We start from the raw sequence: 57,671 nt of genomic DNA, 5'->3' as shown, positions 1-57,671 counted from the left end.
AGCTTGCTTGATTTTGACGATGACATACTTTTCTTCGTCTTGGGATTGATAAATCACCTCACCTCTAATCGAAAAATAGCCATCTTCAACATCAGGTTCCGAGGGCGGCAAAGATGGGGTCGATGCTTCGCCGCTAGCCTGAATCTCCGCTGCTTCCTGATTTTCCTCATCAGAGGACGGTTCGGGAGGTTTCTTGAGCGTTTCCGGCTCCCAAACTCCCATAATCTGGGCGTGCAAGTTGCCGTCTTCTTGCCTGGTGCGGGGATAGACCACCCACAAGTGTTCTTGTTCCAGCTCCAGGTGATTTTTGACTAAACTCATGACTCTACCCAGCAAAACTGCATCAATGGCAGTTCCGTCGGCAGCTATCAGCATACCCCGGGTGAATTGCTCTTCTGATGGCGTGTAGCGGCCCCGCACCAAACCAACAGCTCGGTACTGTCTGGGTTCGCTGGGGGGGGGAATGGGATGTTGGCGCATGACGGAGGGTATGTCCTCAGCGGCCTGACTTTCGTTAGCGGCAGGCTCGGCCTTTGCGGGCGGTGCGACTGCTACGGCTGGAGTATCGCTGACAGGTGTCGAAGACGCTGCAGGCGCCGGGGGTGCAGGAGCATTGCTGGGCTGGTCTTGTGGCTTTGTTTTGTCCTTGTCGGGGGCAGAACTGTAGCGTGGTCGTTGCAGCCTATCCTTGGACGCTGGGGCGTCTGTTGGCGTTGCCGGTTGATTTTGGTCAACAGGTGCAGCCAACGCAGAAGGCACCGAACTTTCGTCTGGTGTCTCAGCAATGGAATCTGTATCTGTAGGCGGATTCACGGCCGGTTCGCTGGGCTGAGCCTTGCGATTTGAAGTAGATTTGGACGATTTGGAAGACCGGTTGGGAGAGGGGTTCATAAAAACTCCTTGCAGCGGAGACACATCCCTTAAGGGAAATTAGGAATAAACTGAAGAAACTGCTTTAAAAACTACTAGCACCTGACTTGGGGCTTGCGCCCCGAGGTCTGGTTGTGACCCGTCAACGCCAACTTTCAACGCTACGAGTGCCGATCGGTTCGCTGGCTGCTAAAATCCTTGCGAGCAAGGACTTTGGGAGTTGCTGACCGATCGATCGCCGATCGCGCTGAGCTGGAGTTGCTGGCTAATAGCATTTAGGATATTCAGCTTGCCTATTTTACTTAATCCAATTACCTAACGGCCTGATCCGCCATATTTTCGGTAATTTTTAGCTTGACCAGACTAAATTGGACAGACACCACAGTCCTTGGGCCTGTGGGTCTGAGTGTCCAAAATTGTTTAGCTAGCATAGAGTTATGGGTCTGTTACCATATTAGCTGCAAGTAAAAGGCTGCTTTGTCCGTTCGGACTTTGAAGTTAAGAACTTTTATGGTTGCATGGATCTAGTTAAATGGCAGATGCCCCCGGGCGATGCGTTAATTCTTAGAAAATAGTAGATTTTAAGCTGGGATAGTTGAATTATGGAAAAAGCAAACAAGCGTCGTGGGTTGATTACTGTAGTGGTGGTGCTATCGCTCATCGCTTTTTTGGGATTTTCTCTGGTTCCCATTTTGGACAGTATTCTTAAGGCCAGCCAAGCGCAAAGTACGTCAACTCCAACACCTACTCAGACGGCGCAGTCAGGGGAGAAGCAATCAGAGTTGCTGCAAGCTCAGGCTAGGGGATACGAATTGGTTTTGCAGCGGGAACCTGACAACGTAACGGCTTTGCGGGGATTGTTGCAGGTGCGACTGGAGTTGATAGGGCAAGGAGTAGGCGACATTAAGGATGCGATCGGTCCTTTGGAAAAGTTGGCTTCGCTGAATCCTGAGACTACTGAATACGGTATTTTGCTAGCTCAGGCTAAGGAACGCACGGGCGATCGCGAAGGGGCTGCTCAAGCTTACAGGTCAATTTTAGCGTCTAAGCCTGGGGAAATTAAGGCTTTGCAGGGGTTGGTGAATTTGCTGCTGGTGCAGCAGCGGCCGGAAGCTGCGATCGGACTGCTGCAAGATACGCTGAAGGCTGCTCCCGCTGCAAATCTGGCGAAACCGGAAAGTGTTGATGTAACTTCAGTGCAGTTGATTTTGGGACAGGTTTATGCTGTGCAGAAGCGCTACGAGGAGGCGATCGCCATTTATGACGAATCGGCTAAGGCTAATCCCAAAGATTTTCGCCCGACTTTAGGAAAGGCGATCGTGCTGAAGGAACAGGGCAAAACAGATGAGTCAAAAACGCTGTTCGATCGAGCTACTGAGTTAGCTCCTCCTAACTATAAAGACCAAATAAATCAGTTAGCTAGTGGCACTCCTTCGCCTTCTCCTGCGGCTACGACGACTCCCGAACCGGCTGCTTCTCCTAGTCCAGAAGGTGTGCTACCCAAACCTTAAGGAAAGTTTTGAGTTTGGAGTTATAAGTTAAAAAGTTTAAAATTCAAAACTTAATGCTTCTAACTCAAAACTCTTCGCCAATTACCAATTACAACCAGCAGCGGCATCCTGAGCGACAATATGCGATCGGTCAAGAGTGCGGCATTTACTGGTGAGAAACCGAGCCGCCGGAAAAAGGTGCAGAAGCTCCTGATTGGTTTTATGTTCCTAATGTACCTCCTAATTTAGACGGTCAAATTCGCCGTTCCTACGTGCTGTGGCGAGAACACATAGCACCGTTAATTGCTTGGGAATTTGCCAGCGGGAACGGTGATGAAGAGCGCGATCGCACTCCTTTATCTCACACTGATGAAGGGGTAATAACGAAACAGGGCAAGTTTTGGGTCTACGAACAGGTGATGCGAATTCCCTATTACGGCATCTATGAAATTAACAGCGGTCGATTAGAAGTTTATCGGTTGATGGAGGGGTATTATCAACTGTTAGAACTCAATCAACGCGGTCATTTTCCCATTGCATCTTTAGGCATAGAATTGGGACTTTGGCAAGGCAGTTATCAAAATCAAAGTATGCTTTGGCTGCGTTGGTGGGACGAGGAAGGTAATTTGCTGTTGATTGGCGATGAAAGAGCAGAATTAGAGAGATTGCGAGGGGAGCAACAGCGGGAAAGAGCCGAGAGTGCAGAACAGGCACGACAAGCTGAATTTCAGGCAAGAAGAGATGCAATTCCCCAGTTGTTGGGAATGGGTTTGAGTGCCGAACAGGTGGCGGAGGCGTTAAGTTTATCTGTGGAGGAAGTAACGGAGAATGCTGGCGGGTGAGACAATTTAGCCTTGAGGTCTTAACAGTGTTGTCGTCAAGGAATGTCCAGTTCAATGACGAGAGTCAGTAAGCTGCGTCAGCCATTTGGTAATTATCTACAGCTAAGCAGATCGCCAGCTAAAAAATTTACAAATTTTTACTATTCGGGGAGCAAATAGAAACTAATTGGGCCGAATACTCAGTATAATCATAATCATAACTCCCTGTTGCATTAAAGGTTAATAGTGGTGAATACTCCCATTCAGAAAATTATTTTTGGCAGCCCTGGAACTGGAAAAAGCTACCGAATTGACAATAAAATAATCCCTCAAGACTTAGGTATTGATAAAAAAAGCCATCCAGAAAATGTAATTAAAACCGTTTTTCATCCCGAATATACTTATGGCGATTTTATGGGCAAACTTGTACCTATTACTAGAGCTGGGAAAGTAGAATATAATTATTATGAGGGTCACTTTCTCAAAGCCTTATCCCAAGCGTATCGAAAAATACTCGATGCTTATGACAAACAGGGAAATAAAATATCTGAAATTCAAAATATAGCTTTGGTAATAGATGAAATAAACAGAGGTAACTCCTCAGCAATATTTGGAACTATTTTTCAGCTTTTAGATAGAGATGAAGATGGATGGTCAAGCTATGGAATTAATATCACTGAAATTGAATTCATGAAAATTCTGCAATTGATAGGAACTAGATTTTCTTATGATGAAGAAGGCAAAATAGAGTATAAACTATCTCCCTATGTTTCTGAAGGCGTTAAAAATCTTGCTACTTTGCAAAAGAAGATAGAATTCCTGAAATTTGATCTGGTTGAAAGGATTATTCGTATTCCCCCCAATTTATCCATACTCGCTACTATGAATACATCTGACAACTCGATTTATTTTATGGATAGTGCCTTTAAACGGCGTTGGGATTGGGAGTTTGTCAATTGGGATGATAGCAACCCTCTACCTGGAGGATACGGAAAAGCTAAAAATGGAACTTTAGACGATAAAGAATGGCTAGATTTTATTAACAGGATTAATATTTTTATCAAAAGCTATCATGCTTCCATTCGTGGGATTGAAGATAAGCAGATTGGTAAATATTTCATTAAAGAACGGCCAATCACGGCCGAGCAAATTCAAAACAAACTAATGTTTTTCTTGTGGGATAGTGTATTTACCCGCGATAAAAAACCCTTGTTAGAGCTTTTAGGTAAAGAAAGAGATGAGCTTGTGACTTTTGGTGATTTTACCAAGTTACATAATACATTTGTTGAAAAAATTATGAACTTTAATAACTAAATCCAAGTTTAATTAACCAATGATTAACTTTTCCGAAATAAAGCTGGTCAAAGACCCTAATGATAATTTTGTAGGAATTCGTAAATCACAATCAGGAGATACTTACGAATTCTGGCTGCCGAATGGATTTAATGAGTTTCCTGAAGAAGAGTTCGATAAGGTGCGAGATTTATTCTTTAAAATGTATCGTACCTTTCGCAAATTTGAAAATGATAATAAAGCCAATCGAGTTAATCTTAACAGAGATGATTATCAAACAGATCAAGATCAGACGACTGTTTCTTCAGATGGACTTTCTCTGCAAACTGAGGAAGGAGAACCTTGTCAGCTATATAGCAAACTCAAAATGATTGAGCGTGTACTCGAAACTTACGATGACTTAGCTATTAACTCAATTCAAAGAAAAGTAAAACGGACTGAAGATATTGATTATTCCCAAATTTATAAATACTTAGATAAGGCTATCTATCTAGAGAATGATGTAATTTATGTGGAAACAATGGATTTACCCCGTCCTGTATTGCTTTATGAAAGTACAGATATTGTTAATCTTTATTGTTACATTCTTGATGAAATTGTTCAGCAACTACAAGAAGATGTAGCAGATAATATTAAAGCTCGTACTGAAGATATTCGTTTTCTAGCTCAACGGTTTAAAGATGATTATCTAAGTAGCGAGCAATCAATTTTTGATAAGGATACTTTTTTAGAAACCACAAGTATTCTCAAAGAAGCACTAGATAGTATAGATAAAAATACTTACTACAAAGATAATGATTATTGGGGTCTTTATGAAGCTATTGAGACATTTTTATATGGTGAACTTAATCCAGGGCGTGATGATGGCGATTACTGGGGAATCAAAGGATTTTCATTGATTTGGGAAGATATGTGTCATACATATTTTTTCAGAAATTGTAAAGAGGAAATTTGCTATGCAGATACAGATATACCTTTGAAGGATTATGATAATGGTCTTCGTAAAATAACGGAAAAAAATAGAGTTGGTAACTTGCCAATCAGAGTCTCAAATGGCTCTATTTTCTGGCAGCCATGGATTTACTCTACTGAATCAGATAAAGGAGATGACTATCAAATACTGAGATGGCATGAGTTACTTGTGATTGAATTTGACTTAAATCCTAGACATCTAGTTTTAACAGATGGGGTCGCATTCCATCAAGATTATGGTTTAGAGAATTATGGCTATGATACAGAAAATCAAACCAGTAAATTAATGAAATTTTTACGTCCTGATTTGGTTTTAACCGACAGGGATTTTAACCTAAGAATAATTGATTATAAAGATGTTCCCGTGGAGTTCTATCTTAATCCTTCTAATGATCCTAAAGAAAAGAAGAAGTATAAACACGATCTTATTAAGCAGCTTACTTATGAATTAGCACTTCAACAAACACATACAGTTTCACAAAGTTTATTTTGGCTCCCCTACTACTACGAATCACCAATTAAGGACTCTTTTTTAGGCGAGGTTGAGTCATCACTAGATATAGAAGGAATTCGTGTCTTTAAAGCTAACTTCTTTTTAATTCAAAGTGAATATCTTCAGGAGAAATTATGAATTCAGATATAAAAAATGTTGGTATTTATAACGAAAATTTCAATTTTAAAAGTGATTACCTGCCGTTGATAGCATTTAAAAGTGAAAATCAAAAAAATGCGGTTGAGGAATATATATTGACTAAAGTTGATGTTTTCTTTAAACGCATAATTAAAATTGAAATTGATGTCAAAAAGTCTCAGATAAACTATTCCAATACAATTACAGAAAAAGACTTTACTGAACAGCCTATTAGCTATTTTTATGAAAATATTTTTGTTGACTTAGGCAAACGCAATTGCGCTGGCCAATTAGATGTGTCTCCTAAATGGGGAATTACCTTCGATCAAAAATGCGCGCCTATTGAAGTAAGCTATTTACCTGCTAAGTTTAGTATTTATCGAAATTCTCAACCTGAATTCACGCCATTCGGGTATAGTTACTCTAAGAATAAAAAATTTTACTATAGATATGGAACAATAGATATTAACAGCAAACCCATTTTTTATTATATTTATTTCACATTACAGGAAATAATAGATGTTATTAAAGCGTAAGGTTATTAAATTTCGGAGATTACCGATGGGAAGTAAGAGATGGACTCCCAAGAAAAACGGAATCTCAAAATCTAGCTTTGTCCTGTTTTGGTCAACCCCTACAGCAATATCACAGTTTCAGCCGATCGCCCCCATTACGATCGCGAATCTGTCAGGTAATTTCCGTATCAAGCCGCTTGAGAAAAATCAGAGTTTTTCCTCGCTGAATCTTTGAAACTCTCCCTTCATTAAATGAGATACTTCAGGCTGTGGAATGCCAATAATTTGACTAATTTCGCCCTGTTTTAAGTTCCGTTGTTTCAAGATACGGATTACTTGAATCCCTGTTTTGCCCCGCGTAAAAAGTTCATGTGCGTCCTCCTGTTTGAGGTCAGCGAATACATTGCCACTGCTTTCTTCAAAAAATGGTTCTTGTGTCATGCTTCTTTCTCTAGCAATTAGAAATAGCGCTCGAACATTTCAATTTTAACCGTCGAACTCACCTTGCTCATGCTGCTGTCTGCAAGTTTTTGTAGGCATGAGATTTGGCTGAGTGCACCCAATGTTTTAAGAGAAAGTATCGATATCATTAGAGGTGGGCAATGCCCACCCTACCAATCAATACTTTCGTTCCTGCGGCTCAAACATCGTAATCGCCACCGGCATATAAGCCAAATCAATCCCCGCAGGGGAATAATACGCCATTGTATGCTTCAAGAAATTGCCGTCATCGCGCTCAGTAAAATCTTCTCGCGAATGAGCTCCCCGACTTTCCTGCCGGTTCAAAGCAGAAGTTAAAATCATTTTCCCGACAATAATCAAACTCCGCAACTCCAAAGCTTCCACAATTTCCGTATTCCACAACGTGCCTTTATCGTCTAAGTAAACTTCCTGATATTGTCGCTCTAAATCCTCCAATTTCTTTAAACCTTTCTGCATCAATTCGGCGCTACGAAATACGCCACAATACTCAGTCATAGTATCTTGATACTGCTGCCGCACTTGATTAATTCGGTATTTTCCGGGACGTTCTAAAAGTGTCTGAATTTGCTCTTTTGCTTCCTGGATATAACGCTGTTCGTCTACGGCAGGCAACTTGCGATTTTGCACGAATTGTGCTATGGTTGCGCCAGTAACTTTGCCGTAAACTACGCATTCCAACAGCGAATTGCTGCCCAAACGGTTGGCGCCGTGAACTGACACGCAAGCTGCTTCGCCGGCTGCAAAGAAACCGTCTACCAAACTGTCAGGACTGCTGCGAACTTGCCCGCTAACATTAGTAGGAATTCCTCCCATTGAATAGTGAACGGTAGGGCGGACGGGCATCGGCTGATTTACGGCATCAATTCCTAACAAACGGTGGGCTTCTTCCCAAGCAAAAGGAATTTTGCTCATGATTTTTTCGCGTCCCATGTGCCGCAAATCCAGATAGATAAAGGGGCCGCCGGCACTACTATCAACATTAATTCCTCGGCCGGCGCGAATTTCTATGGAAATTGACCGCGAGGTGATATCTCTGGGCGCTAATTCCATCCGCGACGGGGCATAATTGGCCATAAATCGATCGCCCTCTGAATTAATCAAATAAGCGCCTTCGCCCCGCACAGCCTCCGAAATCAACACTCCCACGGGATACAAACCAGTCGGGTGAAACTGCACAAATTCCATATCTTCCAGCGGCAATCCAGCTAAAGCCGTCATCGCCAAACCGTCTCCCGTCGAGGCGTAATCGTTCGACGTGGTATTGTAAACTCGGCCGTAACCCCCCGTAGCAAACATCACCGCCTTAGCACGGACAACCTCAATTTGACCGTCTAGAAGGCGGTACATAACTACCCCCTTGGCTTGGCCTTCTTCCAAAATCAGGCGCGTAACATACCACTCCTGATAGATGTGAACTCCGCAGCGGCGCAGATTGTTGACTAATTCGTGGAGGATGGCGTGACCGGTTTTGTCGGCGGCGTAGCAGGTGCGGCGGTGGGAATGTCCGCCAAAAGCGCGCTGGGCAATTCTGCCGTCTGGGAGGCGGGAGAAGAGGACTCCCATGTGTTCTAAATCTATGACTACACCGGGCGCTTCCCGGGTGAGGATTTCTACCGCGTCTTGGTCTGCTAAATAGTCTGAACCTTTTACTGTGTCGAAGGCATGGGCTTTCCAACTGTCTTCAGGATCGACATTTTGGAGGCTGGAGGCCATGCCGCCTTGGGCTGCGACGGAGTGCGATCGAATCGGGTGAGTTTTGGCGACGACAGCTACCTTTAAACTGGGGTCAGTCCGAGCAATTTCTACTGCGGCGCGGCAACCTGCTAAACCGCCGCCTACAATGATTACGTCGTGTTCTAGCATTTTTTTGAATTCTTTTGAGTGTTCTGCTCAACTTATGGTGACGCAAAAAAAAACTTCCTACCAAAAGAGCAGGAAGTTTTTTAACTTTTGATTTTCCATTCAAATCAAAAGTTAAAATCTCAAATTGGACTAGCCGGCGCTTTCGGCAGGGTTCTGAAGCGACTGATTTCCCGTTGCAGAAGGTTGAGGTTCCGTACCGGGTTCTACAGCAAGCACTTCAATGTTATTTAGCAGAGTTGTAACGAAAGCAAACAGCAAGAAGGGCAGAGACAGCACTAAAATCAAGCCGACGGTAGCCAAGGCGAAGATTTGGCGAGCGCTACTCCACAAGGCGAGTGCCGACGCTAGACTTAGGAAGATGACTATCAGCCAAACAATGATTTGACCGTAAATGTCGCCAAAGGTGAGCGTACATCTAAGGCGATAGTTTTGGATGTTATTCATTTGATGCCTCGCGAGATTGCTATTACGACTTGTCCAAAAATACTTTGACAGTGCGTCAATGCCCACTGTAAATTTCTAAGTTTAGCTGCCGCAACTTGGTTTTGGGGTTGTTGTAAACATTCTTTAATAAGTTGCGACAACACTTGCTATATCTTTGCTTCAAACTGGGAAATTCTGCCGAAACAGTTGGCGATTGCACTCCGACGCCTAGAAACCGGGTTTTTTACTGTTTTGGCGGGCTGACTAGAAGGAAACACGCGAAACAACCAAGTTGATGGCCGCCCGTGTGTCTAGAATTACGAAACAAAGGCATAAGGGGAAAGTCTACTTTTTGAGGGAGCCCCGACTTGGTAAAGAAATGTTAAGCTGCATGGCAATGGAATCAACCTTTATAGTGTCCCACCTGTCTTTTGGCCCATGTTTTCAGAGAGCAAATTGCTGATTTCGCGCTGTTTCCTGGCTGGTTTGGGAACGCAGATGTTTCTGTACCGCGAAGACCGGATTCCCCAGGAGAGTCCGGTGCTGGTGGTGAGCAATCACCGCAGTTTCTTAGATCCTGTGCTGCTGACGGCGGCTTTGGGTCGATCGATCCGCTTTGCTTGTCATCATTACATGGGTCAAGTTCCGGTGATGAGGGAAGTTGTCACGACTTTCGGCGCTTTCCCCTTGGAAGCACCGGAGCACCGACAGCAGCATTTTTTCTCTCAAGCCACAGCGCTGCTGCAAGGCGGGGAGATGGTGGGGGTGTTTCCAGAGGGTGCAGAACCGATGGTGAAGCTTACTGGCCCGAATACTGTGGGGAAGTTTCAGCGGGGATTTGCTCACTTGGCTTTGCGGGCACCGGTGCGGGACTTGGCAGTTTTGCCGGTGGCGATTAGTTCTTTTGAGGAACACTCAGTACGATCGGGTGTACCGCTCAAGTTGTTGAGTTTGTTTGATCCTTCGGAACCGCTGTTCGATCGATCTGGATGGCATCCTGTGATAATTTATCAGCGAGTTAACGTTTTAATCGGCCGGCCTTACTGGATTACTGCCGAGAAACAGCAGCAATATCAAGGCAAAAAAGCCAAAGCAGTTGTGGCTGAACTCACAGACCACTGTCAGGGCGAAATTGCAGAATTACTCCAACGAGGTTGTTTGTAAGTTTGTTGACTGTTGACTATTGGCTGGTGTCAGATTTCCAATCTAAAATCTAAAATCTAAAATCGATTGACTTGAATCATGGCAAATGCTAACAATAAGGTTCGTTTCCTAACCCCCAGACCTCCGAAACCCGATCGCCCTTTATTTGTATTTTTGCCCGGTATGGACGGGGGCGGTTTGCTGCTGCGCTCCCAAATTCCTAAATTAGCCAATCATTTCGATATTCGTTGCTTAACTTTACCTGCGGACGATACGCCTAGTTGGGATGTACTGGTTGGGGAAACAATTGCCTTAATTGAAGCCGAAAAGGAAGCCGGAAAGCCGAAGCGGCCGGTTTATATGTGCGGCGAGTCATTTGGGGGCTGTTTAGCGATGAAAGTTGTGTTAGAAGCTCCCCAATTGTGCGATCGATTAATCTTAGTAAATCCAGCTTCTTCCTTTCGACAGCAGCCTTGGGTGCAGTGGGGTTCGTACCTGACTCAGTGGCTGCCGGCCAACCTTTATCCGCTGTCGGTAATCGGTTTATTGCCGATATTAGCATCATTAGGAAAGATTGGGCGCGACGATCGCCGCGCTTTGCTAGAAGCGATGCAAGCAGTACCGCAAAACACGTCTGTGTGGAGATTGGCGTTAGTGCGATCGTTTAATGTTGACGAAAATCAGTTGCGCGGCATCAAACACCCGACGCTAGTAATTGCTAGCGGTGCCGATCGGCTGCTGCCTTCTTTAGCAGAAGCGAAGCTTTTAGTCAAAGTAATTCCCAAGGCTCAAATGGTGCTGCTGGCTAACAGCGGTCATGCTTGTTTGTTAGAAACAGATGTTGACCTTTTTGCGATTATGCAAGCTCGCAATTTTTTGACAAAATCCGAAGAAAATCGGTCATTAGTCAGCAGTCATTAGTTATTAGTCATTAGCTATAGTTAATAGTCATTAACTAAGACTTCTCACTTAGCAATAAGTCTAGGCAAAATTAGAGATGGGTTATCGGTAAAATTCATATCCCAATTAACCCGCCCTGCCACTCATTAGTAACTCCCTAAATACCAGCAACTAATGACTAATAACTAATGACTAATAACTAATAACTAATAACTAATTAAGATTTAGCCATTTTTGAGCGTTAAGTCGCTGGACGACGCCAAACACCATGAGGTCTAGTGTTACCTTGCGCTCATCTATCAAAAAAGGCTCTAAAGTGCTAGTTTTGGTATTAGTTTCAGCGCAGGAAAACGCCCTTTGACTTTGAATATTTTCTTGAGGAAAATACAGGTTAAATTGGCGCTGACCTTCTTGAAATTTACCAATTACCTGCCAGCAATCGCCAACGGAACTCATGCCGGCAACTGGGAGTTTTTGTTTTGCCAAACTCACCTCTAAATCCTTAACGCCCTGCTTAGTCAAAGCAGTTTGCAAAGCGGGCAAATAATCTTGTTGAATAAATTCCGCAAAGGGCTTGTCTTCAACAGCAGGTGCTTTTTCCTTTTTAGCTTTAGCTGGGGGCTTGTCGCCTTCGGCCTTGGCTGCGGGCTTTTTAGCAGCAGGCTGAGGCTTGTCAGTGCTGGGTAAGTCGCTGGTATCGGGTTCGTCGGAACTCGGGGCGTTCTCGATCGCAGCACTGGGAGTTTCCGATTCGCCAGCGGTAGGATTTTTCGGTTCTTTGGGCTTTTTAGCGGCAGGCTGAGGCTTGTCAGTGCTGGGTAAGTCGCTTGTTTCGGCTGTGTCGGAACTTGGGGCGTTCTCGATCGCAGCACTGGGAGTTTCCGATTCTCCAGCGGTAGGGTTTTGCGGTTCTTCTGGCATTAACGCTTCCTTTTAAAAGTGATCGGTAAAAGAATTGTGAGTGCAGGTGGGGGCGATCGACTTTTTTCGATCGCCCCCACTGTTTATCGAAAACCAAGCGAGAGAGAATTGCTCGTTCCAAAAAATTTGAACTCAAAACACTCTCAGAGGGCGATCGCCGGCAAACATCACAACTCCTTTGGTTATTCTAAATCTCAGCGACAGCTCGTTCAATCAAACGGCGGGCGAGAGTTTGAACACCAGTGTGTTCGTAGTAGTTGGTAGTCATATCGAGGAATGCGCCCACGTAGTCCACCTTGTCAGCAGAAATTTCCACAAAACTCTGCAAGTGGCCGAGTACATTTTGAGGAGTCAAACCTCGATCGCTCACAAAAGAGCTCATCCAGCCGGAAACCGAATTAAAGCTTTCGCCAATAAAGCCGAGTTGACCTGCGGGAGAACCCCCAGGAATCATGCCACCGATCGACTTAAAGGCCGAATTATCTTGCAAATCGTTCGGGGAGAGCTTTTCAATCCAAGACTGAGTTGCCATGATAAAGTCCGGGCCCAGGGGAATCAAACCGTCAAAACACACCAAAGCAGCCATCCGCATCAGGGATTCGCCGCCGTAGTCGCCCAAGGAAGCAGCAAAATCGCCAATGCTGTCGCCGGGAAGGCCGTTAATTTGGCAAAAAGCTAGCAACTCTGTGACTAATTTCAAAGACAGATCGATCGTTTGAGCTTTTTCAGCCTTGGGAGTGATATTGCCGAGGAACGACAAAAACGAGACATTTTCCGCAACTTTATTGGCGAGGGCCGCACTGCCCAAAGCCTTGTCGGTACTGTCAATAGTTTGGTAAAGCCAGAGAGCGCGTTGATAGCCCTGAGACTTATCGTTGAAGAGGTAGATGGCGCGCTCGCCAATTTGCTGAATTAGTTCTTCGTCTGTTTCGCCAGTAACGGTGCGAATGGTATTTTCAAAGCCAACTAAATTGTTCCACTCACCGGGAACCACAAAGTCAAGCGCTCGCAGGGCTTTGACAGTCATGTTGTCTTGAGGCAGTGTATCGACTAATTCAAAGACTGTTTTGCTCACAAAAAACTCCTTTTGCTGGAACGAAAATCAAAGGTATTACTTTTGGCAGATGCCAAGAACTTCACAGTCTTATTCTGGCAGACTTAGTTCTAATAGCGCCAGACTGGAGTCGGGCGCGGAGTGTGACAAAAGACGTTGCTACTTGAGACGGGCGAGACCGCCGAGGTTAAATTTTGACAGCCAAGCTTCGCGATCGCCAGCGGTAAAAGAGGGATTGCGGGATTGAACTTTCACCTGATAGCGATTTGCCACTAAAACAGCAGTGATATTGGCACCCTGATTAACGGCGGGATAGCCGCTGATTTGCTTGGTACTTTGCTGGAATTTTGCACCTGCGCTGGGGTTGCCGGCGATGTCGTTAATCGAGAGAACCGCGACATTTTTTCCGTCTTTGTTCAGCTTAGCTTCAGCAAAACCGGATTTTTCTTGAGCAAAAACGCGATCGAATCCACCGCCCGAAGACGGGAAGTATTTATTTAACTTACCGCCTGCAACTGCCTTCTTGGGCAGGTTTTGATTACTAGCACTTGATTTATCAGCAGTTGTCTGCTGTGCCTTACCAGGTTTTTGGGTGCTTTCCTGCTGAGCTTTGTCCCAGCGGGAGGGGGCTTGGGTTTGACCGCAGGCGGTCACTAACAGCAGTACCGAGATCAGGAATGGAGCTAAGATGCGGCGTGCGGGGGAAAATTGCATCGCTGTCTCCTCATTAGTAGGTTTCCATAACAATTGTGGCTCAGAATTTGGCAATTTGTGTGGTCTGAGCGGATTATTTGTCTTCTTTGCAAAAAAATCCTCTACCTGCGGGCAGAGGATTTTTTTGCAATTACGATTTTTGAAGGAAGAAAACTGAAAGATTGCTCCACAGATAAATTCTGGGGATGGGGGTAAAGAAACTAAGTTTTCTGATAGCCAGAAATCTCAAAACAATTTTTGCTGATTTTCCCTAGATTTATCTAGAAATTTCAGAGCAATTGTTCATCAATCGTCTTACTTCGGCTTTCCAACTTAGGTCCTACTTTAGGGGTAAGGATCAGGCGTCGCTTTCAATGTAGATAAACAACAAACCCATTACCACAACCGGCATCAGCCAGGTAATTAGCGGAATCAAAATCCAAGGCAAGAAAGAAGCAGCGTAGGAACCTGTCATATCAAATTCTCCAAACTAAAGTTAGTGTGTTCCAACAGGGATATTTGGGAGTGAAGCCTAATTGTTGACTAAACCCCGGAAAATGGCATCGATGCCGTTAAAGTTTTCGAGTAAGAAGTAGGCAACAAAGACGCCGCCCATCCCGCCAATGAAGAAACCACCGGTAAACTGGCTCCACCCCTCAGCATTTCTGAGGGCATCGGGGGTCATGGGATTAGCGCTAGGGTAGCTGGTGTTGTCTTGTTTGAAAGAGACTAAACCGTAAGCAGACATACCTAGTGTGCCAAGCAGAACTAAGACGAGGGCTGTATATAATCCTCCGAGATTAGCTGCTTCTGGATAATCCCGCAGGGGCCCGAAGACGATTTGGGGGCCGACGAGGAAATAACCGTGTGCCAAACCGATTTCTAGGCCTCGAATTAGGGGCGAGAGTCCTTTGCGGTAGGCAGGCAGGTTGCCGATGAATGCTTTTGTGAAATCAGAAGCACTGATGGGGGTAGCTAGATGACCCGTGAAGGGGTCGCCGTTAAAGGGTTTAATAAGCTCTGCATCTCTGGGATCGGCCATATTCTGTTTGTCCTCGCAGTTTAATAAAGTTGAGGCGTTCAAGTCATATTTTACGCAGGGAGGTGTTTCCTATTTGCATAATTGGCAGCAAGCTTTAGAAAAGTTCACTATTCTTTAGTTTTTGGAAGAATTTTTCTTTTGGCTCTTATACCAGAAAGCGAGTCGATCGGGCGACACTCCAAGGAAATAAGCGATGATTACTATTTGATTAATGGCGGTGGTTTTGAGAACCCCAAGCTGCTGCCAGCGACGGGCGGAGGTCAGGACTGGCTGGGTTACTATTTCAATGCGGCCTTGTTTTTTCAACCGCCGCACGAATTCAAAGTCTTCCATAACGGGCAAGTCGGGAAAACCGCCGATTTTGTCAAACGTAACTGCCTTGAGGAAAATAGCTTGATCGCCGTAGGGCATTTGCAGAAAGTTCGATCGGCACTTTACCCCTCTTTCTACCAGCCGGAGGCTGAGCCTGCAGGCGTCAATCTTGAGTTCAAAGGCCCCTGCTACAGCAGACGGGTTAGCTAGTACCCGACGCGCGCTAGCGTCGTACCCGCGAGGCAAAAGAGTGTCTCCGTGGAGAAACAGCAATATGTCTCCTGTAGCAGCAGCAGCACCTGCATTCATTTGGGTGGCGCGGCCTGGGGCGGTGGAGATAACTCGGACGCCCAAAGATTTTGCTATATCGGCTGTACCGTCGCTACTGCAGCCGTCGGCGACAATTATTTCGACATTTTTGGCCTGAAGGGCGCTGGAGATGACTGAGGCAATTGTAGGTGCTTCGTTTAAGACTGGAATGATAATGGAAATTTTGAGATAGGGATTTTCTAGCGACATACAGAATTAAGCACCCCGTGAGAGAGGGTGGGTTTTGTAAAAAGTTTATCTGTTATGAGAGTCAATTTTTTACGCCGGGATAGCCCCTACATTGGGCCTTAAGGTGGGAAGGCGAGTTTTGTAAAAAGCTTATCTCTTAGTTGCTCATTTTTTACACCGATATCGCCCCTACATTTGGCTTTCATCTGACAGGGCGGGTTTCATACAAATCTGAGCTATTAATTGTTAGTTTATTTGCTAATTTTTGGTATTTTCTCGCGCCTGGGACAATAGTCCCAGGCGCTGTCTAACTGCTACTAAAATTCAGCATTTGGTTAGACGAATACAATTACTATATTATGACTGTTTAGTTCCAAAATTAAGTAGTTTTATAAACTTCTATATAACACTTTATAATAATTTAGCTTCCTTAAACATAGTTTAGTTATTTCAATATATTAATATCTAAACCGAGGAGATCTTCGGGTCTATCGATATCTGCAAGAGTGGGAAGATAAGCAATATTTAGATCTAGCTTTTGGGCGATCGCCCGGGTACAAGCCAATACTTCACTGCTTCCCCACTGAATGCCACCGAACAATTCCGGTATCGATCGCCGCAGCCCGATCAGATAATAACCTCCGTCTTTGGCTGGGCCCAAAACTAAATCGTGCTGGCTCAGTTCATCAAAAGCTTGTGCCATGATTTCTGCTTTCAAACCAGGACAATCAGTGCCGATAATTGCAGTTTTCTCAACCCCTGAATTAAAAGACTTTTGAAACGCTGCTGTCATTCTTGCGCCCAAATCACCGTCTCTTTGATTTTGACAAATAATATCATTTCCCAACCACTCTTGCATCAGTTGTTGGCTGCCGCCGGCTCGGTGAATTTCTACGGATAATCGGCGGGCTTGTTGGAGAGAGAGAGCGCAGGCGATCGTCCGTTGAGCCATCAAGCGGTGAAGGTTGGCAGCACCTGCTTTTCCCAGCACGGGAATTAGTCGAGTTTTGGTTGTTCCCGGTTCGGGATAGCGAGTGAAAACAATCAGTTTTTCGGACATCATTTATCGTTCAAAAGTTTTAAAGGAAGGAACCGCAGAGTCGCAGAGGAAGAAAAGAGAAAGAGCTAACAACTGATTCACCGATTGCAGATCGATGTGGGTGGGTTAGGCAATGACTTAATTTAATCGCAGCGCCCCACTCACCACACAATAAATTTACTTAAAAATAGCCAGCGGTTAGCTCATTTCTAGCATTCGTTGGATCGGCTGTAAGGCTGCTAGTTGAATATCTTGGGGCATGGTAATTTCAGGGGTTTGATTTTTTAGGGATAGATACAATTTTTCCAAGGTATTTAATCTCATGTGCGGGCATTCGTTGCAAGCGCAGTTATTATTGGTGGAAGGAGCGGGGATGAAGCGTTTATGCGGAGCTTGCTTTTGCATTTGGTGAATGATTCCCGGTTCAGTCGCGACAATAAAAGCTTGGCTGGAACTACCTTGAGAATATTTGAGCAAAGCAGTGGTAGAGCCGATATAATTGGCGTGGCGCAGCACGGGAGGTTCGCATTCTGGGTGGGCAATTATTTCGGCATCGGGATTTTCGATTTTGAGTTGAACTATCTTTTTTTCTGAGAAGTTTTCGTGGACCATGCAAGCTCCTTGCCAGATCTCCATGTTTCTCCCCGTTTGTTCCATGACGTAGCGACCGAGATTGCGGTCTGGTCCAAAAATTATCGGCTGATTTTCGGGAATTTGGTTGACAATTTTAACAGCGTTAGAACTGGTGCAAATTATATCGCTCATTGCCTTAATTGCGGCGGTACAATTAATGTAGGAAATTACCAAATGTGCTGGTCGATCGGCTTTGAAAGCTGCAAAGGCTTCGGGAGGGCAACTGTCGGCGAGGGAACATCCAGCATTTAAGTCTGGCAACAATACTAATTTGTCGGGATTGAGAATTTTTGCGGTTTCGGCCATGAAATGAACTCCGGCAAAAACTATGACATCGGCGCTGGTGTTGGCGGCTTTGCGGGCAAGTTCTAGGGAGTCGCCAATGAAGTCTGCGATGTCTTGAATATCGGAGTCTTGGTAATAGTGGGCGAGAATGACGGCGTTTAACTCTTGTTTGAGGGCGTTAATGGCTGCAAACAAGTCGTGGGGCAGTCGGGTTTGAGTAAAGTTCGGAGCAGGTGCGGTGGTAAACACAGTTAGAATATTCCGGGGAAGGTGGCGAAGACAGCTAAAGTGTATTTTGAATTATAGTTGAATTCACCAAAAAGTGCTGGCTGTTCAGTGGGGCCAATCTAAAATCCAAAATATGCTGCGGGAGAGTTCAAAAATTGGTCGCTGTTTCTTATGCTGAGTAAGAAGGGGCTAGGGAGCGATCGCACATGACAAATCACATGAATAAAGCTAAATCTATCAAAATTGCGGTGGTGGGGGACGTTCACGATCGCTGGGAACCTGAAGACGGCGAAGCCCTGAAGCATCTGGGCGTTGATTTGGTGCTGTTTGTGGGGGATTTTGGCAATGAGTCGGTGGAGGTGGTGCGGGCGATCGCCCAATTGGACATTCCGAAAGCAGCGGTGTTTGGGAACCACGATGCTTGGTACACGGCGACTGAGTGGGGCCGCAGTCAGTGCCCTTACGATCGCACTAAAGAAAATTGGGTGAAACAGCAGTTAGATTTAATGGGGGAAGCTCACGTCGGTTACGGGAAAAGGGATTTTCCAGAATTGGGCGTAACTGTGGTGGGAAGCCGCCCGTTTACTTGGGGGGGATCGGAGTGGAAGTACGGTGATTTTTACTCGGAGTGGTTTGGGGTAGAAAGTTTTGAGGAATCGGCGCGGCGCATAGCAGCGGCTGCGGCGGATGCCGATTGCGAAAATGTGATTTTTTTGGGTCACACGGGCCCTACGGGGTTAGGAGAGGCTCCTGAAGACCCCTGCGGTCGAGATTGGAAGCCGCTGGGCGGGGATTGGGGCGACCCGGATTTTGCGGAGGCGATCGATCGAACTCGGAGTTCTGGGAAGCACATACCGCTAGTAACTTTTGGTCATATGCACCACAAACTGCGGCACACGAAGCACGAGTTGCGGAAGTCGCTGGAGGTGAGTGCGGAGGGTACGGTGTATTTGAATGCGGCCAGCGTACCGCGGATTGTGGAGAGAGAGTGCTCGAAACTGCGAAATTTCTCGATCGTCCTGCTGGAAAATGGAGCAGTGTCTGAAGTGTCTCTGGTATGGGTAGGCGAAGATTTTGCGGTAGAAAGAGAACAAATTCTTTATCGGCACACTGAATCTGCAGCTATTTGTAGTTAGAGACAATTGCTGGTATGATAAAATGAATTCGCCCGGAGAGGTGGCAGAGTGGTCGAATGCGCCTGACTTGAAATCAGGTGAACCGCAAGGTTCCGTGGGTTCAAATCCCACCCTCTCCGTTTAACAATTCTCTTGTCCGTTAAGGGTTTCAGATTATCTATCCCCTCAAGAGTTCCCTTTGCCGCTCATCTTTGGCTCACTCATGGTATTTGGCCACAAAAAAACACCCCCGCAGGGGTGCTGTTGCTTACCAGGTAATTTTTCTAGCTAACTGACTTAACTAAACCCTTCCTCATCCGCTGGGTCGCCGTAGGGGTCTTCGCTCGCGGGGATGACATTGCCGAACATTCCAGCATCCGCTACGTAGTCTGCGGGGTCGCCGTAGGGGTCTTCGCTGGCCGGACTCACGTTACCGAACTGTCCGTAGTCTGTACCGGCGTAGTCTGCGGGGTCGCCGTAGGGGTCTTCGCTGGCCGGACTCACGTCGCCGTACTCTCCGTAGTCTGCGGGGTCGCCGTAGGGGTCTTCGCTGGCCGGACGCGCATTGCCATACTGTCCGGGATTTGAGGGATCTTGGTAATTACCGTCAGGATCGACTTGCTCGCTGTCGGGCCCGACGATCGCATCTTTTAACTTCCGAAAAAATCCGTCTACCATGATAAAGTTCCTCTTTTTTATGTGGTGAAAAACTGGTGTTTTAGATTGGGAATCCCAGATTTAATTAAAAATCTCCCATCGGTAATCTAAAAGCTCAAATCGTTAGGCTACTGTGCCGGAACAGGAGCTGTAGCTTCCGGCAAGCTAGTAAGGTCTCGACCGGTATTTTGGTTGTTGTAGCCTTGGAATTCCCGGTAACGCATTGCCTCGGACTCCGGAACTTTAATTCCTCCAGGCGGGGGCGTTACCCAGTGAGCGCGATTCTGGGCATCGCGGTAGTAAACGCGACCGTTTTTGGAAAGGTAATATTTTCCCTGCGGCCCCTGTTGTTGCTTGTTTTTATGCTGGTTGTAGAGGTAGTAAAGGGCCGCTGCTCCTGCTAAAGTAATCCCTACTTTTTGAGCATTGCTCAGTCCTTTTTTCGCTTGTGGGGAAGGAGCGGAGCCGCGATTAGTTTGCACTCCTCCAGCGCGAGTATCGTCAACAGGAGGCGGAGGAGCGTAAGTTCGCTCGCTAGAACCGCAAGCACTCACAAAGGGAAAGGTCAGCAGCGTTGTCAGCAGCAGAGCCACGAAGCGCGATCTTTGAGGTTCGGGTTTGATTGTGTTCATTGCCGCTCCGAATTGTCGGGATGATAGGTAGGACGTGTTCTGGCGAGGTTGAGGAACCTGAGCTGCTGCTAACAGTTTTTAGAGTAAATTAATTTCTCGAAGCAATTTTGACCAAAGTAGTTGCTGAGAATTTATCAACAGCGCAGGTACGGTATTGCGTTTCTATTTAATCATGGTGCAATCTCTCGATGATTTACTCATTCTAGGGATATAAATAAAGTTTCTTTTATTTCAGTCTGGAGGTATATGCAAATGCGCGCCTTCTGGTAAAAATAAATTCGGTTTGTGGACTGCTAAGCAGACGGACGGGACGAGTGCGAAGCTCAAAGCAGCACTGGGGAGGGAAAGGAGGCGGGAGGTTTAAGTTTGGCGGTGTTTAATTGTGCCGGACGGCTTGTCAGAGATGCCTGCAATTTTTTCGTGGGAATTCTGGAGAGGTCGATCGCACTATTGTAGAAATCTATTAACAGCCAGAGAAAGCCCCCAAAGCTTTTCGGATATTTATGAAATTAAAGAATTTATTTACTGCTGGATTGTCCATCGCAGTTGTATTTACTGCGGTCAAATATCTAACTTTTTCAAATCAACAAAACCAAGTCAAGGAATTGCTGCAAACCAAACAGTGTACCGAATGTAATTTCAGCAATGCCAACCTAAAAGGATTAGACTTGCAAGGAGTCAACTTGCAGGGAGCTAACCTAGAAGGTGCTAACTTATCAGGAGCAAAATTGGCTAATGCCAACCTCAAAAATGCCAATTTAAATAGAGCCAACCTCACGGGAGCTGATTTGGGCTGTGCCGGCATCACTTTCAACCTTGAGGCTAATGAAAAAGAAGCAAATATGGATTTTAATGTCACCGCTGTTCCACAACAGAATAACCCAGAAAATTCAGTAGTTGGTTTCAAAATGAAAGCAACGGATAGAGGAGCGACAATGCGTTTCAACCTCATGGGATGCGCTGACTTCTCGAATGCTAGCTTGCAATAAGCTCAAATGCCAAATGGCACAACTCATCCTTAGTAAGACTAGCAAATAATGTTTATATCTATTAAATTGAAAGAAAACCGCCGCCTGACAAACAGGCAGCGGTTTTTTAAGCAACTAACTGCACGCCTAAAATTAGTGAGCAGAACCGTTGCCGTGATACTTGTCAGTATCGTAGAACCCGTTTTTTGTGCCGAAGAACAGACAGCAAACCGTGAAAACTGCTGTCAAGACTGCTAAAACTAACTTAACGTCCATAATTTACCTGCTGTTGTTGAGTGAGTGCAAATACTCAGATTGTAGAATCTTTTTGGCTGGCGCGGCCATCTACCAGCGTAGCGCCAGATTTGCTGGGCTGTACTCTGGTGCGGCAATTTCCGGACGGCGAGACAATTAGGGGAATGATTGTCGAAACCGAAGCTTACGGCCCAGGAGATCCCGCTTGTCACGCTTACCGACAGCGCACTTCTCGCAATGAGGTGATGTTCGGGCCTGCGGGTATGAGCTACGTTTACTTAATCTACGGGATGTATCACTGTTTTAATGTTGTGACGGATGTAGAGGGAGTTGCCAGTGCTGTGCTGATTCGAGCGTTGCAGGTAGATGTGCTTCCCCAAGAATTAGCTGCAATTCCTGAGAAGAAGCGATCGCGCCTCGCCGCCGGGCCTGGGAAACTGTGTAAGGTGCTGGATATCGATCGAACTTTAAGCGGTTTTCCCTTGGGTGCAGGCCAACCGCTGCGGTTGGAACACCGGAGCGAGCACTTTCAGCAAGCTGTGGAGGAGGGTACAATAAATTTTGTGCAAACTACGCGGATCGGGATTTCTCAAGGAATGGATTTGCCTTGGCGCTGGTATGTAGGGAACTCTACGGCTGTGTCACAACTCTAGTAATCTCAAAGGTATCAGTGTAAATTTTGTCGCTTATCTCAGTGAAATTATGGCTTACTCTTCTGAAAATCCGATCGTACAACTCAAAAAATGCCTGACACTGGCTCAGGATGTTGGTAGTCACACCGAAGCCAACCGGGCTTTCCAGCAATTGTGTGGGATTATAGATGCTGAAAACCCAATGGCGGCGCAACTTTTGGAGATGCTGTGGGAAGAAGCAATTATGGCGAGGCGATCGGCTTTATTTTGGCAACAAATGAGCGATGTTGAGAAAGATATGGCTAATAGAATGATGGAAAATATGACGCAAATGCGGCAAAACTATTTGCGGTTAATGCAGGAAATGTAGACAGTAATTGGTAAGTCGGTGTTTGTAATGAGGACTTTAGTCCTCTCTTTATCAATAAAGTTTTCTAGATGTAGGGTGCGTCAGCGCTGATATTTGAGGAGGCTCAAACAGTTTGTTTCCGGGGCACCCTACAATAAATTCTCCTACTTCATTAAAGCAGCGCCGCGGTTGTAAAGTTCGCGCGCGTAATCAGTCCAAGTTCCCTGTCCCCAATAGCGGAAACAGCTTGTTTGTAGCAGCAAGTTGTAAAGCAAAGCTTGCTGGTATTCAAACTGCTTGGTAACGGTCGCATCTTGCTGCACCAGCGGGTCGTATTTTTTGTGAAATGCAGCGCTGAGTAGATTCATCGGTTCCAAGACATTTTCGTAACCTTTCACCCAACTCAAATCGTTAGTCCAAGAAGCACCGTCCATGTGAAAATTATGGTCGGTTTGCTTGAGTTGGGTGATCGCACTTTCGACTTTTTCCGGTGTTGCACTATCTGGATCGACTAGGTGCCAGATTTTGTGCTGGTTAATCCCCTGACAAACAGGATAATCATCAGGATTAACGCCCGCCGCCTCAATTATCTCCAAATATTCAGTGCCGTTTAAACCAACAACACCGGATTTTCCCCCGCCTTGTTCGCGGTTTTCGTGCCAAGCTTTGACAAAGGCGCTGGGAAATTCATTCATCATGACGCCGCCATTTTCGCCGTCGGCAATTTGAGTAACTAAAGAAGGAATTGTGACATTGCCAATTTGCTGTTTATTGCGTCCTTTTGCTTCGTAATACGGCTGCATTTGACCCACCAATTTCGTATCCGAACCTTGGGTTTTAATCAAAGCCGTGATGCTGATTGTTTCACCGTGAGAATTGCGGGCAACTAAACGATTGGGTATATATTTTTGGTCTTGCGCCAATCCCGAACCGTCGGGATTTTCTACAGAATGTTCCTGCACCATCAGCCAGCGGTAGCCGCATTCTTTCAAAGCTTTGATGTATTCGTACAGTGTATCTGGATGATTGGGAAAGTGCATTTCTGGGGGCGAAAAACCTTTAACGCGCTTCAGGGCATCCAAGCCAAAAATTGCCGCAAAATGATGTTGCCATGCTTGAATTTGAAGTTTGATGTCGGGAATGGGAGTTGAGGGAATGACGGCGTGACTCCACATTGTCCCCAGCCATTCTACGTGAGTTTGATATTGAGGATCGCAGGTAATCCGCTTGAGATTATCAAAGATATCGTCCCGCCCCATTTGGCGCAATCCCCACAATAAGTTGCCCGAATAGTCGAGCATAATTCGCGGGTTGCAGCCTTCAGCAATCAGTTGTGGGATGAATTCTCCCATGCGGGAATAGCACCAAGCAAAGACTCCGGCATTGTGGTTATCTCCTTGGTTGGGATGTTCAAACATATGCTGGAGATTGCAGATTAGTTCGCCGTTTGCACCGGCAGGAATTGTGGGTTGGTGCATATGCAGGGCGCAGGCGAATCCGGCTTGAATATTTTCCAGGCGCAGATTTGTGGTAGGTAGAAAGATTGGTTCGTTGCTATTGGCTGCGGCATTAATTTCTGCTTCGGAGCCGCAAATATTGGGCAATCCTGAGTTGATTTCTTGTAAAATCGGTAAATTGGGAGATTGTGCGATCGCAGGCATAAATTTTTCTCAACAATTGTGGAGGGGCGCTGTCTGCTATTGCTAAAATAGCTAGATACTTTAACAGTAGCAGAGGAAGTCTGCAAAAGATAAATTTCACAGGATAAGTCCGGAATCGCTGAATCTCCCAATCACGGGTCAAATGTTTAACACATTTCACGTAAATAGGCGAGGTAAATTATGAAATACGAAATCAAGGTTTTGGAACCAACGGATTTGTGGTACATCCAAAATAACATCAATCCTGAAACCAATAAGTTTTACCATCCTACTAAGAATATTCCGTTGGTTCAGCAAGTAGAAATTAACTTGAACAATTCGGGAGTTATCATTCAAAAAGGTGCGCTGCATTGGTGTATGGGGAAATTAACTTCCGGTGTTTATAAAACGGATAACCGTTTGAAAGATATGTGGGTATCTTTGACAACGGAAATGGACTACAACGCTCCCGTATATCAAGGTACTGGTACTGTGAAACTGGAACCGAGACAAAAAGGCCATTTCCTGCATTATACGCCGATCGACATTTCGGATGCCCAGCAGTGGGAGTTTGATGACGGTATATTTCAGTTTTGTTCGGACAATGTAGTTATCGGTGCTAAAAAACTGAAATTCCGACAAGTGGCTGCTTCTAATGACGGTAGGTGGAGAATTGCTGTTACAGCTTTGCGGGAGCAAAAAGCTACTGTTGTAGCAGCTACCAATTCACCTGCTAAGATTGTCGAACTCAAACAAGGTGAAATTTTGATAGCTGATTGCGATTTAGTAAAAGGATTTACCAAGGGGATTGAAGAAGATTATCGAAAATTAGGTCATTTTGGCAAAGGCGGTGGAGAGGGTTATGTTTGGTATTATCAGGGGAAAGGTAAATTATTAGTATGTGAAAATGATGCTATGGGTTTGGGTTGAGTTGTTTCACTTTTAAGGTAGAGGTTGCTGGAGCATAGATCGCGGAATTTTATTAGGCAAATATACTAAAAAAATTCCGCGAAACTATAGACGCTAGCATAAAAAATCTGGCAAGATTATTTTCAGGGTGCAGTTGGAGCGAACTGAGATTTTACACCTCTACTTGGCGGATATTTTATGAATGTAACAAAACTGCTCCTACAGCAGGCGACGCTTAATGTGCTTGTTGCCCTAACAATGGTTCAACCTGGATTGGCAGCGATGCTCGCTGATTCATCGGGGGAACCGAATTTGCGGCCACAGGTACTGGCATACGATCCGCCCGCGCGAGGAGCACCGGGCGATCGCAAAGACGCAGGCAGCCGCGATCCTCACAACTTTTTAGCTTTGATTCCGGCTACAAATTTAGGGTTGACAGCGATCGCACATCCGACTTTTTGGCTGTACTTGCCGGCTTCATTGCCTGATGACATTTCCTTTGAGTTTGTGCTGCGGGACGAACAGCGAGAGGAAGTTTTCCGAACAGTTTTTGAGCTAAAAAAAGCAGCGGGAATTGCGAGTTTTTCCTTGCCGCAAAATTCACCTCCTCTGGAAACTGGCAAGAAGTATCAGTGGTGCTTTTTGTGCGGGAATATCTCCCGCCACGGGTGGGTTGAGCGGGTGGCAATGAAACCAGAAATTTTGGTTCAGCTAGAAACAGCATCGCTGAGGCAGCGCGTTTTGCTGTTTGCTAAACATGGTTTGTGGTACGAAACTCTCACAGAATTAGTTGCACTGCGCGGCAAACTGTTGAGCCAATTACAGGCAGCTACTTTAGAGGAGAGGCTGCTAATTTATGCTGAAAATGACTTGCGGTATGAAGCGCTAGCAGAGCTATCTGGATTTGAGAAAATATCTTCTCTGGCGACTTTGGATGCTGACTGGGAGGCTTTATTGCAGCATCCGTTTGTGCGCTTGCACGGGATAGTTTCACCACCGTAACACGCAAGATGCCTGTTCCACAAAGAGTAAGTTTTTTTGTGGCCTTTTTCTTAGCCTGCCCATCAGGAACAGGCAAGATGCCTGTTCCACAAAAATTAAGTCAACTAAGCCATGAAACACTCAATATTAAGCGTCTATAACACTTTCAATACAGAACCGATCGCCCATTGGTCATTTGAAGCAGGCAACTTGAGGAGGGATCGCCCCGAACTCCCTCCGGCACGCAGGGCGGTTTCATTCTCGCGAGGGGCAATCCCCCCGTGGTTGCCCCCATATCTGAAACACCTGTGCAATCGTCTGTGGGTGGGGGCGGGCACGGGGGCACCGCCCCTACAAAAGCCTGATTTTCGTGAGAATGAAACCGCCGTGCCTCCGGCACGCCTAATTGGCAGCGTTCGCCGTGATGTTGAGTATTGGACGGATTCGGAATCCTATATCCATGTCTACAAAGAGTCCCTAACACATCATACCGATGGAACTATCACAAACGGGCCGCAGGAAAGTTTGCTGCTGAGTGGAGGTTGCGTTACTTTCCCAGTCACTCCTTTACTGGAGATAGGCAAAGAAGACTTTTCTATTTGTGCGTGGATTCGCACGGAAGATTTCGATACTATGAATCCGCGGATTAAAAACTACGACCCTTGCCGTATTGTCCAGATTATCGATCAGCGGATTAAAAACTCCGGCCCTTTGCGGGGCTGGTCTTTCTTTATTGATAGAGGCAGAATTAACCTTCAAATAGCAGATGGGAGGATTTCGGTAAACTATTATGACGACCGACAAGAAAAAGATCTTCCGTCTTTGCCAGTTGTTAACGATAGCGAATGGCATCACGTTGCGGTTGTTGTGGATCGCGATCGAGTGGATGGAGGGCGCTGGTATGTCGATGGCAAGGAAGTAGGTTTCCGGTTCAACCCAACATATCAACAGGGTTCTATCAGCAATAGTATCCCCTTAACGATTGGTGGCCAATCAGACGATTTTGGGGACACCTTTCAGGGCAATATAGGAGATGTTCGGCTTTACAAATATGCGCTATCGGCAGCAGATGTGCTGTCGATTTACAGATCGATTCAGTTTCCTGTTAGTAAGGAGATTATAGTAACTGATCGATCTAGTGGAATCCGAAGTAGGATCAGAGAACCCAAACTCAAGTACGCACCTTATAAAATTAGGAGAATTGTAGAAAGGCACCGACCCGTCTACAAACCTTCCTTCTTAGATAGTGCTAAAAGTTCCCTGGACCTATACTCGCAGACGCTCGCATACTATCAGCAGTCGCTAAATATTTATAGAGACACCGGCAACCGCTACGGAGAAGCGAACTCTCTGAACAATCTAGGCAATTTTTACCGTTTGCGGGGGGAATACTCGCAAGCAATTGACTATTACCAGCAGTCGCTAAATATTCAGCGAGGCATTGGCAACCGCAGTGGGGAAGCTGATTCTTTAAATGCTTTAGGCAATATTTACGATGCTTTGGGGGAATACTTGCAAGCAATTGAGTGCCACCAGCAATGCCTAAATATTCAGGGAGAAATCGGCAATCCTCACGGAGAAGCTAGTTCCTGGCGCGATTTGGGGAGTGCATATTATTCCCTAGGCGAATACCAGCGGGCGATCGAGTGCCAGCAGCAATCCCTAGATATGGCGCGAAAAATCAACTCTCAGCATAGAGAAGCGAACTCCTTGAGCGCTTTGAGTCTTACATACATTTCCCTAGGGCAACATCAACAGGCGATCGAATGCTCTCAAGAGTCCCTGACTCTGGCGCAGAAAATCAACAACCGTTATGGGGAAGCCTATTCGTTGGTTACTCTGGGCAATGCTTACAGTAATTTGGGTAGTTACTTGCGGGCGATCGAATACTACCAGCAGTGTTTAGATATTCAGCAGGAAATCGGCGATCGCTATGGGCAAGCGACTTCCTGGCGAAATCTGGGCAATGCTTACCGGTGTTTGGGGCAGTGCCAGCGGGCGATCGAATACAGCCAGAAGAGTTTAGAATTCGCGCGATGGCTCGGCGAGGCGTCAGAAGGGGCAACTCTCAACAATTTAGGGCTTGCTTTCTTTGACTCTGGACAGTTTACAGAAGCTGAAACAGTCCTCCGCAATGCGATTCAAATTTGGGAATCACTTCGGGGAAGATTGGGCAAAAACGATAACTTTAAAGTATCTATTTTTGAAACCCAAGCCGCAACTTACCGCCACCTGGAAAAAGCCCTGATCGCCCAGTCAAAAACAGAACAGGCGCTGGAAATTTCGGAGCGGGGGCGGGCGCGGGCTTTTGTGGAGTTACTGACTGCTCGGTTATCTGCTAATTCAGATGCGATACCCAATATTAAGCCGCCTACGATCGAGCAAATTAAACAAATCGCTCAAGCACAAAATGCAACTTTTGTCGAATATTCTATTTCTTTTTTAGAAGAACTTTTTATTTGGGTAATTCAGCCGACGGGCGAAATTGCATTTCGCCAAGTTGATCTCAACTATCAACATACTCCGCTCAAAGGCTTGGTTTCCGACTCTCGCGAGGCGATCGGCATCAGGAATCGCGACTTCAATCCCACTCTAAAAATTAGCCCAGGCGATTTAGTTAAACTCCACGACGATGCTCCTAACTGGGAACCTTGGCAAGTCATATCTGTTGATGAAACACACAGCATTCTCTCGCTGTGGCAATCCTCTTGGCCCGCAGGATTGACTATTCCCCGACCTGTAACTGATGTAACAGCAAAAGTGCAATCAAGCCTCACCAATCACCCGCGCTTGCAAAAACTCCATCAACTGCTAATCGAACCGATTGCTGATTTGTTGCCGACAGATCCACAAGCCAGGATTATCTTTATTCCTCAAGGTGAACTGTTTTTCGTTCCCTTTCCGGCATTGCAAGATGGTGCGGGGAAATTCTTAATTAAAAAACATACTATTCTGACTGCTCCTTCGATTCAAATTCTGGAATTAACCCGCCAAAAACGGCAAGAGATTTCCGATTTAGCTTGGGACATTCTAATAGTAGGAAATCCGACTATGCCCGAAGTTGCTCTGGTAAGGGGAAAACCTCCGCAGCAGTTATCTGCTTTGCCACATTCAGAAACCGAAGCTAACGCGATCGCCCAATTGTTCCAAACTCAAGCCCTGACTGGCAAATCCGCTACCAAAGCTGCCGTACTTCAGCGCTTGCCAAACGCCCGCATCGTCCATTTTGCCACCCACGGATTGCTCGATAACATTCGCGGGCTCGGCAGCGCGATCGCCCTTGCACCCGATCGCACCGATAGCGGTTTGCTGACTGCTGAGGAAATTTTGAACCTGCACCTCAACGCGGATTTAGTAGTTTTGAGCGCCTGCAATACCGGCATGGGGCGGATTACCGGCGACGGCGTTATCGGTTTGTCTCGCGCTTTAATTTCGGCTGGTACGCCCAGTGTCATTGTGTCTTTGTGGGCGGTGCCGGATGCTCCTACAGCCGATTTGATGGTGAAATTTTATCAAAATCTCGATCGAACGGGCAACAAAGCTCAAGCCCTGCGAAACGCCATGCTGGAGACAATGCAGCAGCATCCAAATCCCAGAGATTGGGCGGCTTTCACACTGATCGGCGAAACATAATTGATTAAATTTTGTAAAAAATTGCCAAAACAGCGAAAAAATTAGTTTTTTCGCTGAAAGCTCCACAGAAACTCGATCGCGCCAGGAGCGATAAGTCATGTGTCGATTTAATTTCTTTATAAAAGTCATGCTTGCGATTGAAATCCGGGCAACCACGGGGGGATTGCCCCTACTGCACAAACTTTAGTCCACTGCTAGCGGACTAAACAATAAAGGCTGTTTTCATACACCTGCTCGCTTTCCTAACTTTGCACCCTTAACAATAAAGTCAAAAATTATGACAATATCTGCCGATCAAAAAGCAAAAATTCTAGTTGTAGAGGATGACGATTCTATCCGCACTCTCATCTACCGCTTTCTCAACCAGACATATCAAGTACAATTTGCCGCCGACGGTCAAACTGCTCTCGAAATTTTTGAAGAATTTAACCCAGTCCTGGCGATTTTGGATTGGAATTTACCCGATATTAGCGGCTATAAACTTTGCCAAGAAATGCAGAAGCAGACTAATGTTTTAGTCGCGATTCTCAGCAGCCGCACCTCCCAAGAAGATCGAATTAAAATCATGAAAGCAGGTGCCGATGATTTTATGTGCAAACCGTTCTCTCTTGAAGAATTAGCAGTTAGAGTAGAAGTCTTGTTGAGGCGGTCGAGATCCGTCAACCCGCCCAACCTTGTCTTCGGCCAATTAGCGATCAATTTAGTGAGTAGGGAGGTGAGATTCAAGGAGCAAATTCTAACGCTAACAGCTTTAGAATTTGAAATATTGTGTTTTTTGGCAACTCATTCAGGTAAAGCTTGCAGCCGCCAACAGCTAATCGAAAAAGTTTGGGGGTGGAAATCCAATTATGGATCAGAAGAGCGAGTGGTGGACGTGCATATCGGGCAAATTCGCAGGAAAATGGCTAAAGTCGATGCCGCTGTTCCGAGTTTTATTCAAACTGTTCGAGGATACGGTTACACTTTCGCTCCGATCGCTCGCAGGGACAGGGTAGTTGGTAATTGAACAATCATCATAATTATGACTGGTTCCTAGGTAGAGCGCGCGAACCAGTTAATTCGCTATTGTCCCACCCCTAATCCCCTTTTTAAAGGGAGTAGGGGTTGAGTAGGGCAAGCTAAGGGGGCATCTACGAGTAAAGAAAACACGCCTTATAGAGAATCGAGAGTCTAATTAAAAGACAGCATACTTACTCGATTTTCTAAAGTGTGAACCATTAACAATAGAGCCAAAAATTATGACGATATCTACCGATCCACATTCCAAAATTCTGGTTGTAGACAATGACGCCCCCGTCCGTAGTTGCATCGGCGGCTATCTGAATGAGACATATCAAGTACAATCTGCTGCAGACGCAAAAACAGCTTTAGAAATCTTTGAGGAATTCAACCCAATCCTCGTAATTTTGGATGGGAATTTGCCCGATAATATCGGCGTTAAACTTTGCGAAGAAATGCAGAAACGGAAGAATGTTTTTTTACTCGTGATTTTCAGCAGTACAGGCGAAGAAGCTCGAATTAAAATCATAAAAGCAGGCATTGATGATTTTATCTGCCAACCATTCATTCTTGAGGACTTGGCACTTAAAATAGAAATTTTGTTGAGTGAGATGAAAACCGTCAGTCCGCGCAATCTTGTCTTCGGTGAACTAGCGATAGATTTAATGAGTAGGGAGGTGAGATTGAAAGAGAAAACTTTAGCTTTGACGGCCTTAGAATTTCAACTCTTGTATTTTTTGGCAACTTATCCAGGTAAAGCTTGGAGCCGCCAACAGCTAATCGAAAAAGTTTGGGGATGGAAATGCAATGACGCACGAGACGAGCAAGTGGTTGACGTGTATATCCGTCTGATTCGCAGGAAACTGGCTAAAGTCGATTCGGCTGTTCCGAATTTTATTCAAACTACTCAGGGATACGGTTACACTTTCGCTCCGATCGATCGCAATAACAAGGTAAGTAGGTAAGCGGGATTAAACACAGCTATGTAACTGTATGTAAACAGGGCTAACTTAGCCACGCTTACGGCATTTGGATACTTTACAATCGTTTACATAATTGTGTTTTATAGCGCCTACCTACTTAGCCTCATTTTTGGAATAAAAGGATGAGATAAATGAAAATAATCCAGCAAACAGCAAGTGAATTAATAATTCAGACTCAAAGCATATTTGATTTTTGGCTCCCTAGTTGTTTATTCATGGCAGTTGGACTGATATCGCTGACTTTTGACTATCATGCAGCAACCCTGAGCTGCCAGCGATTGCAAGCAAAACAAGGAAATTGCCAGATTGTGCGATCGAATTTACTGGGGTCGAACATCAAAGAAATTGAGCTTGCTTCTTTGCAGGGAGCTAAAGTTGAAAGATGCGGCTATAAAACCAGAGTTGTACTTTTGACTTCTGTTGGCAATGTTCCTTTCACTGCTAACTCCACTAATTGGGGAACCCAAGACGCTGTGGCTTCTGACATCAATTTTTTTGTTAAAAATGCCAAAGATCGCTTGCTGCGCTTAAGCCAAGACGATCGCTGGTTGGGATGGACAGGAGGCATATTTTTGCTCGCAGGAATCGCAGCGATCGTCTTGAGAAATAATGAAACTTACAGCTTCGATGAAACTTTAAACACCTTGACTGTTAAACAGCGGGGTTTGTTGGCACGTAAAGTAACGGAATACTCTCTGGGCGAAATTTATGGCGTGGAAGTCGATCGAACAAAAGATCGGGATCGTGACATTTGGTACGAAGTTAGACTGTTAGTTTGTGGAGGCTCTCGCATCTCCCTACCCCGCACGATGAACCTATACCAGCAAGCAAAAATCGCTAAAGCGATTAACAACTATCTGCACCAGCACAAATAACCAAAAATAGCCGCTCGCGATCGGGAGTATCTCACTTTTGCCACCAAGCTAGAAATTGGATTTGGGAGCCAGGAGCTAGGAGGAAAGAGTCAGAAGGAAGGAGCCAGAAGAAGTGTTTTTACAAATATGAGATGCTCCCTCGCGATCGACCCGATTTCTCAAGGTTGCGGATTTACGCAGAAACCGGGTTTTTCACCAAAATCTCTTGTAAGTAAGTCGGTGCCAAAAAACGCCCCTATGTAAACGAGGGCAAAGTCTCCAAATGCTTTCTACTGGCTAACTTAAACCTATTTACATAGTGTTATATTATTCGGTTTAATCTTGCTTACCTACTTAGTTTCTAATTGAATAGCCTGGGGAGCGTCAAGCATTTGGGCATAAAATAATATCCTTTCCGGTTACACCGGAATGATGTTGACTGTTGACGCCGTGAACAGTCAACAGTCAACACTGAACTCGAATTTACTATTCCGATGCTAACTGATTTGATTTGATATGATATTGTCATTTCGGCCGAAAAGTAAAAACGATCGCAATTAAACCCCCTGCTACCATTGCCAAAGCTGAGGGTACCAAAGGCACCCACCAGCCCTCGATTAGCAAAAACCAGCAAACCCCGCACAAAATCCCCCCAGATGCGATCGCCCCCGACACCGCGTGCAGCCTGCGTCGGCTGACAATCGCGATCGCGCTACCAACTCCTGCCCAACCCACAATCCACAGCATTTGGGCCCATTCAGGTGCAATTTGCAGCAGCGGGCGCCCATCCAAAGCAGCGCTGATAATTTGACTCGACATTTGCGCTTGAATTAACACCCCCGGCATTTTCTCCGAAGGCGATTCTCCCGCACTGTAAGGCGTCAAAAAATAATCAGGATTGGAAATCGGTGCCGTCACGCCAATAAAGATAATTCTGTCTTTTATCAAATTGGGATTGACTTTTTCTTCTAATAGTTCGGCTAGCATGACTCGGCGAACGAAATTGCGAGGCGCTCGGTAATTGAGCATCATTTGAAAACCGCGATCGTCCAAGTTTTGATAAGCGCCTGTACTGCCGTGAATCGGTGCAAAAACTGCATTGCCCAGCCTTATCTTATCTCTGGGAAGAGTTTCCGGTTGGATGCCTTTTGCTGCTAGGTAATGAAGGGCAGCCCTCGCACTCAAAGAGTGCTCTGTAGTACAAGGATCGCTGCTGTGCGGCTGCATAAACAGCAAGTGGCGGCGGAGAATGCCGTCGGCATCTGCCACCACATCGCTGAACCCGAGGCGCTCTTTTGGCAGTGCGGGCGGCGGTTTGATGCCGCATTTGTTGGGTTTGCCGGTTTCTTTGACGCTGCACAAACCAATCAAACTCCGATCGCCCTGAAAGCGAGCCGCTAATGCTGTATAACCGGGCCCTAAAGGGCGATCGCGGAAGATATCCAGGGCGATCGTTTGCGCCCCATACTGTGCCAATTTTCCCACTGCTTTTGCGATCGTCGCATCCGGTAGCGGAAAGCCGTATTTGTTGATGTCCGTTTCCGTCGCTTCCACCACCAGCAAACGAGAGTCTGAGCTTTCAGCAGGACGCAGCCGCATCACTTGGTCAAAAGCTTGCAATTCCCATATCTGGAGCAAGCCCAGCGATCGCGCTCCCATGACAGAAACAGCAGCAGTTGCGATCGCCAACAGCCCGATCTGAAAGCGGCGCAGCCGAGATAAAGGTGGCGGATTGCTGACAGTTTCCGGATCGGGTTTGTGCAGCAACTCTTGCCAAGTTGGCGGCTTGGCAGTTGGATTTTGACAAATGATCGGCAGCCAATCCGCACCGGGAATTTCTGACCCTAATTCTGCCAATCTTTGCCTCGCGAGGCGCACTGCCACATACAAAGATTCCCCGCTGCAAAAAGCTTGGAGAAAATACTTTAAAAAATCTTGGGCAGTTCGATCGCACACCGGTTCCCGCATTACGATCGTTTGCGGGATGCCCAAATCTTCAAGCTGTCGTCCTATTCCCAATCCATTGCAGGAATTCAAAATCGCCAACTGCAAGCCGCTGCTAACCGCTAGCTTGAAACCGTGTGTCAGTTCTTCTACTGTTAAACTCTCGGTTTGATTGATATAAAATTTACCCGATCGGCCGTCGCTGCGGGTGGAACTGTGTCCGGCAAAAAATAAGATATCCCAGCTTTTTTCCCAAAGATGCTCGCCTATTTGGCGGCGACTTGGTTCTACTAAAAAAGTAACTTCTGCGGAGGGCAATCCTGCAAGTATAATTCGATCTTGCTCAATATCAATTTTTTGACTGTTCCCCAAAATTGCTAAAATTTTTACACTGCCTTTAGCGGGATTTCTGTTGGCGATCGCAGGTTTTTTAGAAGTTGGGGGACTCAAAGCAATTTCGGCTTTCGGGTAGCGCTCCAAAATATCCCAACAGTACCAAGGCAGCAGCCGCAAATCGATGTCGTCAGTTTTAATTAAAAATCGAATCGTGTCCGACGGCATTAATTGTTCGAGCAATGTTTCTTTGATTTTGCGAAACGGTTCGGAGTTGAGCCAGCTATTGATTTGCTGGCTTAACTGTTCCCGCAACAAGCGGCATTTGGACAACTGTTCTGCACGAGAGCCCATAATGCTAATTTCGATCGGCTTAATGCGGAAATCTCCCAAACTGCGGTAGGTTGACTGCCAGCGACCGTAGTGTTCCGCTATTTCTGGTTTTGGAGGCAGGAAGCCTTGGATTTCCACTGCGGGCAGATCTCCTTCCGCGCCGATTGCCAGAGAAACTCGCACCCCTTTTATCAAGTTATCATCTAGCTTCAAAACAACTAATTTCGGCATGGCTAACAACTGATAAGCCCAGGCGCATCTAAATTTTACAGTCACGGCGCGATTAAATTCTTGTGGGCTGGGCATCCTGCCCGCCTGAAAGTTTCAATTTCCATGCTGAACAACTTATGGCAAGCGAGCCGCTTTAGGCGACAAAATTCTCTACAATACAGAGTTCTTTCAGTTTTACCACAACGCTGAAACATTCTCCGCAATCGGCGGCAAATTCTAGAGTCATGTAGCCGTTACCGCTGCCGGCGCAAGCTTCCATGACAGTTTTTCCCTCGCCGTCGGTGACTTTCAGAGTCAGATTGAGCGGCAAACTGTCTGCCCCGCCGGCGGGATGCACCTGTACTTTAATATTAGTTTCAGTATCGGTTTTTGCTTCGATCGCCACCAGCAAAGCTACCGATCGGGCTGCTTCTCTCACACCCCTCCATAAATTAGGTTTTTCTTGAAAACCATCGATGGTTGCGGATGCTTTTTCCGAGATATCTGCTGTCAGATTGATTATCTTGCCCCGCACGACTGCGCTGCTGTAACGACGAAAAGCTAAATGAGGTTCTTGTGGCACTAAAATATCTTCTACAGACTGCCAGCCAGCCTCAAAAATATTGTGCAGCCACTGGCGCAGTGCTACCTTTTTTTGGCGGTGTTGCAGACAATCCAAATGTTGGAGAATTTTGTCGAAACTTTGCAATTTATCAATAGCTAAATCGCCAGCGCTTGCAGTTTTCATAAATCCCAGCAAAGTAGCTTGTTGTCGCTTTGTATCGATCTCAACTGCTACTAAACCAATGCGATCGTCCGGTATTTCTAACGGAATGTAACAAAATTTCCCAGACTTCAGAGGCCGGCATTCCAAATGACCTAGGTTAGTTAATTTCAAGTCTGCAGCATCGGTGTAAAGGCGCATAGCTGCGTTCCAACTGTCGCTGGCATTCAAGTCTGTGGGAATGTCCATCATTTCCATGTAATCTTTCACTGCACATACAGCTAAAGTGTTGAAATAAACTTGCTCTTTTTTTTCCGGGGAACTCACTCCGTCAAGATTTGAAAACTTCTGTGCCAGCCGCAGGGCGGCGGCTGTAATGGGCAGGGTAATAGATTTTTCTCTGATATTTTCGGTGCTGTTATTCATCACGGTTTTCCTGTTTGACAGATTTTTTTTAGGACAGGATTTGTCTTGCCTTTATTCCAGATATCCTTGATTTTTGGCAAAATTTCGCAAGCGGGGCAGACATTCTCTTTTATAAAAGTTGGGGGCGGTTGACGGCGGTAAGTTAAATTCAAGAGCAATGTTTTTCCAGGGAGTCTCCGGGGGAAGACGCCTCAAAATTAAGATTTGGCAAGTGACATCGGGGCGTTCTTTGATGTGAACGCTTCTCAATTCCCCCTCCGGATCTGCCCGCACCCATTTTTTTGTCTCTTCTAGGATGGCTAGCGGACTGTCAGAATAAGTCGGCGGGTTTTCGATATTATCGATCGGGTTAATTTCTGCTGAGTCTTCTGAAATCAACGGTAAATCACGTCTAACTTTTTCCTGCGTTTGTTCGATAGTGAAGTCTTTCAGCCGCATCTTGAGATATTTGTCCAGCCAAGTAATGAGGCTGCCCAGATTGCGATCGTAAGGTTTGTTTGCGGTGTTCGCTTCGCAAACATTGCGACAAAAATACACCCAAGTTTGCTGTAAAGCATCGTTGTAATGAGGCGTGTCTTCTTGCCAAAGTTTGCCGGATTTTACAATCAGCCTCACTATCTCGCTGAGTTTTTCCCGCCGCATCAAGCTTTTAGGCGGATGCGAACAGGCTTCAGCAACTAGCTGTTGTAGTTGTTGGTTTAAATTGTTGTCCTTACCGTTGGTGTCGGGCATCGGCGAGCGCCTCCTTAAGAGTCTCTGGATGAATGCTGCACACGGCATTTGCTGGTTTAAATTCCAAGAGAGAATTCCTGATTTGATTAGTCCTGGAGGCATTTCCAGGTAATTGTGTCATTGGCAAGTGAAACGAAGAATCTCAAACCCTTGTAACACTGCCCTTAAATGCGTAAGTCCTGTTGATGTTTGGCAGTTGAACAGGTGCTCTGTGCCAATCAGTTATCAGCATCGTGCGAGAAAATTTCGCGCAAATTAGGCAAAAATTTTAAAAATATTTAGTTGACAAATGCCAGCAAATGGGTTAATAAATCGATTTTAGATTGAACTCACGGATACGTTCTCTGCCTTCTCTGCGGTTTAAATAATTTAGATCTGAGCGGAAACGATATCACCGATCGCCCGAATCTGCCCTAACATCCCCTAGCTGTGCGTATTTCCCTGTATTCCCAATGGCCGACTTGCTTATCTGCCTAGAAATCATATACTTTGTCAAGTTAAGAAAATATTTTTTTGATTCATCCAGGAGCGAGAAAAAAAATGTACATAGTACAAATTGCCTCGGAGTGCGCCCCCGTCATTAAAGCAGGGGGTTTGGGCGACGTAGTTTACGGTTTGAGTCGGGAGTTGCAGAATTCCGGTCACTGCGTTGAGATTATTCTACCCAAGTACGACTGCATGAGGTACGACCACATTTGGGGACTTCACGAGGCCTACCGGGATTTGGCTGTGCCCTGGTACGGCGGCGAAATCCTCTGTGATGTCTTGTGCGGCTGGGTGCACGGGCAGTTGTGTTTTTTCATCGAACCTCGCTCTCAAGATAACTTTTTTAATCGCGGCTGTTATTACGGGTGCAATGACGACAATATGCGGTTTGCATTTTTCAGCAAAGCCGCTTTGGAATTTTTGCTCAGAAGCAACAAGCGTCCCGATGTGATTCACTGTCACGATTGGCAAACTGGTTTGGTTCCAGTCCTGCTGTTTGAAATATACAAATACAATTGGATGGAATATCAGCGAGTCTGCTATACCATTCACAATTTTAAACATCAAGGCATGGGAGGTAGCGATATTTTGCAAGCAACGGGTTTGCACAGACCGGATTATTATTTTGATTACGATCGCCTCCGAGATAACTTTAACCCTTTTGCTATCAACTTTATGAAAGGTGGTATTGTTTACTCGAACTTTGTCACCACCGTTTCGCCACACCACGCTTGGGAAGCTCACCTCGGCGAGTTTGGCTACGGTTTGGGGCACACTTTGCACTTGTATCAAGAGAAGTTTCGCGGGGTGCTCAACGGGATTGATTATGATGTGTGGAATCCCGAAAGCGATAGCTACATTCCGCACCACTACACTAAGGATGATTTGGCAGGAAAAGCCAAAACTAAAAAAGCTTTGCGCGATCGGCTGTTACTGCGCGATGCTGACAAGCCTATTATTACCTTTATCGGTCGTTTGGACGACCAAAAAGGCGTTCATCTCGTCCACCATGCAATTTATTACTCTCTGAGTAAGGGAGCGCAATTCGTGCTTTTGGGTTCCGCGACGGAAGCGGGAATTAACGCTCATTTCCAGCACGAAAAATACTTTTTAAATGACAATCCAGACTGCCATTTAGAACTAGGTTTTAATGAGGAACTGTCGCACTTAATTTATGCGGGTGGGGATATAATTGTGGTTCCCAGTAATTACGAACCCTGCGGGCTGACTCAGATGATTGGGTTGAGGTACGGTACTGTTCCTGTGGTGCGGGGAGTTGGCGGTTTGGTGAATACTGTGTTCGATCGAGATTACGACACCCGCCACCTCCCAGAAGAACGCAACGGTTACGTGTTTTATCAAACCGACTACGCCGCTTTGGAGTCGGCGCTCGATCGGGCGATCGGATTGTGGTATGACTATCATGATGAATTTGAAAAACTCATGCTTCAAGGCATGAATTGTGACAATTCGTGGAAATATCCAGCTAAAGACTATGTGGAAATTTACGAGCTAATTCGACATAAATAATCAGTAGGGCTAGCAGTGTAGAAGTTACTAACTGTAGGGTGTGTACAGCTAGCCCGCGTCTTGGTGGCCGTTGAATCTGGTCGAGAATTCCGGCAGTTGATACATGGTGTTGACGCGAATCGCTTGGGAGATGGCTGTTGCTTTTTTTTGAGTGCGAGGTTGTTTAAGGAATGTTTTTAAATTTACCGATCGGCTAAATTTAATAAAACTTCTGGAGGTTGTTGTCACTGGCAATTAGTAAAAGCTACTGTCTGTCCTAAAAAGGCAGACAGTCAGAAAACTATGGGGGAGAGGGCTTGGGAGTTTTTGGAGATGTCTGTTGCCAACAAGTGTTGTGATACCTAATCTGCAAAAATCTTTGTCATAAATACAGTTCTGGACGAATCAAAACATTCATAAGCAAATTTTTTGATGTTGCACAATAGCGGCATAATTTTGATTTTTTTGTGGGATGGGCCCAAGAACCCGAAGGCGTGTATTTTCACAGGAGGCGGGACACCCTGTAATAATCATCCTCAAATTGTGCAAAGCCCATTTTTTACCTAATCTGCGGGCTACCACAAAGTCTTTTCGGGAAAAAACTGCCGGTTGAGCGAAATCGAGACCGGATTTCTGACCACGGGTGCGTCAGCCCTAAAATACTTACGCTTTTGATAATCAAATAAGAATTACTTGCATTAATATAGTAAAACAATGACTGTAGATGGCTGTAGATGTACCATCGTGTCAATTACCAGATGAAAAAATCTATCATTATAGAACAATGAGCATTTCTCGGCGTATTTTTCTTGCCAGCGGTACAGCAATGGCTGTCGTGGCACTGGGGGAACTAAGCAAAAAAGCCCCTGTCGCAGCCCAAACCGGCACTCTCAACCTTTATTCAGCACGTCACTACGACACTGATAATGAGTTGTACCAAAGCTTCACCAAAAAAACTGGGCTCAAGGTTAACCTCGTTGAAGCCGATGCTGACCAACTCATTGAACGGATTAAAAGTGAAGGTGCAAATAGCCCCGCTGATGTTTTCATCACGGTGGATGGTGGGCGTTTGTGGCGGGCAAAACAAGCAGGTATTCTGCAACCCGTGTCTTCAACAGTCCTGACATCGGCAATTCCAGCAAGTTTGCGAGATCCTCAAGGTTTCTGGTTTGGTCTATCGCGCCGGGCACGGGTGATTGTTTATAACAAAAGCAAGGTGAACCCTGCCCAATTGTCAACCTATGAAGCGCTGACAGAACCTCGGTGGAAAGGCAAAATTTTAGTGCGATCGTCCACTAATATCTATAATCAGTCTCTTGTTGGGGCCATGCTAGCGGTTCATGGACCTCAAAAAACAGAAGCTTGGGCGCGAGGATTGGTGGCTAATTTTGCACGTCCTCCAGAAGGAAATGATACGGCGCAAATCAAGGCTGTTGCTGATGGGGTAGGCGATATTGCCCTTGTTAATACCTATTATGTAGCTCGCTTAATGAAATCGAAAGATCCAAAAGAACAGGCGATCGCTGCGAAAGTAGGTGTATTTTTCCCCAACCAGCGCGATCGAGGTACTCACGTCAATATTTGTGGTGCCGGTGTAGTCAAAACCTCGCGTAACAAAGCAGGCGCGATCAAATTCTTGGAACACTTAGCCAGTCGCGAAGCGCAACAAATTTTTGCTAGGGGTAATTATGAATACCCTGTGATTTCAGGTGTGGGGATCGATCCTGTGGTTGCCAGTTTTGGTACATTCAAATCTGACCCTCTCAACCCTGATGTGTTTGGGAAAAATAACCCCGAAGCTTTAAAGATTGCCGATCGGGCAGGATGGAAATAGAGGCTTTTTGAAAAAGAAGCTACTCTTTGTTATTCGGCGGTTGAAACCGCCGAATCGAATCAACTTTAATTTTTAATTTTACCATCCGGCATTATAGCCCCTGTCAGGTTTGCCCCTGTCAGGTTTGCCCCTGTCAAATCAGCACTATTTAAGTCAGTTTCACTTAAATCGGCATTACTAAGATTGGCATTATTCAGTTTTGCCCCTCGCAAAAAAGCCCCCTTAAGATTTGCCTTACTCAAATCAGCATTTGTGAGATCAGCAGAAAATAAACCTGCTTTTTCCAGAGAAGCACCTTTTAAATTTGCACCTTTGAGATTGACACTATCGAGTAAGGCTTCATTAAGTTTGACCTTTTCTAGCACAGCACCTTCCAATTTAGCACCATTGAGATTAGCGCTGGTTAAATCAATGTCACTTAACTTGGTATCAGTCAGGTCACATCCTGGACATTGCTTAGTTTTTTGTAATGTTTCGAGGGGGCTTGCCACCTGTTTTTGACATCCCAAGGTGACAAAAAAAGTAAGTAGTAAGAAGGAGATTGTGACAGTAGTACGGGTAAAGATTGGTGAATTTTTATTAATCATCTTGATTTGTAAAGGGATAATTTAACCTTTAACTGTTAACCGTTAACTCAGTTGAACACTTGCGCGATCGGGCAATTTTCCAACTCAATAAAATTACCGGTAACATCCCCACTAAAACAATAGCCAATGCTGGGCCCGAAGCTTCGGCCAATCGCTCATCTGAGGCAAGTTGATAAGTTCGCACCGCCAAAGTATCAAAGTTAAAAGGTCTAATAATTATAGTAGCAGGTAACTCTTTCATCACATCAACGAATACTAACATCATGGCAGTTAGTAAACCTCCAGTCATCATTGGTGTATGAACTGTAACCAAAGTTTGCATCGGACTATAACCCAAACTTCTTGCCGCATCATCTAAATTAGGCTTGATTTTGCTCAAACTTGACTCCACCGCATTTAAAGAAACAGCTAGGAAGCGAACTATATAGGCAAATACCAAAGCTGCGATCGTACCGCTTAACAACAAGCCTGTAGAAATCCCGAATTGCTGGCGCATCCAACTATCAAATAGATTGTCAAATTTTCCAATGGGAACCATAATCCCTACTGCAATCACGGAACCAGGTACAGCATAGCCCATTGCCGCAACTCTCGTTCCTAACTGCACTCCTAAATTAGGATATAACCGTAAACCATAAGCCATAATCAAGGCAATAATAACGGCCAAAATTGCTGTCAGGGTGGCCAAAATTAAACTATGACGGGCAAAGATCCAAAAACGTTCATCTAAAGTGAGTTGCCAGTTAGCTAATGTCAACTGGACTAAAAGACCTGCGGGCAATAAAAAACCAAAAAATAGCGGCATCAAACAAGCAATTACGGCTAAGATTTCCCTAATTCCTTTAAGTTGATAAGTTTGTAGTTGGCGATAGCGGCTGCTAGCTTGATAATATTTAGTCCGACTGCGGGACCAGCGTTCTAGTAAAATTAGACCTAGAACAAATAATAATAACAGGGCAGCTAATTGATTGGCTGCAATTCGTTCTCCCATACCAAACCAAGTCCGATAAATACCTGTGGTGAATGTATCAATTCCAAAATACTGAACAGTCCCATAATCGTTGAGAGTTTCCATCAAAGCCAGTGCTAAACCTGCTACAATTGCAGGTCTTGCCATTGGTAATGCAACTGTAATAAAACTCCGCCAAGGACTACAGCCCAGTATTCTACTAGCTTCTAGGGTACAAGTGGATTGCTCCAAAAATGCGACTCTTGTTAATAGGTAGACGTAGGGATATAAAACTAATATTAGCATTAAGATTGCTCCAGGGAGCGAGCGCACGTTAGGAAACCAATAGTCTCCATAACTCCAGCCAAAAATATAACGCAAAGCAGTTTGAACTGGGCCGGAAAATTCTAAAAAGTCTGTATAAGTATAAGCTAAGACATAAGCTGGAGCAGCTAAGGGTAAGAGTAATGCCCATTCAAATACGCGACTCGCCCGAAAGCGACACATTGTTACTAGCCACGCACATCCTACGCCAATCGCGACAACACCAAAGCCTACGCCGATCATTAACAATAAAGAGTTGACTATATAACGGGTTAAAACTGTATCGGTTAAATGTTGCCATGTATCTTTAGCTTCAAAAAAGATACTGGATAAGACACTGATGACTGGTATGGCGATCGGCAATGCTAAAGCGATAACTGCAAGTGTCCACCCACTAGCCGATAGACCGCGTAAGGTCGATAGCCATTGGATTGTCCTGATTCCTGTTTGGTGTAGTGATTTTTGGGAATTTTTCATTGCTAGTAAAAAGTCTAGCCTGCTACTTTATCAGTAGGTGTAAACATTTGTCAAGGCTTTATGATAATTAATCTCACTAAACTGGTATATTGTAGAATTGTAAGTTGTTGATTATTTATAGCAATAATGGCTCGACCGATAATTCTGCATTTGGATGGTGTAACAAAACAGTATTCCCAAGCAGCATCACCTGCGGTGGCATCTGTCACCCTGACCTTACATCAAGGAGATATACTGGGGTTGTTGGGGCCATCGGGTTGTGGGAAAACAACGTTGCTGCGGTTAATTGCTGGTTTTGAACAGCTACAAGCAGGGACGATCGCTTTAGCAGGAAAAACTGTAGCGAGTGTTAATATGTCAGTCCCGCCGGAACAGCGAGACATTGGTATGGTGTTTCAAGACTATGCACTATTCCCCCATTTGACAGTCGCGAAAAATGTAGCTTTTGGGTTGACGCATCAAGGAAAAGAGTCAAAGCATAATATTCACAAAGGTGTCACAGAAGCATTAGCGCTGGTGGGATTAGAAGGATTGGAAAACCGTTATCCCCATGAATTATCCGGGGGTCAGCAACAGCGAGTGGCGCTGGCCCGTGCTTTAGCCCCTCGACCTGCGATTATTTTACTAGATGAACCGTTGAGTAATTTAGATGTACAAGTACGGTTGAGATTGCGTCAGGAAGTCCGCGAGATTCTCAAAGCAACGGGAACCTCTGGTGTATTTGTCACTCACGATCGCGAAGAAGCACTTTCGATTTCAGATTGGGTAGCGGTGATGCGTCAAGGCCAATTAGAACAGTTTGGCACTCCAGAGGAAGTTTATCAAGAACCAGCATCTCGATTTGTGGCTGAGTTTGTGACGCAAGCTAATTTTGTTTCTGCATCGCTGAAGCAGGATTTTTGGGAAACAGAAGTAGGTTGTTTTGCTGTTAAAGGAGATTCATCTTCACAAGTTCCCTGTGATGTTTCTACTGAAGGAGAATTGATGATCCGGCAGGAAGATTTAAGTTTATACTTAGATGAAGATTCGGCTGTTGTGATTTGCGATCGCCAATTTTTAGGTAGAGAAAATCGTTATTGTTTAAAAACACCTTCGGGCGAAAAGTTATATGCACTTACAACCCCAGGAAATGTTTTTCCCATTGGTTCTAAAGTTCGATTATCTTGTGATAATTCTCCCTTAGCTTTCTTTGTCGGTAAGTCTAAGCCATAGCTAATTGCTAATTGCTAATTGGGAAACAATCCTCCCCCTCTTCCTTCTTCCTTATACTGTCTGATAGGTTTTCTGTCTATCGCTGTTGTCAGGGAAGGGGCTAGTCACGATATCCTCTGCTTTTATACCCGCTGCAATCAGCGCTTGACTTAGACCTTCCTCGAAGTTATCTTCTTCAATTACAACTTGATTATCGACTAAACGAGCATGAAACAGAATTGTGTCAATCCAGCGCTGTTTATCCCAGCCTGTAGCCAAAATCAGAAAGTGACCAGAATCGACATCACAGACGGGGTAAAGCTGGATCGCCTGTAAGCGGGGTTGGGCGCGAGTTGCTTCTTGCAGGGTTTTTTTGAGGATGTCTGCATAGCTTAGTGAGTTATCCATTGAAGAATCACCTCTTGACTTGGTTCGTAAACTAATAAGTTAATTTTATTTCGCGGGACGGCTAACTGAAAAATCGGTTTTTGAAAGTGTTTAATGTAGATGGTTTGGCTCACAGCTAAAAACAACTGACGCTCCGGCCCTTGCCCTTCCAATGCCCATTGGTAAAGCTGAAGCTGTCCCATCGTTTTTTCCAGTTCACTGATGACTGAGGGTGAATCGAAGTCTTTGATTTCAACAGCGATTTTATGCCCTTCTTTTTCCGCAGTAAAAAACTTTTCTGCTCCTAAGTCGGCTTTCAAAAGTGTCTGTTCTAACACTAAGACTAAAGGATCGTCCGTAATTGTCTACCCGTCTTTTTCGAGGGTGCGACGTAGGGAGAAGTGTAAATTATCGCGTCTAGACATTCGACATTCGAGAATTGAGGTTAGGAAAGATAAGCAGGGACTTTTTGAACTCCTATGTCTTGCAGATATCGCTTATTATGATATAGGGTAACACATCTGCGATACAATTTAAGTTATACCTCATATAAAACTGGTAGGGAGTTTAAATGGCAAGGCAACCAATTGTTCTCAATGGAATAGAGTTCAAATTCCAGAAAGATGCTATTGAACACTTCAGAAATATGTTGGAGCGCTATCGAAATGGTCAAAGCATAGCAGGTGATGATCACGATATGTTACTAGCTCTTCTGGAGCGCCATCCTGAAGCAGATAAAAAGATTGGATGTGGTATAAAACGTTTGTACAAATATAGAACCGATATGCCGACAAGTTGCTTTTGGATAGAAAGAACAGATGGATCTAAAACAGATTTTTCTTATCGCACAGCGATTTCTGCTAAAGGAAAGTCTCTTTATCAAGATTTTTTAGAAGCCTGCCGTGCCGCTGTTCAAGATGATCTTCGGCTAACTAAAAAAATATTCTTTGAAAACTTTGCCGATCAGGATGGAAGAGTTGAATGCGATATTACTGGTGATAAAGTAGCTATTTATGAGAGCCATCTTGACCATAAAAAGCCCTTGACATTTCAGGTTCTTGTGAACACTTTTATTGGCGCTAATGATATTGAAATAAAACCTGAAATGTTGTTAATGTCCCAGGATGCCCAGTTTCAAACAACTATGATTGATCAAGAGTTAAAGGATAAGTTTCGACGATATCATCATAAAATGGCGCAGCTTAGGGTTATTAAAGCGGAACAAAATCTTAGTCTTGGCGGCTCGGAGAGAATTCGGAAGAGCCGTAATCCTGTATTGATTCCTAATGAACTTGTAGGTGACTGACGTATCACATCTCTGTGGGAGTGGATTGACTCAGATTTCTGGTGCATCGCGAATTTTTCTGGCAGCCACTCAACAGGAAGGTTACATTTTTTACCGACAGGTGAAATTCGATCGCCTGCAACTCCTTCCCCTCGCCCGCCTTATTTCCCTAAACTCCTCAAAAAATACAGCCACCACCAAGGTTCAATTCAGATGCGGATCGATCGCCTGCGATCGCCAATATGCCACCAACCCCCTCAGCAAGCAATCCCCTCGCTATCCCACCAGTCTCACCATTGCTGAGTCTGATTTTGATAACTGCCTTCCCATAGGATCGATTGTACTCCGATAAGTTCTATCGGCTGCTGAAGGAAAGGATCTTACAAAATAAAAGCCTTTCATCTCCGGACCAAAGTCACCGGGATGAAAGGCTTTGGCAGGTTTTGACCAGCCTTAAATCTTGTTGGTTTTGACAGATTTAAGCTAATTTTCTTCAAATGAAAGTCTGTTAATTTTCGGACTTTTGTCCTTGAGATTCTCGCACAGCAAGTTCTGAATCCGGCTGATTGAGAGCCATTTCTAGAGATTTTGCAATCTCCGCTGGCTCTAGAGTGCGCTTAGAAAATCCCCACACAAACATCAAGACGATACTGGAAACTAGCAGCCATTGGGGAGGAACTAAATCTGGATTAATTACTTTCACCAACAACCGCAGTCCCACGAACCCAACTGTGATGTAACCAGCACTTTCTAGGTGAACGAACTCATCCAGCCAGCGGATGAACAACCCGGCCATGAATCGCAGGGCAATAATTCCAATAGTAGCGCCTGTTACGACGATAAAAGTGTTATCAGAAACAGCTATGGCAGTAGTAACGCTATCCAAGGAAAACGCTAAATCCGTAAAAGCAATCATGGGAATTGCTTGCCACACAGTCGCAAATCTGGGCCCGTGATGTTCTCCTTCAGAATCTGTATCTGAAGTAAAATGTTGGAAAACCAGCCACAGCAGGTAGAGAGCGCCAAGCAGTTCAAACTGCCAGTATTGAATCACCCAAGTAGCCGTTAAAATTAGTAAGATCCGCAGGACAAAAGCAATTATCAAACCCAAGTTGAGAGCATTTTGCTGTTGCTTGGCATCTTCTAAACCTTTAGAAATAGACGCCAGGGCGATCGCGTTGTCAGCCGAAAGTACAGCTTCCAAAGCCACCAAAACCAACAATAATAAAAAGCCGTCAACTCCAAAATTGGGTGAAGCGTCGAGAAATTGATCTAGCATTAACTATTTTGTGAACCTAAGATTGGCAAGGGTCGAGCGCAGCGCAAATTACCCGCTCTGTCTAAAATTAGTGTCACCTTCATTTAAATCTTAACCTAACGCGGTAATTCTGTGGGAGGCGATCGTCCGAACAACTTCCCAAGCAAGCAGTCCCAGGCAACAAGGAAAAATTATCCCCCTCCAAGACTCAAAAACTGCGCCACTGGGTCACTGGACCACTGGGGCACTCCCCCCGGACGCACCATTTGTGTTGCAAGTTGTAACAAATGATTCCCAAAAGTGCCAATTTGTCTCAAATTGGTGAAAGCTCGTGCCCGCGAAAAGGAGTTTTGCGAATATGTCTTTAACAGATACCCAAGTCTACGTAGCGCTCGTAATTGCTTTGATTCCCGGAATCTTGGCTTTCCGGCTGTCAACTGAACTGTACAAATAGTTTCCAGACACCAGTTGCGAACCGCAAAACGCCTGCCTGACCAGTTAAATCTCTCGCATTACAGATACAGACAATTACTGCCGCAGTGCAGTAGATTGTTTGTGTTCAGCAAGACGAGACTGCAAGGGCAGGCATTTTTATGGGGAAATTCTGTCTTCACACGTCACCTTTGTCTCAACAATTTTGGCTGTCAGCACCCTGACAAACAGCGGCGAGTGTGCGTTAAGCTCAGAATTTGCTCTTTTGAACTCTAAAACGTCAGTCTCAGGTATTTGAAAAAACATTATGCAAGCGATTCAACCCACCGTTACCCCACTGCGTCCTGTAAAAAAATCCCCTCGGGTTACTCCTCGTCGCAGTAGCAGCCGTCAGCGTTCTTACCCTCACCAAACCCTCGCGGCCGAAACAGGCGTCAAGTTGGCAGTCAACATGGTACTTTCAGTCTGTGCCACTTCTGCTTTGGTTCAGCTTTGGCCTCACTACCGGGCGGTGCAAGAAAAATTGCACGAAATCCAAGCTGAAGTCAATCTTACCCAAGGGCGAGTAAATCAGTCGCGAGCCGACTTTAACCGCTACTTTGACCCTAGTCTTGCTAAAACTGTGATGCAAGAGCAAAGCAACCAAGCTGACCCGCAGCAGCGTCCGGTGATTTTGCAAGAAGCCGACGTACCCGACGCCGAGGAATCAACCCCCCAACCTTAAGGGAAGGGCTGTTTTGGGTTTTGATATCACGTCCGATGTGCATCATTCTTGTATGTCATTGGTTCGCACAGCGAACAATGACAGATGAATCTGTCGGACGTGATATCACTTTTGAGTAAAAGAGTTTTTAGGATGATTCTTGTCTGTCCGGGCGAACGAAACGCAGAGACAGACAGACCTGCGTATTGTCACCTTTTGCAATCTCAAAACTTCAAACTCCGGCTTATACTGACTTTGCCAGCACGGTTTTTTCTTTCAGTAGTTGCAGTGCAGCTTGATATTGCAAGTCTGCTTCGGTGCCGATTTGATCGCGCGCGATAGGTTCCAAAGGCACTACGCGATCGGGCGAAATCCCCAGCTTGTTAATATCTTTATGGTTAGGTGTTTCGTACTTAGCAACAGTCACGGCCAACCCGGAACCGTCAGACAAATCAAACAGCGACTGAATCAGTCCTTTGCCAAAAGTCTTTTCTCCTACCAGTTGAGCTCTGCCGTTATCTTGCAGCGCACCAGCCAAAATTTCGCTAGCACTGGCACTTCCCTTGTTCACCAAAACAATCAGCGGATCGTGAGTTAGGGCTTGTCCAGAGGCTTCAAAACTGCCGAGAATGCCTTGTCTGTTCACCGTGTAGACGATCGTCCCGGAATCGAGCCACAGGCGGGCAATTTCAATTCCTGCTTGCAACAGTCCGCCCGGGTTGTTTCGCAGGTCGAGAATGTAGGCGGCGGCTCCTTGTTTTTCCAAGCGGTCGATAGCGTGAGCGACTTCCTCAGTGGCGTTAGCGCTGAATTGACTCAAGCGAATGTAGCCCACCGGCAAATTTTCCGACCCCGACTGCAATTCGGCGTAAACCGGATTCAGCGCTATGCGATCGCGCACTAGCTCAATTTCCTCAGCAACGTCCCTTCCCTCGCGCCCCAAGGTCAAGGTAACGGCAGTGCCGATGCGGCCGCGCATTCGAGTTGCTGCTTCGTCTAGGGTCAATTCTGAGGTAGGAGTGCCATCAATTTTCAGAATGCGATCGAGGGGTTGGATACCAGCTTTATCCGCCGGTGAGCCGGCCAAAGGAGCCACCACTGTCAGGGCATTTGTCTGGGGGTCGATCGCAATTTGCAGCCCCACTCCCGTCAATTCTCCCGAAGTGTTGACCTGCAAGCTGCGGTACTGTTCGGGTTTCAGCAGTCGAGTGAAGGGGTCGTCGAGTTTCGCCAGCATCCCCTGAATAGCCGTGTAAGTCTGCTGTCTGTCGTTAAGCGGTTCCTTGACAGCTTTTTGGCGAATCGACCACCAGTTTTGAGAGTTGAAGCTGTCGTCCACATAAGAGCGATTGACAATTCGCCAAGCTTCGCTCAATAGCTGCTGTTCAGGAGTCAGCGCCGCCGCAGGCTGCGTCCACCCGCCTAGAACTAGGGCGACTTGGAGGAAAAGTACAATAGCAATCTGGAAAACTCGTCTGTGCATGATTTTTCTGTAAAAGATAGGCAAGTATTGCATCTCGTGTATTTTAAGTTTGTAGGCTTTTAAGGTTTTGGGCATTTAACTCTCCCCAAGGCATTCGGGATTAGTCAAAAGTCCGCCAACAAAAAATTAGTTAAATGTAACATTTAATCGCAAAATGAGTGAAGTTTTATCATTAATATTAAAATTAATGCCCCAGCGACCCGCAGGCAGGCTCGGACTTTAGTCTGTAGCTCGGCTCTTGGCTGTATGCCTGGTAGGGGCGGATGTTGAGCTTGCAGAACATGGTATTTGAGACTCGGCAAAAGCTTCGCTCGTGTGAAAATTGCACGGCAATTATGTTACATTTTTTATCACAGTCTGGAATTCGATCGGGCAACGCCAGCGAGTAGGGACAAGCCACCGCTTAGTTTCCCAGGGCTTGCAGGCGATCGCACAATAGAGTTCCTTTCGTCAGCTCCAAATTTAAAAAATAGCCTCAGGCATTTGCTAATAAAAGCAAGCTGCTCGGCGCGGGGCGACAAAAAACCTTGTGGCTGCTGCCCTGAACCTCAACCACAGCAATATTCTTTTAGGAATTCTGGCTCCATGTTTTCTAAACAAATCACCGACTCAAAAACCTACCAGTGGTTTGAGGAACGCCTGGAAATTCAGGCGCTCGCCGATGACATCACTACGAAGTACGTACCCCCCCACGTCAATATTTTCTACTGCTTGGGCGGAATTACTTTAGTTTGCTTTCTGATCCAGTTTGCCACTGGCTTCGCCATGACTTTCTATTACCGTCCCACGGTAGCAGAAGCTTTTTCTTCAGTGCAATACCTGATGACTGAAGTCAACTTCGGCTGGCTGATCCGCTCCATCCACCGCTGGTCTGCCAGCATGATGGTGCTGATGATGATTTTGCACATCTTCCGGGTTTATCTGACAGGCGGCTTCAAAAAGCCCCGCGAATTAACCTGGGTGACAGGAGTAATCTTGGCAGTCATCACTGTTTCTTTCGGCGTGACAGGCTATTCCCTGCCTTGGGATCAAATCGGTTACTGGGCAGTTAAAATCGTTTCCGGCGTCCCCGAAGCTATCCCGTTTGTCGGTTCTTTGATGGTTGAGCTGCTGCGCGGCGGTGTCAGCGTCGGTCAAGGCACTTTGACTCGCTACTACAGCTTGCACACTTTTGTGTTGCCTTGGCTGATTGTAGTCTTCATGCTGGCTCACTTCTTGATGATTCGCAAGCAAGGTATCTCTGGCCCGTTGTAAGTTTTGAGTTGGGGGGGCGGTACTTTTTTTGCCCCCCCGCTGAATTGTGAGTTGAAAATTCAGAATTCATCGCTCATGATATTTATTTACGGCTAATACTTCCTGCGATCGCGCCGCTGATTCAAACTAACGAATACAGCGGAATGGCAGGCCCGGGTAAAACTAAAAGGAGAACACTCTCACTATGTCTATTATCAAAAAACCAGATTTGAGCGATCCCGCGCTCCGCGCTAAGCTCGCTAAGGGCATGGGTCACAACTATTACGGCGAACCAGCTTGGCCTAATGACTTGCTCTACGTTTTCCCTATAGTGATCATGGGAACGATTTCTCTGTGCGTGGGTTTGGCCGTACTAGACCCGGCTTTGGTTGGCGAACCTGCTAATCCTTTTGCTACTCCGCTGGAAATTCTGCCGGAATGGTATTTGTGGCCTGTGTTCCAAATCCTGCGCGTTTTGCCTAACAAATTGTTGGGTATTGCTTGCATGGCTGGTGTTCCCCTTGGCTTGATTTTGATTCCGTTCATCGAAAATGTTAATAAGTTCCAAAATCCGTTCCGCCGCCCTGTTGCTACTACTGTTTTCCTGTTGGGAACTGCGGTAACTCTGTGGTTGGGTATTGGTGCTATTTTCCCGATCGACAAATCTTTCACACTGGGTCTTTTCTAAGATTTAAGTTTGCTTGATTATGACGCCTGCGGGTTTCCTGTAAAGTGCTTTTGTACTGGTGGGAAACTTTAGCGGGCGTCATTTTATTTTAGATTTTAGATTTTAGATTTTAGAGTTGGGATTGGGGATTTTTTATTTAGGGCTTGCTGGATAAGTGCACAAAGGTTAGACGGCCTGGTTATGGACTCGTGCGATCGAGAAAAGTGTGCAAGATAAACAGGTAAAATACTACAAAACCCTTGCATCACCCAGTGCGAGCGCCTACAGAAAAGCTGAGCTTGCCTCAAGTCTCCCATCCGAGTTTGAACTGCCCTTTGAAGGAAGGTTGTCATCAGACAACCGTTGAATAAAAATAGCCGAACTAATGCCGTGGTCAGAGTTTGAAGCAGAGTATGCTGAAAACTTCCCCACAGAAAAGGGCTTAAGGGCCAAATCATTTCGGATGGCATTGGGAGCATTAATCATCAAAGAAAAACTCGGAATTAGCGATCGCCTCACAGTAGAACAGATACGGGACAACCCCTATTTACAATACTTTATCGGTCAATCAAGCTACAGTAACGAGCTACCCTTTGACCCATCTCTATTAGTTAATTTTCGACAAATAATTAGTCCGAACTTGATTAATAAAGTCAACGAAAGAATGGTTGAAAAAATCCGCCCCTCACCCCAATTAAACCAGAAAAAAAAGGATTCGGACGCCAAGAATGACTCACTTAATCGCGGAAACTTGCTCGTAGATGCTACCTGTGCCCCAGCCGACATGAGTTTTTCAACCGACTTAGGAATATTAAATGGGGCTAGAGTTCATACAGAAAAAATCATAGACATCCTGTATAAACAAATCACAGAAAAAAACAATAATTTACCGTAATCTAGTAAGAAAAGACTATTTAGCAGTAGCCAAACAAAAACGACCCACCTGAAACAAAAGAAGAGAGGCAATTATAGCAACCGCCAAGGCGGTTAGGATGCAAGGCGTAGGACATCTTCGATCGCATCACGTAAAAAGTCAAACCGCTTTAATTGTTTGCGGATTCGACTTTTGAGCCAAGACTCTTCTTTGTTCAATCCTGTTCAAATCAGGGGAGTACGACGGTAAATACAACAATCTACACCCTAGACTTTGAATCAATTCCTCAATTCGACCACCTTTATGAAACGTGGCATTGTCCATCACCACCACCTGTCCTGTCACAAGTGTTGGCAGTAAACAAGTTTCTAGCCACATTTCAAAAACTGTTCGATTACACGCTCCAACGACGGTAAAAGGGGCGAGCAATTTTTGGTTACATAGAGCAGCAATCATATTTACCCTACCCTCACCTCGGCCCGATTGCCCCTGTTCGTTCCAATCATAATCATACTGGTCTCTATTATCCATGCCAGATTCATCAACATAGACAATCTGAGCCGAGGGAATGGTGGACAATTCGGTTACAAAAGCCTGACGCTTGACTTCATCCCGCGGACGGTAGCCGTAGGTTTTTTTTTCGAGTAAAACCAATTTTTCTCAAAGCCCGCGAGATTATGCGTGAGCTAATTTCTCTATCCCAAAGTGAGGCCATTTCAACTTGAGTTTTATCCCCATGAGTCTTGGCTTGCCTCACGAAATTTCTCCCAATCACTAATTTTATGACCGTTACCGTTTGGCTTATTAGGTAATGCTAAAAAGTCTCCTGTTTCGGTTTGTCGCTTCAACCATAAGCCGATTGTGTTGCAACTGATATTAAACAGTATACTCGCTTCACTAATCTTTAATCCATCTAGTTTGATAGCTTGAATGACTTTCTGACGTAGGTCGTAAATGTAGGGTTTTGGCAAGGGTCGGGCGATCCGGGCAGCATCAGATACTACTTCCAGTTTACACCGTAACCGCCTTGGCGGTTGCTATAAAAGAAAATCAGCGCTTGCGGGAGTCAGAAGCCCGCGCTAGAGAAGAAGCTCAGCATTTACACAACTATATGCAAGACTTACAAAAGACCCAAGCTCAACTGATTGAGACCGCAAAAATGTCTTCTTTGGGTCAAGTGGTTGCGGGGATTGCCCATGAAATTAACAACCCCATCAATTTTATCTACGGCAATATCAGCCACGTCAGTGATTATATTCAAGACCTACTGCATCTGCTGCATCTTTATCAGCAGTACACCCCTCCCAGTTCTGAGATTCAAGCTGAAACCGAAGCCATAGATTTGGAATTTATGATAGCAGATTTACCCCAAATTTTGGTTCCGATGAAAGGAGGTGTTAACCGCATTCAGAAGATTGTTTGGTCTTTGCGTAACTTCTCAAGGCTACAGGAAGCTAACATAAAGTCGGTTGACATTCACGACGGGATAAAAAGCAGCCTGCTGATTTTGCATAATCAATTTCAAGCAAGGGCCGCGCGTCCAGAGATTCAAGCGATCGAGGAGTACAGCAATCTGCCTTTAGTGGAATGCTATGCCGGAGAACTCAACCAGGTGTTTATCAACATCCTTTCTAATGCGATTGATGCTTTGAATGAGTACAACAAACAACGCATCCTCCCTTGCCCGCTGGCCATTACTATTCGCACTTTTCTGCTAGAGGAAAAATCCCCTGTCGTCATTCAAATTCGGGACAATGGGCCTGGAATAACGGCCGAGGTGAAAGACCGCATTTTTGAACCATTTTTTACTACTAAGCCTGTAGGTGAAGGTACCGATTCGGGTCTCTATATAAGCTACCAAATTGTACAGGAGAAGCATGGGGGCGCATTGAACTGTTTTTCCGAGGTGGGGCAGGGAACAGAGTTATGGATTGAAATTCCAATCAGACAAACTACGGCGGCACTCGACCTTAGCTAATCAATCGACTTCTATCAAACTCAGAGCCTATTCCAGCCATCCGGTTTGCCATTGTACAAATCAGCCTTTTCATTACTTCTGAAATAATCTATAATAAAACGTAAAGTAGATAAATATTACTCGTCGGATAATTTAATGAAACCCAGGAGTTCAAAAAATGTCGCCTACGACCGAAATAGCTCGCAATCTGCCAGCTAAAATATTATTTGTGGATGACGAGCCAGATTTAGAATCTTTAATTTGCCAGAAATTTAGACAAAAGATCCGCACTGGAGAATACCAAGTTTTTTTTGCACACAATGGCGTAGAAGCGCTTTCAACGTTGCGAGAGCAGCCTGATATAGATATTATACTGACAGACATTAATATGCCAGTCATGGATGGCATGGCTTTGCTCGCGAAACTTAACGAGCTAGTTACTATGGTCAAAACAGTAGTTATATCTGCCTATGGCGACTTGGGAAATATCAGAAAGGCAATGAACGGCGGGGCATTTGACTTTTTAATTAAGCCTCTAAATTTTCAGGATTTAGAAATTACAATTAACAAAACTTTATGCCATGTGCAACAGCTAAAGGAAAACGAGCGCTCCCGCCAAGAAAGAGAGGATAAATTGCGGCAATCGGAAGCGCGAGAGCGAGAAAAAGCCATCCAATTAGAACTGGCATTGCAAAATTTACAGCGCACCCAGTCTCAGCTTATTCAGACTGAGAAAATGTCAATCTTAGGACAACTAATTGCAGGTATTGCCCACGAAATTAATAATCCAGTTAACTTCATCTATGGCAACTTAACTTATGTAAATGATTACACTCATCAGCTATTGAGTTTAATCACGCTTTACCAGCAGCACGATGCCCATAAATACCCTGAAATCGATGCTTTAATTGAGAAAATAGAGCTGGAATATATCCAAGAGGATATGCCTAAAATGCTGTCTTCGATGAAATTGGGGGCAGAACGTATCCGTCAGATTGTGCTGACGTTGCGGAACTTCTCGCGCCTAGACGAAGCTGAGATGAAACCCGTTAATATTCACGAGGGAATCGATAGCACTCTAGTGCTTTTGCAGAGTCAGCTCAAGGCTAAGCCGAATTCTTCGTCTATTAAAGTTATTAAAGAATACGGAGATTTGCCACAAATAGAATGTTATGCCTGTCAGTTGAATCAGGTATTTATGAATCTCTTGAGCAATGCCATTTATGCCTTGAATCACTATGATAAAAAAGGCAGCCCGGAGCAAATTAAAAACGAGCCTAGGACGATTACGATTGCTACTTCTATGCTGAATCGCGAATGGGTAAGAATCAGTTTTAAAGATAATGGATCGGGGATGACAAGCGATGTAATAAATCGGTTGTTTAATCCTTTCTTCACCACTAAACCTCTGGGTGATGGCACTGGCTTGGGATTATCGATCAGCTATCAGATTGTTGTCGAGAAGCACGGCGGAGATTTGAAGTGTTTTTCGCAGCCAGATCAAGGTGCAGAATTTGTGATTGAGATTCCCATTAACCAGAGGGATCGGGTACAGATGAAGGCGAGTTAAGGGGAATTAAATAAAAATCAGGGTAAACTCTGGTAAAATCTCATATCACGATCGCACTTCCCCAATTTTTCTGTAATTTCTGAAGTCTCCCAAACACCGAACACCGAACGACCTAGCTGAAGCCGTCAATAGTAGATTTTGAGTGATTTGTTAACTTATCAGTGTCCCGGAATGGTTAAGGTGAGGCGTGAGGGCGCAAGCACGCCTTCACCATGTGCCAGTTGCGTCAGTTTTGAACTAATGACTAATGACTAATGATTACCTTCCTCCGACTACAACATTTTTAATCCGGAGATGGGGGCCGCCGACACTGACGGGCAAACCACTTTGGCCATTTTTACCGCAACCGCCGTAGGCATAAACCGAGTCGTTTCCTATAGACTCAATATCTTTTAAAGTCTGAAATACATTGCCACTTAAAGTGACATCGCTCACGGGTTCGGCTAATTTGCCGTCACGAATCATGAACCCTTGAGCCGCCGCAAAGGTAAACATTTCGCCGTTGGTTTGTCCTCCCAACATCCGCACTGCATAAACTCCTTCGTCAATGTCGGCAACCATTTCGTCAAAAGAATGTTCGCCAGACTCGATCGCAGTATTAGTCATCCGCACCAAAGGCATAAAAGTAGCACTCAGAGCCCGGGCATTTCCCGTCGGACTTTCGCCCATTTTGCCCGCAGTCTCGCGATTGTGCATCCGAGTGGCTAAAACTCCATTTTTAATTAAATGCTTGCACTGAGCCGGCACGCCTTCGTCGTCATATTTCAAAGTTCCCGGCAATCCCGGCACAGTTGCGTCGTCAATTACATTCAATTGTTCGATCGCCACAGGCTTGCCCAAAGTCAACAATTCCTGCATTTTCGGGTTTTCGTAAATGCCGTCTGCTTCCGACAAATGCCCGAAAGCTTCGTGAATAAAAACCCCCGACAAATAAGGGTCTAAAATCACCGGATACTGACCGCCTTTCACTGATTTCGCCTCTAGTTGGCCTACAGCTCGAACGGCAGCACTCTTAACACGATCTTCAATATTTGTCAAGACATCGTA

53 protein-coding genes, 1 tRNA gene and 3 pseudogenes (2 of these 57 cut by a window edge) are annotated in these 57,671 nt (G+C 45.4%); 30 read left to right on the top strand and 27 right to left on the bottom strand.

What is annotated here, in order from left to right; all coding sequences use genetic code 11:
* A protein-coding gene (locus QUA53_RS07655; RefSeq protein ID WP_333095889.1) for a hypothetical protein crosses the window boundary here: on the bottom strand, positions 1 to 891 show its 5' portion. Its footprint begins 357 nt before the window's first position; the window shows 891 of its 1,248 coding nt (coding positions 1-891); its start codon is at positions 889 to 891; its stop codon lies beyond the left edge, outside the window.
* Between the two features lie 581 nt (positions 892 to 1,472).
* Between QUA53_RS07655 and QUA53_RS07650 the strand changes: the two genes are divergently transcribed.
* The 5 genes and pseudogenes from QUA53_RS07650 (at position 1,473) to QUA53_RS07630 (ending at position 6,613) form a co-directional block, all read left to right on the top strand.
* Positions 1,473 to 2,381, top strand: a complete 909-nt coding sequence (locus QUA53_RS07650) for a tetratricopeptide repeat protein (protein WP_333095890.1) — start codon at positions 1,473 to 1,475, stop codon at positions 2,379 to 2,381.
* A 95-nt stretch (positions 2,382 to 2,476) separates the two neighbouring features.
* A pseudogene (locus tag QUA53_RS07645) lies at positions 2,477 to 3,202 on the top strand (Uma2 family endonuclease); the annotation flags it as partial.
* 228 nt (positions 3,203 to 3,430) lie between these two features.
* Positions 3,431 to 4,495: a restriction endonuclease gene (locus QUA53_RS07640; RefSeq protein WP_333095891.1), complete on the top strand. Its 1,065-nt coding sequence runs from the start codon at positions 3,431 to 3,433 to the stop codon at positions 4,493 to 4,495.
* 19 nt (positions 4,496 to 4,514) lie between these two features.
* A complete protein-coding gene (locus tag QUA53_RS07635) occupies positions 4,515 to 6,077 on the top strand; it encodes a hypothetical protein (protein ID WP_333095892.1) in 1,563 nt (520 codons plus the stop codon).
* On the top strand, positions 6,074 to 6,613 hold the full coding sequence (locus tag QUA53_RS07630; RefSeq protein WP_333095893.1) for a hypothetical protein: 540 nt from the start codon (positions 6,074 to 6,076) through the stop codon (positions 6,611 to 6,613). The genes QUA53_RS07635 and QUA53_RS07630 overlap by 4 nt, the downstream gene beginning before the upstream one ends.
* Before the next feature lie 186 nt (positions 6,614 to 6,799).
* On the opposite strand, the gene QUA53_RS07625 is transcribed toward QUA53_RS07630, so the two are convergent.
* The 3 genes from QUA53_RS07625 to QUA53_RS07615 form a co-directional block, all read right to left on the bottom strand.
* Positions 6,800 to 7,033 (bottom strand): XRE family transcriptional regulator, encoded by a 234-nt coding sequence (locus tag QUA53_RS07625; protein ID WP_333095894.1) that lies wholly within the window; start codon positions 7,031 to 7,033, stop codon positions 6,800 to 6,802.
* Between the two features lie 177 nt (positions 7,034 to 7,210).
* The gene (locus tag QUA53_RS07620) at positions 7,211 to 8,938 is read right to left on the bottom strand and encodes a succinate dehydrogenase/fumarate reductase flavoprotein subunit (protein WP_333095895.1); all 1,728 of its coding nucleotides are present in this window, start codon (positions 8,936 to 8,938) and stop codon (positions 7,211 to 7,213) included.
* A 129-nt stretch (positions 8,939 to 9,067) separates the two neighbouring features.
* Positions 9,068 to 9,382, bottom strand: coding sequence for a hypothetical protein (locus tag QUA53_RS07615; RefSeq protein WP_190741078.1), 315 nt, complete (start codon positions 9,380 to 9,382; stop codon positions 9,068 to 9,070).
* A 417-nt stretch (positions 9,383 to 9,799) separates the two neighbouring features.
* Between QUA53_RS07615 and QUA53_RS07610 the strand changes: the two genes are divergently transcribed.
* Together QUA53_RS07610 and QUA53_RS07605 are read left to right on the top strand one after the other, a co-directional pair.
* Positions 9,800 to 10,525, top strand: coding sequence for a lysophospholipid acyltransferase family protein (locus QUA53_RS07610; protein ID WP_333095896.1), 726 nt, complete (start codon positions 9,800 to 9,802; stop codon positions 10,523 to 10,525).
* 78 nt (positions 10,526 to 10,603) lie between these two features.
* The gene (locus QUA53_RS07605; protein ID WP_333095897.1) at positions 10,604 to 11,425 is read left to right on the top strand and encodes an alpha/beta fold hydrolase; all 822 of its coding nucleotides are present in this window, start codon (positions 10,604 to 10,606) and stop codon (positions 11,423 to 11,425) included.
* 192 nt (positions 11,426 to 11,617) lie between these two features.
* Here QUA53_RS07605 and QUA53_RS07600 read toward each other — a convergent pair whose 3' ends face one another.
* The 8 genes from QUA53_RS07600 to nadA form a co-directional block, all read right to left on the bottom strand.
* Positions 11,618 to 12,325 (bottom strand): DUF2996 domain-containing protein, encoded by a 708-nt coding sequence (locus QUA53_RS07600; RefSeq protein ID WP_333095898.1) that lies wholly within the window; start codon positions 12,323 to 12,325, stop codon positions 11,618 to 11,620.
* Between the two features lie 187 nt (positions 12,326 to 12,512).
* Positions 12,513 to 13,400, bottom strand: coding sequence for a hypothetical protein (locus QUA53_RS07595; RefSeq protein ID WP_333095899.1), 888 nt, complete (start codon positions 13,398 to 13,400; stop codon positions 12,513 to 12,515).
* 138 nt (positions 13,401 to 13,538) lie between these two features.
* Entirely contained in the window at positions 13,539 to 14,093 is a 555-nt protein-coding gene (locus QUA53_RS07590) for a hypothetical protein (protein WP_333095900.1), read from the bottom strand.
* A gap of 337 nt (positions 14,094 to 14,430) precedes the next feature.
* Positions 14,431 to 14,547 (bottom strand): photosystem I reaction center subunit VIII, encoded by a 117-nt coding sequence (locus QUA53_RS07585; RefSeq protein WP_293127047.1) that lies wholly within the window; start codon positions 14,545 to 14,547, stop codon positions 14,431 to 14,433.
* Between the two features lie 57 nt (positions 14,548 to 14,604).
* Positions 14,605 to 15,114, bottom strand: coding sequence for a photosystem I reaction center protein subunit XI (locus QUA53_RS07580; protein WP_333050145.1), 510 nt, complete (start codon positions 15,112 to 15,114; stop codon positions 14,605 to 14,607).
* Between the two features lie 114 nt (positions 15,115 to 15,228).
* A complete protein-coding gene (locus QUA53_RS07575) occupies positions 15,229 to 15,945 on the bottom strand; it encodes a TIGR04283 family arsenosugar biosynthesis glycosyltransferase (protein WP_333095901.1) in 717 nt (238 codons plus the stop codon).
* A gap of 424 nt (positions 15,946 to 16,369) precedes the next feature.
* Positions 16,370 to 16,987 (bottom strand): TIGR04282 family arsenosugar biosynthesis glycosyltransferase, encoded by a 618-nt coding sequence (locus QUA53_RS07570; RefSeq protein ID WP_333074695.1) that lies wholly within the window; start codon positions 16,985 to 16,987, stop codon positions 16,370 to 16,372.
* 174 nt (positions 16,988 to 17,161) lie between these two features.
* The gene (gene nadA, locus QUA53_RS07565) at positions 17,162 to 18,130 is read right to left on the bottom strand and encodes a quinolinate synthase NadA (RefSeq protein WP_333095902.1); all 969 of its coding nucleotides are present in this window, start codon (positions 18,128 to 18,130) and stop codon (positions 17,162 to 17,164) included.
* Between the two features lie 197 nt (positions 18,131 to 18,327).
* Between nadA and QUA53_RS07560 the strand changes: the two genes are divergently transcribed.
* Together QUA53_RS07560 and QUA53_RS07555 are read left to right on the top strand one after the other, a co-directional pair.
* The gene (locus QUA53_RS07560; protein ID WP_333095903.1) at positions 18,328 to 19,245 is read left to right on the top strand and encodes a TIGR04168 family protein; all 918 of its coding nucleotides are present in this window, start codon (positions 18,328 to 18,330) and stop codon (positions 19,243 to 19,245) included.
* A gap of 34 nt (positions 19,246 to 19,279) precedes the next feature.
* Positions 19,280 to 19,364 (top strand) — tRNA-Ser (locus QUA53_RS07555).
* 157 nt (positions 19,365 to 19,521) lie between these two features.
* Here the strand turns inward: QUA53_RS07555 and QUA53_RS07550 are convergent.
* Both QUA53_RS07550 and QUA53_RS07545 read right to left on the bottom strand, forming a co-directional pair.
* On the bottom strand, positions 19,522 to 19,902 hold the full coding sequence (locus QUA53_RS07550) for a translation initiation factor (protein WP_333095904.1): 381 nt from the start codon (positions 19,900 to 19,902) through the stop codon (positions 19,522 to 19,524).
* A 107-nt stretch (positions 19,903 to 20,009) separates the two neighbouring features.
* Positions 20,010 to 20,513, bottom strand: coding sequence for a hypothetical protein (locus QUA53_RS07545; RefSeq protein WP_333095905.1), 504 nt, complete (start codon positions 20,511 to 20,513; stop codon positions 20,010 to 20,012).
* A 503-nt stretch (positions 20,514 to 21,016) separates the two neighbouring features.
* On the opposite strand from QUA53_RS07545, the gene QUA53_RS07540 reads away from it, so the two are divergent.
* Complete coding sequence (locus tag QUA53_RS07540) at positions 21,017 to 21,502, top strand: pentapeptide repeat-containing protein (protein WP_333095906.1); 486 nt, start codon at positions 21,017 to 21,019, stop codon at positions 21,500 to 21,502.
* A 132-nt stretch (positions 21,503 to 21,634) separates the two neighbouring features.
* On the opposite strand, the gene QUA53_RS07535 is transcribed toward QUA53_RS07540, so the two are convergent.
* A complete protein-coding gene (locus QUA53_RS07535; protein ID WP_006633228.1) occupies positions 21,635 to 21,757 on the bottom strand; it encodes a hypothetical protein in 123 nt (40 codons plus the stop codon).
* Between the two features lie 20 nt (positions 21,758 to 21,777).
* Between QUA53_RS07535 and QUA53_RS07530 the strand changes: the two genes are divergently transcribed.
* Together QUA53_RS07530 and QUA53_RS07525 are read left to right on the top strand one after the other, a co-directional pair.
* Positions 21,778 to 22,389 (top strand): DNA-3-methyladenine glycosylase, encoded by a 612-nt coding sequence (locus QUA53_RS07530; protein WP_333095907.1) that lies wholly within the window; start codon positions 21,778 to 21,780, stop codon positions 22,387 to 22,389.
* Between the two features lie 49 nt (positions 22,390 to 22,438).
* Entirely contained in the window at positions 22,439 to 22,738 is a 300-nt protein-coding gene (locus QUA53_RS07525; RefSeq protein ID WP_333050161.1) for a hypothetical protein, read from the top strand.
* 143 nt (positions 22,739 to 22,881) lie between these two features.
* On the opposite strand, the gene QUA53_RS07520 is transcribed toward QUA53_RS07525, so the two are convergent.
* Complete coding sequence (locus tag QUA53_RS07520) at positions 22,882 to 24,378, bottom strand: glycosyl hydrolase family 57 (RefSeq protein ID WP_333095908.1); 1,497 nt, start codon at positions 24,376 to 24,378, stop codon at positions 22,882 to 22,884.
* 180 nt (positions 24,379 to 24,558) lie between these two features.
* Between QUA53_RS07520 and QUA53_RS07515 the strand changes: the two genes are divergently transcribed.
* The 6 genes from QUA53_RS07515 (at position 24,559) to QUA53_RS07490 (ending at position 32,737) form a co-directional block, all read left to right on the top strand.
* Positions 24,559 to 25,287: an AIM24 family protein gene (locus QUA53_RS07515; protein ID WP_333095909.1), complete on the top strand. Its 729-nt coding sequence runs from the start codon at positions 24,559 to 24,561 to the stop codon at positions 25,285 to 25,287.
* 177 nt (positions 25,288 to 25,464) lie between these two features.
* The gene (locus QUA53_RS07510; protein ID WP_333095910.1) at positions 25,465 to 26,268 is read left to right on the top strand and encodes a DUF928 domain-containing protein; all 804 of its coding nucleotides are present in this window, start codon (positions 25,465 to 25,467) and stop codon (positions 26,266 to 26,268) included.
* Positions 26,269 to 26,379: 111 nt separating this feature from the next.
* Positions 26,380 to 29,880 (top strand): CHAT domain-containing protein, encoded by a 3,501-nt coding sequence (locus QUA53_RS07505; protein ID WP_333095911.1) that lies wholly within the window; start codon positions 26,380 to 26,382, stop codon positions 29,878 to 29,880.
* Between the two features lie 277 nt (positions 29,881 to 30,157).
* Positions 30,158 to 30,886, top strand: coding sequence for a response regulator transcription factor (locus tag QUA53_RS07500; RefSeq protein ID WP_333095912.1), 729 nt, complete (start codon positions 30,158 to 30,160; stop codon positions 30,884 to 30,886).
* Positions 30,887 to 31,118: 232 nt separating this feature from the next.
* On the top strand, positions 31,119 to 31,844 hold the full coding sequence (locus tag QUA53_RS07495; protein ID WP_333095913.1) for a response regulator transcription factor: 726 nt from the start codon (positions 31,119 to 31,121) through the stop codon (positions 31,842 to 31,844).
* 149 nt (positions 31,845 to 31,993) lie between these two features.
* Positions 31,994 to 32,737: a hypothetical protein gene (locus tag QUA53_RS07490; RefSeq protein WP_333095914.1), complete on the top strand. Its 744-nt coding sequence runs from the start codon at positions 31,994 to 31,996 to the stop codon at positions 32,735 to 32,737.
* A 504-nt stretch (positions 32,738 to 33,241) separates the two neighbouring features.
* On the opposite strand, the gene QUA53_RS07485 is transcribed toward QUA53_RS07490, so the two are convergent.
* From QUA53_RS07485 to QUA53_RS07475, 3 genes are read right to left on the bottom strand one after another with little or no spacing between them, the layout of a single operon-like run.
* Positions 33,242 to 35,632 (bottom strand): CHASE2 domain-containing protein, encoded by a 2,391-nt coding sequence (locus QUA53_RS07485; protein WP_333095915.1) that lies wholly within the window; start codon positions 35,630 to 35,632, stop codon positions 33,242 to 33,244.
* A gap of 58 nt (positions 35,633 to 35,690) precedes the next feature.
* Complete coding sequence (locus QUA53_RS07480) at positions 35,691 to 36,686, bottom strand: DUF1822 family protein (RefSeq protein WP_333095916.1); 996 nt, start codon at positions 36,684 to 36,686, stop codon at positions 35,691 to 35,693.
* A gap of 51 nt (positions 36,687 to 36,737) precedes the next feature.
* The gene (locus QUA53_RS07475; protein ID WP_333221136.1) at positions 36,738 to 37,520 is read right to left on the bottom strand and encodes a sigma-70 family RNA polymerase sigma factor; all 783 of its coding nucleotides are present in this window, start codon (positions 37,518 to 37,520) and stop codon (positions 36,738 to 36,740) included.
* A gap of 438 nt (positions 37,521 to 37,958) precedes the next feature.
* Between QUA53_RS07475 and glgA the strand changes: the two genes are divergently transcribed.
* Both glgA and QUA53_RS07465 read left to right on the top strand, forming a co-directional pair.
* Positions 37,959 to 39,434 (top strand): glycogen synthase GlgA, encoded by a 1,476-nt coding sequence (gene glgA, locus QUA53_RS07470; protein ID WP_333095918.1) that lies wholly within the window; start codon positions 37,959 to 37,961, stop codon positions 39,432 to 39,434.
* A gap of 763 nt (positions 39,435 to 40,197) precedes the next feature.
* Complete coding sequence (locus QUA53_RS07465) at positions 40,198 to 41,247, top strand: Fe(3+) ABC transporter substrate-binding protein (protein ID WP_333095920.1); 1,050 nt, start codon at positions 40,198 to 40,200, stop codon at positions 41,245 to 41,247.
* Between the two features lie 65 nt (positions 41,248 to 41,312).
* Here QUA53_RS07465 and QUA53_RS07460 read toward each other — a convergent pair whose 3' ends face one another.
* Both QUA53_RS07460 and QUA53_RS07455 read right to left on the bottom strand, forming a co-directional pair.
* Positions 41,313 to 41,834 carry a pentapeptide repeat-containing protein gene (locus QUA53_RS07460; RefSeq protein ID WP_333095921.1) on the bottom strand — a complete coding sequence of 174 codons (522 nt, stop codon included), beginning with the start codon at positions 41,832 to 41,834 and terminating at the stop codon, positions 41,313 to 41,315.
* A gap of 28 nt (positions 41,835 to 41,862) precedes the next feature.
* Entirely contained in the window at positions 41,863 to 43,584 is a 1,722-nt protein-coding gene (locus QUA53_RS07455) for an iron ABC transporter permease (RefSeq protein WP_333095922.1), read from the bottom strand.
* Between the two features lie 126 nt (positions 43,585 to 43,710).
* On the opposite strand from QUA53_RS07455, the gene QUA53_RS07450 reads away from it, so the two are divergent.
* Entirely contained in the window at positions 43,711 to 44,796 is a 1,086-nt protein-coding gene (locus QUA53_RS07450; protein ID WP_333095923.1) for an ABC transporter ATP-binding protein, read from the top strand.
* A 51-nt stretch (positions 44,797 to 44,847) separates the two neighbouring features.
* Here QUA53_RS07450 and QUA53_RS07445 read toward each other — a convergent pair whose 3' ends face one another.
* The gene (locus QUA53_RS07445; protein WP_333095924.1) at positions 44,848 to 45,183 is read right to left on the bottom strand and encodes an element excision factor XisI family protein; all 336 of its coding nucleotides are present in this window, start codon (positions 45,181 to 45,183) and stop codon (positions 44,848 to 44,850) included.
* A complete protein-coding gene (locus QUA53_RS07440) occupies positions 45,168 to 45,524 on the bottom strand; it encodes an element excision factor XisH family protein (RefSeq protein ID WP_333095971.1) in 357 nt (118 codons plus the stop codon). Before QUA53_RS07440 ends, QUA53_RS07445 begins: the two co-directional genes overlap by 16 nt.
* 209 nt (positions 45,525 to 45,733) lie before the next feature.
* On the opposite strand from QUA53_RS07440, the gene QUA53_RS07435 reads away from it, so the two are divergent.
* Positions 45,734 to 46,468 (top strand): DCL family protein, encoded by a 735-nt coding sequence (locus QUA53_RS07435; RefSeq protein WP_333095925.1) that lies wholly within the window; start codon positions 45,734 to 45,736, stop codon positions 46,466 to 46,468.
* A 25-nt stretch (positions 46,469 to 46,493) separates the two neighbouring features.
* Positions 46,494 to 46,799, top strand: coding sequence for a hypothetical protein (locus QUA53_RS07430; RefSeq protein ID WP_333095926.1), 306 nt, complete (start codon positions 46,494 to 46,496; stop codon positions 46,797 to 46,799).
* 156 nt (positions 46,800 to 46,955) lie between these two features.
* Here the strand turns inward: QUA53_RS07430 and QUA53_RS07425 are convergent, their stop codons facing one another.
* Positions 46,956 to 47,726, bottom strand: a complete 771-nt coding sequence (locus QUA53_RS07425) for a TerC family protein (RefSeq protein ID WP_333095927.1) — start codon at positions 47,724 to 47,726, stop codon at positions 46,956 to 46,958.
* A 337-nt stretch (positions 47,727 to 48,063) separates the two neighbouring features.
* On the opposite strand from QUA53_RS07425, the gene psaM reads away from it, so the two are divergent.
* Positions 48,064 to 48,159: a photosystem I reaction center subunit XII gene (gene psaM / locus QUA53_RS07420; RefSeq protein WP_015174804.1), complete on the top strand. Its 96-nt coding sequence runs from the start codon at positions 48,064 to 48,066 to the stop codon at positions 48,157 to 48,159.
* A 285-nt stretch (positions 48,160 to 48,444) separates the two neighbouring features.
* The gene (locus tag QUA53_RS07415) at positions 48,445 to 48,861 is read left to right on the top strand and encodes a slr1601 family putative cell division protein (protein WP_333095928.1); all 417 of its coding nucleotides are present in this window, start codon (positions 48,445 to 48,447) and stop codon (positions 48,859 to 48,861) included.
* 223 nt (positions 48,862 to 49,084) lie between these two features.
* Here QUA53_RS07415 and ctpA read toward each other — a convergent pair whose 3' ends face one another.
* Positions 49,085 to 50,323, bottom strand: a complete 1,239-nt coding sequence (gene ctpA / locus QUA53_RS07410; protein WP_333095929.1) for a carboxyl-terminal processing protease CtpA — start codon at positions 50,321 to 50,323, stop codon at positions 49,085 to 49,087.
* A 585-nt stretch (positions 50,324 to 50,908) separates the two neighbouring features.
* Between ctpA and petB the strand changes: the two genes are divergently transcribed.
* From petB to QUA53_RS07395, 3 genes and pseudogenes are all read left to right on the top strand, one after another.
* Complete coding sequence (petB, locus tag QUA53_RS07405) at positions 50,909 to 51,577, top strand: cytochrome b6 (protein ID WP_015174799.1); 669 nt, start codon at positions 50,909 to 50,911, stop codon at positions 51,575 to 51,577.
* 184 nt (positions 51,578 to 51,761) lie between these two features.
* Positions 51,762 to 52,244 (top strand): cytochrome b6-f complex subunit IV, encoded by a 483-nt coding sequence (gene petD, locus QUA53_RS07400; protein WP_333095930.1) that lies wholly within the window; start codon positions 51,762 to 51,764, stop codon positions 52,242 to 52,244.
* 205 nt (positions 52,245 to 52,449) lie between these two features.
* Positions 52,450 to 53,167, top strand: a pseudogene (locus tag QUA53_RS07395) (transposase); the annotation flags it as partial.
* A gap of 43 nt (positions 53,168 to 53,210) precedes the next feature.
* Here the strand turns inward: QUA53_RS07395 and QUA53_RS07390 are convergent.
* A pseudogene (locus QUA53_RS07390) lies at positions 53,211 to 54,068 on the bottom strand (IS630 family transposase).
* A 56-nt stretch (positions 54,069 to 54,124) separates the two neighbouring features.
* Between QUA53_RS07390 and QUA53_RS07385 the strand changes: the two are divergent.
* Positions 54,125 to 55,075 (top strand): ATP-binding protein, encoded by a 951-nt coding sequence (locus tag QUA53_RS07385; protein ID WP_333095931.1) that lies wholly within the window; start codon positions 54,125 to 54,127, stop codon positions 55,073 to 55,075.
* 157 nt (positions 55,076 to 55,232) lie between these two features.
* Positions 55,233 to 56,624, top strand: coding sequence for an ATP-binding protein (locus tag QUA53_RS07380; RefSeq protein WP_333095932.1), 1,392 nt, complete (start codon positions 55,233 to 55,235; stop codon positions 56,622 to 56,624).
* A gap of 258 nt (positions 56,625 to 56,882) precedes the next feature.
* Here QUA53_RS07380 and QUA53_RS07375 read toward each other — a convergent pair whose 3' ends face one another.
* Positions 56,883 to 57,671 carry the 3' portion of a TldD/PmbA family protein gene (locus tag QUA53_RS07375; protein WP_333095933.1) on the bottom strand. Its footprint extends 579 nt past the window's final position, so only the last 789 of its 1,368 coding nucleotides appear in the window; its start codon lies off the right edge, out of view — the gene reads right to left on this strand; it ends in the stop codon at positions 56,883 to 56,885.

The organism is Microcoleus sp. Pol12B3, from assembly GCF_036701355.1.
GTDB lineage: Bacteria > Cyanobacteriota > Cyanobacteriia > Cyanobacteriales > Microcoleaceae > Microcoleus.
The sequence above is the reverse complement of the archived record's forward strand: the minus strand, read 5'-3'. Positions and strand labels throughout refer to the sequence as shown.

Coding starts and splice junctions, on each gene's coding strand:
- QUA53_RS07490 (WP_333095914.1), top strand. CDS start 31,994: ATGAAAATAATCCAGCAAACAGCAAGTGAATTAATAATTCAGACTCAA.
- petB (WP_015174799.1), top strand. CDS start 50,909: ATGTTTTCTAAACAAATCACCGACTCAAAAACCTACCAGTGGTTTGAG.
- glgA (WP_333095918.1), top strand. CDS start 37,959: ATGTACATAGTACAAATTGCCTCGGAGTGCGCCCCCGTCATTAAAGCA.
- QUA53_RS07510 (WP_333095910.1), top strand. CDS start 25,465: ATGAATGTAACAAAACTGCTCCTACAGCAGGCGACGCTTAATGTGCTT.
- QUA53_RS07575 (WP_333095901.1), bottom strand. CDS start 15,945: ATGTCGCTAGAAAATCCCTATCTCAAAATTTCCATTATCATTCCAGTC.
- QUA53_RS07570 (WP_333074695.1), bottom strand. CDS start 16,987: ATGATGTCCGAAAAACTGATTGTTTTCACTCGCTATCCCGAACCGGGA.
- QUA53_RS07615 (WP_190741078.1), bottom strand. CDS start 9,382: ATGAATAACATCCAAAACTATCGCCTTAGATGTACGCTCACCTTTGGC.
- QUA53_RS07425 (WP_333095927.1), bottom strand. CDS start 47,726: ATGCTAGATCAATTTCTCGACGCTTCACCCAATTTTGGAGTTGACGGC.
- QUA53_RS07585 (WP_293127047.1), bottom strand. CDS start 14,547: ATGACAGGTTCCTACGCTGCTTCTTTCTTGCCTTGGATTTTGATTCCG.
- QUA53_RS07465 (WP_333095920.1), top strand. CDS start 40,198: ATGAGCATTTCTCGGCGTATTTTTCTTGCCAGCGGTACAGCAATGGCT.
- QUA53_RS07600 (WP_333095898.1), bottom strand. CDS start 12,325: ATGCCAGAAGAACCGCAAAACCCTACCGCTGGAGAATCGGAAACTCCC.
- petD (WP_333095930.1), top strand. CDS start 51,762: ATGTCTATTATCAAAAAACCAGATTTGAGCGATCCCGCGCTCCGCGCT.
- QUA53_RS07475 (WP_333221136.1), bottom strand. CDS start 37,520: ATGCCTCCAGGACTAATCAAATCAGGAATTCTCTCTTGGAATTTAAAC.
- QUA53_RS07610 (WP_333095896.1), top strand. CDS start 9,800: ATGTTTTCAGAGAGCAAATTGCTGATTTCGCGCTGTTTCCTGGCTGGT.
- QUA53_RS07435 (WP_333095925.1), top strand. CDS start 45,734: ATGGCAAGGCAACCAATTGTTCTCAATGGAATAGAGTTCAAATTCCAG.
- QUA53_RS07485 (WP_333095915.1), bottom strand. CDS start 35,632: ATGCCCAGCCCACAAGAATTTAATCGCGCCGTGACTGTAAAATTTAGA.
- QUA53_RS07520 (WP_333095908.1), bottom strand. CDS start 24,378: ATGCCTGCGATCGCACAATCTCCCAATTTACCGATTTTACAAGAAATC.
- QUA53_RS07495 (WP_333095913.1), top strand. CDS start 31,119: ATGACGATATCTACCGATCCACATTCCAAAATTCTGGTTGTAGACAAT.
- QUA53_RS07525 (WP_333050161.1), top strand. CDS start 22,439: ATGGCTTACTCTTCTGAAAATCCGATCGTACAACTCAAAAAATGCCTG.
- QUA53_RS07445 (WP_333095924.1), bottom strand. CDS start 45,183: ATGGATAACTCACTAAGCTATGCAGACATCCTCAAAAAAACCCTGCAA.
- QUA53_RS07460 (WP_333095921.1), bottom strand. CDS start 41,834: ATGATTAATAAAAATTCACCAATCTTTACCCGTACTACTGTCACAATC.
- QUA53_RS07535 (WP_006633228.1), bottom strand. CDS start 21,757: ATGGACGTTAAGTTAGTTTTAGCAGTCTTGACAGCAGTTTTCACGGTT.
- psaM (WP_015174804.1), top strand. CDS start 48,064: ATGTCTTTAACAGATACCCAAGTCTACGTAGCGCTCGTAATTGCTTTG.
- QUA53_RS07560 (WP_333095903.1), top strand. CDS start 18,328: ATGAATAAAGCTAAATCTATCAAAATTGCGGTGGTGGGGGACGTTCAC.
- QUA53_RS07515 (WP_333095909.1), top strand. CDS start 24,559: ATGAAATACGAAATCAAGGTTTTGGAACCAACGGATTTGTGGTACATC.
- QUA53_RS07620 (WP_333095895.1), bottom strand. CDS start 8,938: ATGCTAGAACACGACGTAATCATTGTAGGCGGCGGTTTAGCAGGTTGC.
- QUA53_RS07580 (WP_333050145.1), bottom strand. CDS start 15,114: ATGGCCGATCCCAGAGATGCAGAGCTTATTAAACCCTTTAACGGCGAC.
- QUA53_RS07635 (WP_333095892.1), top strand. CDS start 4,515: ATGATTAACTTTTCCGAAATAAAGCTGGTCAAAGACCCTAATGATAAT.
- QUA53_RS07545 (WP_333095905.1), bottom strand. CDS start 20,513: ATGAACACAATCAAACCCGAACCTCAAAGATCGCGCTTCGTGGCTCTG.
- QUA53_RS07450 (WP_333095923.1), top strand. CDS start 43,711: ATGGCTCGACCGATAATTCTGCATTTGGATGGTGTAACAAAACAGTAT.
- QUA53_RS07380 (WP_333095932.1), top strand. CDS start 55,233: ATGTCGCCTACGACCGAAATAGCTCGCAATCTGCCAGCTAAAATATTA.
- QUA53_RS07650 (WP_333095890.1), top strand. CDS start 1,473: ATGGAAAAAGCAAACAAGCGTCGTGGGTTGATTACTGTAGTGGTGGTG.
- QUA53_RS07415 (WP_333095928.1), top strand. CDS start 48,445: ATGCAAGCGATTCAACCCACCGTTACCCCACTGCGTCCTGTAAAAAAA.
- QUA53_RS07480 (WP_333095916.1), bottom strand. CDS start 36,686: ATGAATAACAGCACCGAAAATATCAGAGAAAAATCTATTACCCTGCCC.
- QUA53_RS07540 (WP_333095906.1), top strand. CDS start 21,017: ATGAAATTAAAGAATTTATTTACTGCTGGATTGTCCATCGCAGTTGTA.
- QUA53_RS07625 (WP_333095894.1), bottom strand. CDS start 7,033: ATGACACAAGAACCATTTTTTGAAGAAAGCAGTGGCAATGTATTCGCT.
- QUA53_RS07630 (WP_333095893.1), top strand. CDS start 6,074: ATGAATTCAGATATAAAAAATGTTGGTATTTATAACGAAAATTTCAAT.
- QUA53_RS07550 (WP_333095904.1), bottom strand. CDS start 19,902: ATGGTAGACGGATTTTTTCGGAAGTTAAAAGATGCGATCGTCGGGCCC.
- QUA53_RS07505 (WP_333095911.1), top strand. CDS start 26,380: ATGAAACACTCAATATTAAGCGTCTATAACACTTTCAATACAGAACCG.
- ctpA (WP_333095929.1), bottom strand. CDS start 50,323: ATGCACAGACGAGTTTTCCAGATTGCTATTGTACTTTTCCTCCAAGTC.
- QUA53_RS07605 (WP_333095897.1), top strand. CDS start 10,604: ATGGCAAATGCTAACAATAAGGTTCGTTTCCTAACCCCCAGACCTCCG.
- QUA53_RS07455 (WP_333095922.1), bottom strand. CDS start 43,584: ATGAAAAATTCCCAAAAATCACTACACCAAACAGGAATCAGGACAATC.
- QUA53_RS07500 (WP_333095912.1), top strand. CDS start 30,158: ATGACAATATCTGCCGATCAAAAAGCAAAAATTCTAGTTGTAGAGGAT.
- QUA53_RS07590 (WP_333095900.1), bottom strand. CDS start 14,093: ATGCAATTTTCCCCCGCACGCCGCATCTTAGCTCCATTCCTGATCTCG.